The following is a 57,671-nucleotide window of genomic DNA, read 5'->3' as shown; positions in this document are numbered from 1 at the left end:
AAGGAGTTACCAATACTTTAGGATCCAGTTCAAAGCCTGCCATGTCGTTTTTGTAAGTTGAAAAGCTCACAATTCCGGTAAACTGGATCAGACCAAGCAAATATCTTGAACTCATCAGCTCAATCTTCTTGATTTTCAGAGGATCCACTTCCATAAATTTATCAATATTGAAAATCGGAATACCGTCTAATATCACCAGCGGGTCAGTACGGTAAAAAGTATTCGGAATCAACTTATCGATCATCCTGAAATGAAAACTTTTGTTTCTTCTTCTCACCATCACACCACGCACGTATTCTCGTAGGACCTCCTCCATCGTCGGAAAACGCGTATAATCGTCAAGGAAATACTTTTCATCCGGCAAGCCAAAAAAAGTAAGTGAATCTGTCAGAGCTGCTTTCTTTGCCGCAAATACTCTCGGAGCATATGAATTACCGATCTGCATGTTCATGCTGCGGGTCAACAAGTCATGGTCTTTGGTTTTATCAAACTGAAAAGATGGTAAAGTCTGTTCTGAGAAATCTTTGGCAAAAGGACTCAGGATTTCAAACTTATACGTGGAGTCCTTCATCAGGTTTGTTTGCACCGTTATCTCCTTGGTTCCCCTGAAATTCTTCAGTTCAAAAGTTGCTTCTCCTTCCTTATTAGTGATGCTTCCGTAAATCGCAGCGGGAAAATCCAGAGGTCCCAAAAATGTTTCTATGCCGGCAGCCGGTGTATTATCTGCTGCATTCAGAACTTTCGCATGAACAAAATGACCGTCATATTCAGGTATAAATTGATATTTTGGGACGCCAGATCCAAATACATCAGTCCATTTAAAACGTCTCCAACCATGTGAAATCATCACATTATCCAGTTCGATATTCTTCTGTGCTGTTACTTCTCCAAAATAGTATGCGGGATTTTCTACCTGCCCCTTTAAGTCTGAAGTGAGATACATGTAGCTATTGATATCTGCATGCTCAGATGTAGAAATACTATCCGTAAGGAAAACAGAAACTGATAAATTACTTTTTTCGAGTCCGGCTACATTCAATGTTACTTTTTCTCTCGTTACAAACTCCGGTTTACCAACCCTGGCCTCCAGGTTAAGCTGTTTGGCCGGACGTTTGAAATACAGCCGTTCGCAGATTGGTTTCTGCCTGTCATTCAAAATGGTCAGATGAGATACACCTTCACCCAACTTCGATTTGTTCAGCACTACTTCGGCTTTATTTCCTGTGAACTCCAATCTTTCTGCAATCGGATTGAGCTGACGGGTGTGTGCCAGCAGATAAATACTTCCACCTTCCAAACCACCCCTGATTACTGTAATTTTTACCTTATCCTGATCTGTATCTGTTACCTGCATCACATAACCCTGCTCCATCACCTGCGGAAGTGGATATTTGAATTGCCTGCCCTTATCGTCGGTCACAATCGCCTGGTAGGTGTCTGTATTTTCAGGTTTCCAGTTGAAGCTACCTATTCCGAATCTGGATGGACGGAAACTTGCAACTGTATCCTGCTGCTGGTTCACCACAACACCACGAAAAGCTATTCCTTTACCATCTGCACCCACCGCCCGAAAAGCTACTTTACTTTCCACATTCTTCACCAGATAACCCCCTTCAGGAAAAAACTGAACATCGTAACTTAGTTCTCTTTCCGCATCAGGATCCGGATCAAATTTGATGAATGGATTGATGACCGAAATATTCGTTTCAAAGAAGTAATCAGGACTAAAATTTTTCATCCAGTTGGTATAGCAACGCACTTTATAATTGCCGCTTACAACAGCTGTAGGAATAGAAACTGATCCATTCCCCTTTCCTGCTGCCAATGAAAATTTCGTTTGAATGACTGCATTGTTATCCTTATCCAATACTTCCAGATAAGCCACTTTGCTCAAATCCAGAAACCGATGACGGGCGCCATCCATGTTATACGCCTTAAACCAGATCGTCTCTCCAACCAGATAAAAAGGGCGATCAAGATGCACATACATTTTTTCCTGTAAAGCCGTACCAGCATACAAATTGAAACGATCCCTGATAGATTTGCTCATCGGATCATCCTGTGCATGCGTTACAAGAGATACCAGTACCGCGCAAAAACAAATAAAGCTTTTTATAAAATATCTCATAATTCAACCTGTATAAAAATGCTTAATCTTCCCAAAATGAGGGTTTAACCGTAGTTCCTCCTTGTATCCGGCAATCGACGCACCCCAGGGAAGATATCAAAAGCGAATCCGACCTTTCACCATGATAATTCAACATATAACCGATAGGAGAATTAAGATATTCCGCAACAGATACTGTATCAGGGGGATCACATCTGGGATACTGGCCTCTTCCCGGTGCCATAAAAATCCTTTTCGTCTCCTCTTTTGCCACATTGAAATAGCCAAACACCAACTCTTTGTTGTTAGCTACATTTTTAATATTTCCCGTTACCTGGGAAGGCTGGGGATCAAAAAGACTTCCTGTTCCTTGAGTCGATTTGGCCAGACTCGTCCAGTACTCAAACTCTTCCTGCGTCAATCCGTATTGCTTGACAAGAATACTGTACTTCATCAGGAATTTGTTGGTACTAATTGCCGCAATATTGACCGGTAAATCCTTAATGATATCGGCACTCAGCTTAACAGTGGAACCCAGAATAATTCCGGTAGAATTCTTTGTAGCCCAACACAAATTGATGTTCTCATTTCTGTATTCAATTTTTTTAGTATTTTGATTATACACCAGTGATGAATAGTAAGCAGAACGGTACTGATAGGTTTCTTCAAATTTCCAGCGATAAAACCTTGTTTTACCGGAAGGGTCATGTGTATTGGTACTAATTACCATAGCATCACGGCCCGCGTCATAACGATAGGTAAGACTATCGATAGGTGGAGTCTGGCTTACTGTTACATATTCCGACAAATACTCCTCACCAGATATTCTGGTAATTTTGAGGCGATACTTGCCGGCAGGATTGACCGTCACCGGTGGAAGTGTATAGACTCCTCGCAGAACCTCAGTGAAGCTATAACTGTTTCCCGACTCTTCCTCTACCACTATTCTGGCTCCGGTTTCTACGATCGGTATTGAATTGTCGTTGGTATTCTGAGACAATCTCAGCTCAATACGACTTTCCTCGTTACCTGCATTCAGGAAGCCATCTACAACCAGATACCGCTCATCCGAATTAATTTCGGGCGGAGAAAACTCTTCAATACAGGCATAAAGAGAAATAACCAGCAGAATAAGGCTCAGTTTAAAAATCTTGTATCTCATATCTCGAAACTTAGAATCTGAAGTTATACGTAATTGTTGGGATCGGCTGGCCGAAAATTGAAAGCTGGTATCCATTTACCTGTCCGTCTCTGGTTTGGAAATAGACTGAAGTCGGGTTCTTTCTGCCAAGCAAATTATACACCGACAATGTCCAGGAGCTATGCGCCAGTTTTCGAACTTTATGATTGCCTTCAATATTGACCCCCACATCGGCACGGTAGTAATCCGGAATTCTGAACTGGTTACGATCTGCATAAAAAACGCGCTGTGCCCCATCAATATAATACTTACCCATAGGAGGCGTGTAAGGACGTCCGGTGCTGTAGGTAAAGTTCAGGGAAACACTAAACCGGTGCGATAAACGATAGTTGGTAATCATCGTGAAATCATGCGGTTTATCGTAATTGCTTGGATAATAATTACCTTCATTCGGTGCATCAGGCGAGTCTCTGTCCACTGCTCTGAGTAATGTTCTGGCGTAGGTATAGGCAAGCCAGCCGTTGAGCTTACCGGTTGTCTTCTTGATCATAAATTCGACTCCGTACGCTTTGGCATTGGTATTCAGCACAGCCGCTTCAATGTCATGATTCATAATCAAAGAATCACCGCCTTTATAGTCGAGGAAATTTTTGATGTTTTTATAATATCCTTCCAGCGAAACTTCAATCTTATTCCCTCTGTAATTCCGGTACAAGCCAAGTGAAATCTGATCGCCCACCTGCGGTTTGATATATCTGTCGCTAAGCTTCCAGATATCAGTAGGAGAAACGGACATCGTGTTAGTAAGTAAATGAATATACTGACGGAGCGTGTTATAGCTCAGCTTCAAAGAAAGGTTATCCGCCACACTGTAGCGCATCGACGCTCTGAACTCCGGCCCACCGTAGGTTTGTATATTTTTACCCCTTCCAAAACTTTCGGTACCATTCTGATACGGACGGTCTATTGGAAAGCCTGGCGTATAAGTATTGATCGTTTTAGGGCCCAGATATTGGAACAATGAAAATCTGATACCGCCTGTAATAGACAGTTTTGGACTCACCTCAAATTTATCTTCCAGATAGATTGCATTTTCAATCGCCTGTTCCGTCTGCAGTGTGTCCGGCATGATCAGGGATTCCGGTCCACGTGGCGTGAAGGTTCCCGGACTCAGCTTATAATAAACAGAACCTAAACCAAATTCCAGCGTATGCTTAGGATTGATGACGTAGCTAAAATCTGCTTTGAAGTTGGACTGCTGAATATTGAACTTCAGATTAAATGAGTTCAGCGGAAGACCTGACGCATCCATAGCATAATTGTACTTGCTATAGGAGCCTGTAAATTCTCCGTAAAGCTTCTGGTTAAAAGTATGTTTCCATTTTAAAGAAGCCAGTTGATTCTGATAACTGTAAGTGGTGTCGCCATACAAACGGAACCGGTCGTCACTGGTATAACCTGTTAAAAACAAACTGTTCTTTTCATTGATCTCGTGGCTCACATGCAGGTTCACGTCATAGAACGATGCCGAACTTTTGTTATATTCAGGATTGTCCAGCGCCTTGATCAACCAGCTCGAATACGTAGATCTTGCTCCTAAAAGAAATGAAGTCTTATCCTTAATCAAAGGTCCTTCTACAGCCAAACGTCCCGTCACCAGTCCCAAACCTCCCGAAACCACGTACTTTTTCTTGTTTCCGTCCCGGCTGTTGATATCAAGCACAGAAGCCAGGCGCCCGCCGTACTTGGACGGAATCGTACTTTTATAGAGTTCAACTTCCTTTAATACATCAGGATTGAAGGCGGAGAAAAATCCGAAAAGGTGGGATGGGTTGTAAATTGTCGCATCATTGTAAAGAATCAGGTTCTGATCCACGGATCCTCCACGTACATTCAGTCCCGTAGTGTTTTCACCTACGGATTTCACACCCGGCAATGTCATGATCGTTCTCAGCAAATCTGTTTCTCCGAATACGGTGGGTACTTGCTTCAGATTTTTGATGTTCAGCTTCACCTGTCCCATTTGGGTACTCACCACGTTTTTGTCCATCCCCGCTTTTACTGAAACTTCTTTGAGCGCAATTACACTTTCACGCATTTCAATATCCAGCTTACCATTGGAATAGAGTACGATCTGTCGCTGCGTTTCCCGCATTCCAAAGCTTTTGATTCTCAGCACACGTTTTCCCCGGGGAATGGTAAGAGAGTATAATCCTAAAGCATCAGTTGTAACGCCTATTGATGGCGACTCAATAAAAACAGCGGCACCTATCACCGGCTCCCCTGTGATAGCATTTCTGATATAACCCGTTACTGTAGAGTTTCCTGATGTGATTTTATGCTTTTTAATACCAATATCATGTACTTTACTTTCTGCCGACGAAAGCAGCTTTTCTTTCAGTGCATCATCAGGGCCTGTATAGGCAATTGCGCCATCTGCATCACTTTCAGGATTGAACAACCCGGGTTGGAGTTGCGTAATGATACGAGGCCCATAGGTGATAAAAATTCTACGCTGATCATCTATAGAATATTCAAAATCAGAACCGCGAAAAACCTGATCGAGCACCTCTCTTACAGTAAAATCAGTGACGTTAAGATCGAGTGTTAATGAATCAAACCGGCTCGCATCATAATAAAAATAATAGCCTGATGCCGATTCTACCTGCTTTACGAAGTCGTTGAACCGGGCTGAATCCAACCGCATCGTAATCTTTTTTTCCGGAGCAGTTTGCTGAGCAACCGCCTCATCCGGACTAAACAAAAAGGAGATACAAAAAACTAGGAGTATAAGTCTCTTCATGGTTTGGCCAATTCATCGTAGGTGGTTAGCATTCTTTTGATCGCATAAGCTCTATCTTGCCGGTACATAATGTCCTCCTTTCGAAGTACTCTTCGCAACGCTCTTTTGTGGTCTGGAAAAAGGCTCAGAAATGACTTTTTTGAACGAACAGCATAGTATTGCCCACCCTTTCGGACATAATAAAAATCCTTCTGAGGAAATACGGTAATCACTTTGCGGTCGACTATTTTTTCCTGACGCGTTTTGGTACGTCTGATCAGAAGATGTGTAGGGCCATCGTAGAAGAGATTATAAAATCCTGTAACCATTGTCGGCTCAATTCCCTTCCCCTTCTCGTACCAGATAAACAGCTCGCCATAATTGGTAAAACACTTTACCTTTTCCGAAGCAACCACCATCGGATCTCCGTTAAGATGGCGAACAACAAGCTGATCTTTCACGATGTCGTACATCATGGGAATACTATCATATCGCTGTCCTTCCGACAATACCGACCCACGATACCATTTCCGGTCTGTAAAAAACTGATGCTCCTCCATACGGGGATCATAGATATAATACACCCGACCGTTGTAGAGATTCTGAGATTCAAGAATAGCTTCTTTATACAGCGACAAAGGATATTGCAGTTCCTCAGGAATAGGTGGAAATGGATTGCGCGGGATCGCTTCGGCTGTTTCAGTTTGTCCAAATGAAACACCGTTTTGCAACAACAACAGAAATAAAACAACGTAGTAAAATCTCATAGAGTCGTGGAGGTATTTTTTATCTTTTTGCTTTGGTGTAAACCCGGATATCCTAGGTAAGCTTCAAGAGCCGGTAAGTTACTACTTATTGACAGATTAAAATATATGGCAAATGGTTGGAAATAGTTTTCATATAAACCAAATAATAACCACAGAACAGATTTATGTTTGCCATATTTCTCCAGATACGTATTAAATACCCTGTTTTGTTGCCGATTAAAGACGTTAATCAACATTTTCCATTTAGCCTGGCTTTGTACAAGATGAAACTAACCTCAAACTAAAAAAATCCGTGATGGTTGTCCATTATTCTGGAATGATCCTAACTTTGAAACCCCATAGAGCACACAAACTACTTTTATCTAAATTTCTGATTCTCTTTTATGAAAATTCTTATTACGGGTGGCGCGGGATTCGTTGGTTCGGCACTGGCTATTTCTCTCAAATTAAACTACCCTGATTATCAAATATATGCACTGGACAATCTGAAAAGACGTGGTTCGGAGCTGAATTTATCCAGACTTAAACAGCACGGTGTTGAGTTTGTTCATGGAGACATTCGGAATAAAGAAGATTTCGACAATATTCCTGCCGTCGACGCAGTGATCGAAGCTTCTGCTGAACCATCGGTGCTTGCCGGTCTGGACGGAACACCGGATTACCTGATCAATACCAATCTGGTAGGAACAGTAAATTGCCTTAACTATGCGCTGAAGCATAAGGCAAACTTCATATTCTTGTCTACCAGCCGCGTATATCCAATCAAAACCATTGAGAATCTTAACTTCGTTGAAGAGGAAACGCGTTTTGCATTATCGGATGAGCAGCCGGTACCAGGAGCCTCTTCAAAAGGTATTGCAGAAGATTTCCCGCTTACCGGCGCACGTTCTCTTTATGGTACCACAAAGCTCGCTTCTGAGTTAATTATTCAGGAGTATAACGAGTTTTACAACCTGAAAACGGTTATCAACAGATGCGGGGTTATCACAGGACCATGGCAAATGGGCAAGGTAGATCAGGGCGTGATGGTATTATGGATCGCAAAACACTACTTCGAACAGCAGCTTGGATATTTCGGCTACGGTGGTACCGGTAAACAAATCAGAGATATGCTGCACGTAGCAGACCTGTACCGTTTGATCGACTGGCAGCTGCACAATATTGATAAAGTTAACGGTGAGGTACTCAATGCGGGAGGCGGACTGGAAAGCAGCGCTTCGTTGCAGGAACTTACCAAAGTATGCCAGGAAGTAACCGGAAAGACGATTCCGATCAAAGTCGTCCCTGAAAACCGTACCGCAGATATCCGTTTGTATGTGACAGATAATTCAAAAGTAACTGCACTTACCGGCTGGAAACCGGAAATTGGCATTAAGCAAATCGTTCAGGAAATAACAGCATGGCTTGCTGAAAATGAGAAGGATCTTGCTCCGATTTTGAAGTAATACTCTTATAGCCTGATTGATGTTAATATCAATCAGGCTGTTTGCTTTCAATCCGTAACAGTGTATTAAATTGCCGGATCATGAAAATCATTGAATGCCCCCGGGATGCCTGGCAAGGCCATCATCCTTTTATACCTACAGAAAAAAAAGCAGAATACATCAATCAGCTATTGCGTGTAGGTTTCGACACGCTTGACTTCGGAAGTTTTGTTTCTCCCAAAGCAATGCCACAGGTGAGTGACACTGCTTCCCTTTTAGACCAACTCGATCGCTCAGATTCTGACACCAAATTGCTTGCTATTGTAGCGAACGAACGAGGTGCTGAACAAGCCTGTTCATTTGAAGCCATTGATTACCTTGGCTATCCTTTTTCTATCTCAGAAACATTTCAGCTACGTAATACAAACACCAGCATCGAAGGATCCCTGGAACGCACCAAATGGATTGCGGAACGATGCAGCAAAACCGGCAAGCAATTGGTAATTTATATTTCCATGGGTTTTGGTAATCCCTATGGTGACCTTTGGAATCCTGACATTGTGCTCTATTGGATCGATAAACTCAGTAGCCTGGGTATACGTACTTTCTCCCTTTCTGATACAGTAGGAGTTGCTAAAAGTACAGATATAGAATCTCTGTTCTCCGCACTTATTCCGCAATATCCTGATTTAGAATTTGGTGCACACTTTCATACCACTCCCGATAGCTGGCGCGATAAAACAGCTGCTGCTTACCAGAGCGGTTGCCGGCGTTTTGATGGTGCGATTCTGGGTTATGGCGGATGCCCGATGGCTCAGGATGATCTGGTAGGGAATATGCCTACTGAAAGACTGATTGAATTTTCCTCGGAACAAAATGAATATGCATCTCTGAATATATCCGCGTTCCATACTGCCCGAAATATATTTCAGGAACTGATGGGGCTGCTTTAAGTCATTATTCGATCTTTTCCACACCCTTTTTCCTTTCTGCAAACACATAGCCTAGTGACAGATGGTGCGATAAGCCCAGTTGCATATGGGTATGTACGGCATAATCAATCAGAAAGGAGCGCGCCCTGAATCCTGCACCGAAATGACTCGTCAGAGGACGGGACGCTACACCAGTCCGCAAGAAAAGCTGTTTCCATACTTTATACTCTAATCCTGTTTTGAAAACTAACGGCTGATCCGTATTCTTTTCCATTTCAACACTTAAAGCAAGATTATTCTCTGGCTGGTAGGTGAAACCAGTTCTCAGGATGGTGGGCACACGCCTGCCATAATCTCCGGAATAGGAGGATTGCGTTACATTGTAAGCATGTGCTCCGAAAAACAGCTTTGACGACAAGGTGACAATACCACCAAATTCAAAGACAATCGCATGGCGAGAAAAGGAAAGAGAGGGCGCCGACACTGCATTCTGAATGTAATTGACTTTTAAGCCTAAGCTGAAACACCCTATCTGGTGTCCGGCCGCTAGTCCCAACGCTGACTGGTTATAGAGTTTGTCTCCGAATCGCTGAATCGTGAATCCTACACCCAAGTCTTCATTTACAGGCATAATAGCTCCCGCAGCAAATGTACCAACGCCTTCAAAACCAAAATGAGAGCTATACGAAGAAAATGCACTGGTTTCCTGCGCACCACCCAACGCGGCCATATTCACAAATCCATAACTGTAATCCCGCCTTGCTACAGAAGCATTGGCAAGTCCCCACGATCTGGCACCGATAGGAAACGGAAAGTCGGCATAGCCGTCGACAGACAGTATGCTGAGGAAGAATACTAAAAAGATGAAGTTTTTCTGTTGAGATAAATAGTCAGGTAGTTCCTTCATATTTACAGCAACAGTAAGAAAATAAGGCCGTCAACCGACGGCCCTTTGTATCAGCTATGCAATATCAGTTAAATTTCCTTTTGACAATATTCAGCAAAGCATTTACCGCTTCCCCGTTTACATCCCAGGCATATTTGGACGCATACCTGTGCCAGATCAGGTTCTGGGCATCTTCAAAGGTCTTGACAGCGTCCAGCTCATACACTGCCTTTTCAAAATGCTCGCTATTCTTATTGAAAAGCTGATTCACAAACATGAAACGCTGTCCCAAAGGAATCGACGCTGCAATGCTTTCAACGCGAACAGGGATTGTTCCGTAAGCTTTATCATCTGAAGCCTTTGGTACCTCCACCTTGAAACTGCTATTCAATGATTCACTTTCAGCAGATTTTTTCTGAGCTACAATTTCTGAAATGATCGTAGCACCTGGCTCAGGACGTGAGACTGGTCGGGCCTGTGGAGCTTCCTGCTCGCCAAAAGCTGCATCAAAAAAGGAAGGTGCTTCCGCCTTTTTATTTAGAGGAGCAATGCTAACAGGCTCATCTTTAATGATCAGTTCAGAAAGGTTTATTGGAAATACTTCGGCAAACTGAGCCAGGTAAGGTTCTTTATCATCCAGTAATGACTCATCTTTTTTTAGCTCATATACCCAGCTGGCTGCCTGAGTCTGATACGCCGATTCTGCACCACTTTCAACCAGTTTTTCCAATAAAGCCTCTCCCAGTTTTCTGTGTATCTGCGTATATTTTACAAGATGCTCCGCTTTGGCCTGCGTAAATTCTTCGTCAGGAGTCGTTCTTATTTTATCTTCCAGATATAACTCCGGTGTAAAAAGTAATTTTAATGCCTCCTTTACGGATTCCAGCAGTAAAGGTTCCAGGGCTGGCCGCCTTACGGCAATGTAGCGCGAAGCAGTATTCATAAACGCTTCCAAAGCTTGCTTTACCTCCTCATTGTCAAAGTCAAAATACGGACTACGAAAAGACTCCGCATTACTTTTCCACTGTTCAAACAAACGGTTTAATATTCCCAGATTCACCTGTCTTACCGGAGTAAGCTTAAGTAATTCGGATCCTGTAACTATATCTTGCGACCGGAAAACCTCATTCAGAATGGTGGTTGAAAACCGGGTAGCATATTGGTTGAGTGCAATTGAATTCAGGTTATTCGGCATACGAATAAGATCGTTTTTAACGAAAGTGTTTAATAAAAATATGTTTGCTTTGTAAAGATAAAATAAAATTAGCTGTTACGGGCTGGCAGGCCCATTTCAATTATATCATTACATGTTCATTGAACCATTAAACAGAAGGGCGCACCAAACTCCACGTACGGGCTGGATTGAAGTAATCTGCGGCTCCATGTTCTCAGGCAAAACAGAAGAACTGATCCGCCGGCTGAACAGGGCAAAAATTGCAAAGCAGAAAACACAGATTTTCAAACCTACCATGGATCAACGTTATCATCATGAGAACATTGTTTCACATAACGATAATTATATCCACTCAACACCGGTAGATCAGGCCTCTAAAATTACAGAATTGGCTGGCGACTGTGAAGTAGTTGGTGTGGATGAGGCGCAATTTTTCGATGAAAATATTGTGGACGTGGTGAATGAACTGGCCAATTCGGGCAAGCGGGTCATTATTGCAGGACTGGATATGGACTACCTGGGAAAGCCATTCGGATCCATGCCGCAGTTGATGGCCATGGCTGAATTTGTGACAAAAGTACATGCGATCTGCATGGTGTGCGGAGAAGTGGCATCTCACTCCTATCGCCTTGCTGCATCCAAAGAACAGGTATTGGTAGGCGAAACAGATTCCTACGAAGCCCGTTGCCGCAGATGTTTCAATTTGGGAGATACGGTTTCGGGGAAAGGGTAACGGTTTTATAATCGAATTCCCATTACTGTCATTTACTAAACTCAAGAACTGAATCCTGTCAGGGAAAACACATAAATACATCACTGAACAAGATGCAGAGCACCTTACTATTTGTAGGGTTATCATTGAGCCTGATGCTCCAGGGTGCAGCGCACCGAAATAAAAACCCAAACAGATTGTGCAAATATAATCGGTTACAAAAAGTCCACTATAACCCATTCTGAATGGCCTGTAGTGGACTTTTGAATTAATCTCTAAAACAGAACTACCCTTTCAGCTCCTCCTTCAAAAAGTAACCGGTGAAACTGCCTTTCACTTTCGAAACCTTTTCAGGCGTTCCTTCAGCGATGATCCGGCCACCAAGCGCTCCGCCTTCGGGTCCTACATCAATCACATGATCAGCCACTTTAATCACATCCAGGTTGTGTTCAATAATTAAAACCGTATTTCCCTTTTCTACCAGCTTGTTCAATACATTGAGCAAATGACGTATGTCCTGAAAATGTAAACCCGTTGTAGGTTCATCCAGAATATAAAGGGTCTTGCCTGTGTCTCTTTTTGAAAGCTCTTCCGAAAGTTTTACACGTTGCGCCTCACCTCCTGATAATGTAGTAGCATGTTGCCCAAGGGTAATATAGCCTAAACCTACATCATTTAAAGTCTGAACTTTTCTAAGTATTCTAGGTTGATTTTCAAAAAATTCGAGCGCAGTTTCAACCGTCATATCCAGAATATCGGCAACCGATTTCCCTTTAAAACGTACTTCCAAAGTTTCACGATTGAACCGCTTTCCCTTACAGGTTTCGCAGTTGACGTGCACATCGGGCAGAAAATCCATTTCAATCTTTTTCATACCCGCACCTTCACAATCCTCGCATCTTCCACCCTTTACATTGAATGAAAAACGGCCTGGTTTGTAACCCCGGATTTTCGCTTCCGGCAACTCGGCAAAAAGCGTGCGGATATCTGAAAACAGATTGGTATAAGTCGCAGGGTTCGAACGGGGCGTACGACCAATCGGTGACTGATCAACCTCAATTACCTTATCAATATGTTCAAGTCCTTCAATACTTTTATAGGGTAGCGGTTCTCTTCTGGATCTATAAAAATGCTGATTCAAAAGAGGGAACAACGTTTCATGTATCAGAGAAGATTTCCCGCTTCCACTCACGCCAGTCACGCAGATCATCGTCCCCAGCGGAAAAGTCATATTCACATTTTTGAGATTGTGCCCTGTACAACCTTTCAGAGAAATCGATTGTCCATTTCCCTTTCTGCGTTTCTTCGGAACTATAATTCCATCTCTTCCACTCAGGTAATTAGCTGTCAAAGAGCCATTTTTTAAAAACTCTTCCGGCGTACCCGAGCCCACTACATTACCACCATGCCTTCCTGCACCCGGACCAATATCCAGAATATAATCCGAAGCCAGCATCATGTCTTTATCGTGCTCCACAACCAGAACAGTATTACCCAGATCACGTAGATTCTTCAATGAATTGATCAGGCGAACATTGTCACGCTGGTGCAGCCCTATACTTGGCTCATCCATGATGTACAATACACCTGTAAGCTGCGTTCCAATCTGCGTAGCCAAACGGATCCGTTGTGCTTCTCCGCCTGAAAGAGTCCGGAGCGCGCGGTTCAGTGTGAGATAGTCAAGTCCTACATCCAGCAAAAATCCTACCCTTTTCCTGATCTCTTTGAGAATTTCATGACCAATCACCTGCTGACGGTCTTCCAATCTGTCTTCAAGACCTTCGAGCCAGTTAGCCAGTTCTCTGACATCTATATCGGACAATTCTGAAATGTCCTTTTTATCAATTTTGAAATGGAGAGATTCTTTTTTTAATCGTTTTCCATTACACTCAGGACAAGTCCGGATCACCATAAAATCCTTAAGCCAATCCAGAATTTTCTCATTGCCAGATTCCTGTTGCCTTTTCAGGAAGTTGACGATCCCGTCAAACTTTGTTTCCCATTCCGTCCCCGGATATTTTTTGGAAGGAACCGGTACAGCATCTTCACTGCCATACAGCACAACCTTTAATGCTTCTTCCGGAAACTTGGCAAGAGGAGTAGCGAGTGTTACTTTGAAAGGTTTGAGAAGTACTTCGAGTTGTTTAAAAATCCACGCATCGCGGTATTCACCCATCGGAGCAATACCTCCCTTACTGATACTTAAAGACTTATCGGGCATAATCGCCTCTTCTGTAATTTCTTCCACCACACCCAATCCCTGGCAGGTAGGACACCAGCCGTAGGGAGAGTTGAAAGAAAATGCATTAGGTGCAGGATCATCATAACTAATGCCAGACTCAGGGTCCATTAGATTTTGTGAGAAATAATAAGTTTCTCCCTTATCATCCAATACCATCAGAGCTCCTTTTCCCTGCTTAATAGAAGTGGTTACAGACTGGCTCAATCTATAGCGCGACTGTGGATCCTGCTCTTCGGTTTTAGGAATAATCCTATCTATAACAATCTCAATATCATGTACCTTGTAGCGATCCAATTGCATTTTAGGAGCAATATCCTGAACCTCACCATCCACACGAACCTTTGTGTAACCCATTCGTGCAATCTGCACAAACAGCTCCCTGTAATGCCCCTTTCTTCCTTTCACAGCAGGCGCAAGAAGCATGATCTTCTTTCCCAGAAACTGCGTCATCAACTGGTTGACGATCTGATCCTGAGATTGCTTCACCATCCGCCTGCCCGTTACATATGAGTAAGCATCGCCGGCACGTGCATAGAGCAGCCGGAGAAAATCGTAGATCTCTGTAACAGTTCCTACTGTAGAGCGCGGATTGCGCGATGTGGTTTTCTGTTCAATACTAATTACAGGCGATAATCCGCTGATTTTATCTACATCAGGCCGCTCCATTTCACCGATAAAACCCCGGGCGTAGGAAGAGAAACTTTCCATGTAACGCCGTTGTCCTTCAGCGTAAATCGTATCAAAAGCCAGGGATGATTTCCCGCTGCCACTTATCCCTGTAACTACTACCAGTTTGTTGCGTGGTATGTTGACATCAATGTTTTTAAGATTATGCTCACGTGCTCCCTGAACCTCTATTAGATCTTGATTGCCCGCTCCGGTATCATTCGTTTTTTCCACGCTCATTCCTTTGGTTTTTGAACCCCGGTTGTATCCGGCGCTGATAGAATAACCACAAATTTAGTCGTTCAGTTGCAAAAATTTCAGCCTATTTCCAGGGACTGAACCCAATTTGTTTCTGGTACGAAAGCAAGAATCGTGCTAAGCATGCAAACGTTTGCCGATTTGCACATTAACAGGATAGGATCACTTTGTAACCATCTATATAATTATATTTTTTCTTTAATTAATTACTTTTTAATATTGTTTTGTCACCGATATATTTATTTTTGACACAATTCTTGCAAAAAATGGTACAATTTTATCACCAGAAACCCCTATCTATATGCAAAAAAATTTACGAGTCCTTGTATGGTTTATAATCGTATTAATGGCCACCTTGCCGGGCAGTGATGTCTTCGCGCAAGACAAAAAAGTGACGGGAAAAGTCTCATCAGCCGTGGACGGCGCAGGACTTCCCGGTATCAATGTCCAACTGAAAGGTACCAATACCGGAACAGTTACCGATGCAGATGGAACCTATTCTATTCAAGCGAGCAGTGCAAGTGCTGTCCTTGTATATTCTTCCATCGGTTTTATTAAGCAGGAAATAACAGTGGGCAACCGATCTGTCATTGATGTTACCCTCGCCGACGATGTAAAAAGCCTCACGGAAGTTGTTGTAACCGGTTACGCTACACAGCGCAAACAGGATATTACCGGTGCGGTAACAGTTATCAGTCCCAAAGAACTTACAGCTGTGCCTGCTGCAAGTGTTACTCAGATGCTCCAGGGACGTGCTGCCGGTGTAACTGTCGGCAACGACAACTCTCCGGGTGGAGGCACCATGGTACGTGTCAGAGGTTTTGGTTCCATCAACAACAACAGTCCATTGTATGTAATTGATGGTGTTCCTACGCAAGGTACCCTGAACCAGCTGAACCCCAATGACATCGAATCCATGCAGGTTCTTAAGGATGCATCTGCCGCGTCCATTTATGGTGCACGTGCAGCGAATGGCGTTGTGATTATCACGACTAAAAAAGGGAAGCCCGGTGCTCCCAATATCACTTTTGATTTTTATACAGGCACACAGCGCCCCGGCAAAATGCTGAACCTGCTGAACACAAGAGAATTGGGAGAATATCTTTACCAATCGGAGCTTGGTGCAGGGAAAAACCCTTCGGTTACTTCACCATCCGTTCAGTATAAGTTCGATGACAGAGGCAACCAGACCATCGCCGACTACATTTATCCAAACGTATTTGGTGAACTTCCTTCCAATTACACTTATACAAATGATATTGCTGACCCTAACCTTGGAAAGACAGCATTCAACATTACCAAAGCGAATAAGGAAGGTACCGACTGGCAGGATGTTATTTTTGACCCCGCTCCTATTTCCAACTATCAGATCGGCGCGAGTGGCGGTTCGAATACAGCCAAGTATGCAATCTCAGCTAATTATTTCAAGCAAGACGGGATTTTGCGTTATACCAATTACAAGAGATACTCAATCCGCGCCAACACTGAGTTCACCAAAGGCAAGGTAACTGTAGGGGAGAACCTTACTTTCTCCTATGATGAGCGCCAGGGAATTACAAACAATGACGAAAGTAACCCGATCATGTTTGCCATTCGCGTGCACCCGATCATTCCGGTATTCGACATCACGGGAGGCCCCACTGCACTGGGAGGAACAAATACATCAGCCTACAACGGATTTGCAGGTAGCCGAGGCAGCAACCTTGGAAATGCGCCGAACCCATTGGCAAGACTTTACCGCGAGAAAGATAATATCACAAAAGGCACGCACGTATTCGGCAACGCATATGCTCAGATCGATATTCTTCCGGGTTTGACAGGTCGTACCAGTTTTGGTTTGGAATACAATCAATCTAACCGGTCCGAATATTTCCACAGAGATATTGAAGCAGCTGAAGCCAGAAATGCAAACAGTCTTAATGTGATCAACAACCTGGATCGCTCTTTCACCTGGTTCAATACACTGAACTATGCCAAAATTATCGGAAAGCATAATTTCAATTTATTGGTAGGAACAGAAGCTGTGAAAACTTATTCCGCAGCTTTCCAGGCAAGTCGTAGCGGTTTTGCATTTGATGATGTTGACTACCGTTACCTTGATGCAGGTTCGGCAGCTGGTTTGGCCAATGCAGGAGCCGGAGCTATCCGGAGTGCTTTGTTCTCTCAGTTTGGTAAAATCAACTATGGTTACAAAGATCTTTTCCTGGCAGACTTCACCCTGCGCCGCGACGGTTCTTCCCGTTTTTCAGAGGCTTATCGATATGGTGTCTTCCCTGCATTCTCCCTGGGTTTGCGTATGACAGAACTTGACTTCATGAAACCAACCCGCAAGGTATTGGATGATTTGAAAGTACGTTTCGGATGGGGCAAAACGGGTAATCAGCTGATTCCTAATGTTTACAACGCCTACACATTGTATGCCGCCGATCCGCAAAACAATGGTTACGATATCAATGGTACGGGTTCATCCATTGTTGGCGGATTTGACCTTGTTCAATTCGGTAATGCAAACGGAAGATGGGAAACGAACACCTCTACCAACATTGGTATTGATGCGGTATTACTGAACAACAAATTGGAGGCGGTAATCGATTTGTATAGCCGCAAAACAACGGATATGCTGACGCAGATTGCCATGCCAAGAACAGCTGGTACAGGTACAATTCCATATACAAACATCGGGGAGGTGACCAACAAAGGTTTCGACATTGGTCTGAACTTCAGAGATAAAAAAGGTGACTTTTACTATGCACTGGGCGTAAATTTTGGGCACTACAAAAACAATGTTGTAAAGCTTAACAATGACCCTAATGCAACTATCTTCGGTTTCTCTACCCGTCTTCCGGCCATGTCGGCAACAAAGGCAGGCTATCCGATTGCCAGCTACTACGGATACTTCGTGGATGGTGTAATTAAAGATCAGGCTGAAGCAGATGCTGCTCCTAAGTTTGGATCGTATACCCGTGAAGGTGTTTTCAAATTCAGAGATGTGAACGGAGATGGAATCATCACCGCAGCCGACCGTACCATTATCGGAAATCCTCACCCTGACTTTAACTATGGGGTTAACCTGAATATTGGTTACAAAGCGTTTGATCTGGCCGTGTTCGGACAGGGAGTTTATGGAAACGAAATCTTCAACTACACAAGATACTGGACAGATTTCAACGTTTTCCAGGGTAACAGGTCGAAAGATATGTTGTACAATTCATGGAAACAATCAGGTGATAATGCCAAACTTCCAAGACTTAATTCCGGAGATGCGACAAGCCAGCAGGTATCGTCTTACTTCCTCGAAGATGGTTCTTACTTCCGTATCAAAAATATTCAGCTGACTTATACATTACCATCAGCATTGTTGAAAAAAGTGAAGATTGGTTCTGCTCAAATTTATGTTCAGGGACAAAACCTGTTCACATTCACGAAGTATACCGGACTTGATCCTGATATCAACCTGAGAAGATCGGGCAATGATAACGAAGATAAGCACCTGGGTGTAGACGAAGGAGCTTATCCGGTTTCGAAGTCATATCTGGTAGGTCTGCGTTTCGGTTTCTAAGGTCCCAACACTAACATTTCATAGCATTACAATGAAAAAGATAGCATTAATCTGTATACTGACGGGACTGAGCTTTTCATGCTCCGACAGCTTTTTTGACCTGAAACCGCAAGGACGGGCTTCGGTTGAGCAATTGAGTAATAAGAATGGTGTCAACGCACTTTTGATCGGTGCCTATTCCCTTGTAGATGGCGTAGGTTCAGGAAACACGGGCCGCCAGTCGACCGTATCCAATTATGTATTCGGTGGTATTTCCAGTGATGACGCCGTAAAAGGAACAGATGCGGGAGACCAACCGGAACAGTCGTTTATCGAACAATACAACTGGCTTTCGGATAACACCTATTTTCTCGGAAAATGGTGGCACCAATATGATGGTGTTTCCAGATGTAACGAAGTAATCCAGATTGTTAGCAGCCCGCTCATTATGGATATGACAGATGCTGAGAAAACACAGGTGATTGCCGAAGCACGTTTTCTGAGAGGTTTCTACCATTTTGAAGCAAAGAAAATGTGGAACAATATTCCTTTTATAGACGAGGTTATATACAAATCCGCTGATCCGAATTCAACCAAAATCCCAAATACGACAGATGTGTGGGGTAAAATTGAGGCTGATTTCGATTTCGCAGCGAAGAACCTTCCTGGGGTACAGTCTCAAAAAGGAAGAGCAACGCAATGGGCTGCGAAATCCTTTCTTGCCAAAACTTATCTGTTTCAGAAAAAATGGGCTGCGGCAAAAACCTTATTGGATGATGTGCTAACCAACTCAGGGAAAAAACTGGTAGCCAACTATCATGATAACTACAGAACTGCCGGTAACAACAATACTGAATCCATTTTTGAAGTTCAGTTTTCAGTAAATGACGGTACAAACGGGAACAACGGTAATGCGGGAGACAACCTTAACTGGCCTTATTCTGCCGGTGCTCCAGGACGCGGCTGCTGCGGTTTCTACCAACCTTCGCACAATCTGGTGAATGCGTTTAAAACTGAAAACGGTTTGCCGATGATCGGGAACGCTGCGGATGGCTCAGCAGACACGTATAATAAAGTGGATCTTCCTAATGACCAGGGCATTGCTGCAGCTGCAGCATATACAGTCGACAAAACTGTGCCCGTAGATCCACGCCTTGACTGGACCGTAGGCCGTCGTGGTGTAGCCTTCCTTGACTGGGGCCCTATGCCTGGTGCTTCCTGGATTCGTGATCAGGCTTATGCCGGACCTTTTACCGGTAAAAAATGGATGTACTATGTAGGTGAAGAAAACAGCACAACGCACTCTACCAGCAGGAGAAACGTCAACAACAACTTCCGTATGATCAAGCTTTCACACGTGTTACTTTGGTTGGCTGAGGTTGAGGTAGAACTTGGTAATCTGGCGGCGGCTGAGGGTTATGTAAACCAAATCCGTAACCGTGCAAAAACAGGCTCTGTTCAGGATGCGAGTATTAACTACAAAGTTGAACCGTATACTGCAGGTACCTTCGCCGGCAAAGGAGCGGATTTCGCCAGAAATGCAGTACGTATGGAACAGCGTCTGGAATTTGCAATGGAAGGACACCGTTTCTTTGACCTGGTTCGCTGGGGCATAGCAGAAAAAGTGCTTAACAAATATGCAGCTGAAGAAGCCGTAGCAGGAAAAGAACCTTCAGGACGTACATTTGGAAAACGTGGATACATGGCAGGAAAAACATTTACGTCCAAAAACAACTACTATCCACTTCCACAGGATGAAATCCTGAACAGCCAGCTGGATGGAAAACCAACACTTGTACAAAACCCCGGATACTGATTAAAGACCAGTATTTATAACAAAAGACCAGCCGTTCGTGCTGGTCTTTTATTTTGATACCAGTCATAACGATCAATTCGGATCTTTTCTGGAAATTGAAATACTCTCAATCGTGTATTTGCTATCCTGCCCACTTCGATCACTATGTTGGAAACTGATTGAAGGATTAGCAGGATTGTGAAAATTCAGCGCACTTGTTGTCATCATCGGCTCATTTGTCACCTTAATTGGCTCTCTTCCCGGTGAAGTAATCAATAAGTTATATTTCAACTGCGAAGCTAATACTGTGAAAATCACGGAATGAACAGCACCGGGAGGAATATTTCCAATAACACGTGATGTGGTCCAGTCACCACTGATAAGGCTCACAGCACCCGACGAAGTAATCCGCATTCTGGCGATAGGAACTCCACTTCCGTCCGTCAGATCGGTGAGAATATCTCCCGAAGAAGAATTGTGCCTGGCACTGTATATGTACCAAATTGTTTCAGCGAAATTAGTAGAAATTCCTCTGAATGATAACCAGGTATAATGCCCGGAAAGATCTCCTGTATTTACCTGAGAATATTCCAACCCTTTTGTTCCGGAAGTATTCCACTGACGAATTTTCAGACCAGGGATCAATGCATCATTAAAGTCAACTCTGTCGCCGGACGGAGCACCCGGAAGATCGTGTGCAGGGGTAACTCCAATTTCTGACGCGTTGAAGTTTGTTCTTAAAATGGAGGTGGTTTTACAAGAGAATACAGATAAACTCACCAAAATAATGATTGAGAAATGATAGATGGATTTCATAGGACAGCTGTTTTTGTGAAAAACAAAAGTATCCTATCTACATGTTATCTTTTAGAGTACAACTACGGCATGCATATCAGTAAATATACCTGAATAACAGTAACTTATAGACACAAATCAAGTAAAAAAACTACTAAAACATGGCGACCGTATTGTTTTTTTACCTGATTTGTGTTCACACTTATTTTCTGTAATCCAATGCCGGTTTACGGTTGCCTACTAAAGCCTCATATTTAAAGTCTTCTCCTCTCGCTTTGAGCCAGTCGGCCTGTGCAGTTTTAATCAGCGCAGGATCTTTGAACAGATCGATCGCGGTAAGTGCAAGAGTCTTGGCAGCTACCATCATTCCTTTGGGACCTATGCTCATACCTCCCGCGGCAACTGCCTGCCAGCTATGCGCCGGAGTGCCTGGTACCCAGGTAGCAGCACCCAAGCCTACTGTGGGTACAGCCCAGCTTACATCGCCCACATCTGTAGAACCTCCCATGCTTTCCAGCTTCGTAGAAAAGGGCATCACTTTCTCAGCTTCTGTGTAAGCAAGCGCTGCTTTACCGGGAGTGGTGAGCGACGGCGCGAGTTTTTCCGCAAATGCAGCTTCGTCCGGCGTATACTTCACTCCTCCTACAACTTCCAGATTTTTGTACATCGCTTTAGCCAACGACTCCACAGGAAGCAAATCGAAAGCACCACCTGTAATTTCCAGTTCCACCTTGGTGCCGGTTCCCATAGCTGCACCTTCGGCTGCCTTCTCCATTCGGCTCCATACATCCCGCACCACCTCTCTGTTCGGATGCCGCGCGTAATAATATACTTCCGCAAATGCAGGCACTACATTGGGCGCTTCACCTCCACGTGTGATTACGTAATGTATCCGTGTTTCCTGTGGTACGTGCTCACGCATCATATTCACCATATTGTTCATTGCTTCTACTCCATCCAGCGCAGAACGCCCACGCTCGGGTGCTCCTGCAGCATGTGCGGCAATGCCTGTGAAGCGGAATTTCCCGGAAATATTGGCAAGTGAACTGGAAGGATTAGCACCATTCCGATCCGATGGATGCCAGTGTAACACAATATCAGAATCCTTAAAAATGCCTTCCCTAACCATATACACCTTGCCCGAACCACCTTCTTCAGCAGGACATCCCATGAGTTTGATCGTACCGGCTTTTCCGCCATTTTTCAGCCAGTCTTTTACAGCAATAGCCGCCGCGGCTGAACCAGCACCAAATAAATGATGTCCACATGCATGCCCTGCTTTTTGTCCTTCTATGATTTTCTTTTCTGAAACAGCCTCCTGTGCCATACCCGGTAGCGCATCAAACTCAGCAAGAATACTGATCACTGGTTTTCCACTGCCATAGGTCGCAACAAAGGCAGTTGGAATGCCGGCAACACCTTTTTCAACAGCAAAACCTTCTTTTTTTAATTCCTCCTGAAGAATTTCAGAACTCTTGTATTCCTGATAGCCCACTTCCGCCAGATCCCATATTTGTTTGGAAATTCCAGCGTAATGGTCTTTCTTTTTGTCCAATCCGTCAACAATCTGCTTTTGTTCAGCTGCCGCTTTTTTGTCTTGTCCAAAGCTCTCAAAAGCAGCGAACCCTAATAAACCAAGGAGAATAATATTTTTACTTTTCATAAATCTTCAATCATGTTAATCGTAATATAACCAGATAATGCTTTTCGAATGTACCTGTCTTCATGTTCTGAAACCGGCAATCCAGGTATACAAAATAACATGTATACCTGGATTATCTTGATAGAGGATAAGTTTACTTCGGATTTTTCACAGCTGCACTACCCTCTGTAGGAGCATTGTAAGTGATTTCATTATCAGGCACATCCCAATAATCCAGATAGTTATATTTGATCGTTGCATTCGTACTCACAATACCAGCTCTGCTTAGCGCAACCACACCCGTACGGCCGTTTTCAATCACTCCCCAACGTCTGGCATCGTAAAAAGACAAAGCACGGAATAGCAATCCGATACGTCTCTCACGACGCAGTTCTTCTTTGGCTTCAGCCAGTGTCAAACCTTTACCTACAGTAGCAGCCAAACTGGCACCCTGTGCAATTCTCACGGCATCAATCAAGGCCAGCCCTCCTTCAATATTTCCGGTATAGATCAGCGCTTCTGCCTGCATCAGTGCATTTTCTTCGTAAGAACCAGCCAGGAACAATTCGTAACCGCCCGCAGTCTGATTGGCAAACTGAATTACCTTGGAATCCCCAGGAACTGATCCGCGATCAATCAACTCCCAACGGGTGAAAAATGCATTTCCACGGGCCACTTCACCAATATAGGTAGAAGCTCTCTGTTTGAAATTATTGGTAAAACGCTGATCTCCTGCTTTGAAATCCTGGATCAGCCTTTCCGTGATTTTGTAGGTAGATGTCCCTGCAGTTTTTGCAGATACACTCCCTGTTGTAGGCGCCAGGAAATCTCCGTTGGTGTTAGTACGTCCTGTAAATACAAAATCAGTAGCTCTGATACCATTGTCAGTCAAAGTTTTAATCTCCGCCCATTTTGCAGCCGACATTTCACTCACTTTTGTATTCACAAGAATGTTTCTCGCTTTCATCGTTGCGATGTTGCGTTGCCACATCGCAGGCGTGAGCACTCCTCCCTTTCCTACGCGGTTGAAAGAAGGAATGAGTCCTTGCATAGTCGTAGTGTAATCGTCTCCTTCTGTCAATGTTCCCAATATACGTGAAGCCTCATCCAGGTTACGGTTTGCTTCGGTAATCATGGCTTCTTTGGTTACATATTTACCATTGGTTCCATTCAGGTTTTCGCCATTTGAAGCATCCACAATAAGTCCGGCATAATACATAGAACCAATTCTTGAATATGCGTATCCCTTCCACCAGTGCGCCCAGGCTTTCAGCAAACCTTTTTTCACATCCGCATTACCTGTGTACGTAATGGCATCCACATTAGCCAGAATCGTATTACATGCATTGTTCAGATTATACATATAACCCCATTCGTAATAGGTTGAATTCTGATAACCCGTAGAATTCACGTTAGCGGTAATCCTGATGAACTCGATCTGCTTATTCGGCGAATTGGGATTGAGCAGAACACTTCCGTCGTCCAGCGTAACCTGGTCAGGGCAACCGATCTGATTGATAAAAATATTGGCTATATCAGTCCCGATCACGTCTCCCATCAACTCATGATTTCCAATCGCGCCCGACCAGAAATATCCCGGCACGCCATCATAGAATTTGATATTCTTAAAGCCGGACACATACACGCCCAGACCGAAAGAAATGAGCCCCGATTCCGTTTTCATTGCTTCCGAAGAAGGCTGATTCGGATTTTTTACATCCAGCGATTCTTTACAGGACGATACCATCCCGGTCAAAATCAACATTGAAAGAAATATTTTTAACTTATTCATAATGATCATCTTAAAGGTAATTTCAATTAAAACCCGAAATTTAAAGTAGCCTGATACGATTTAAAGTTTGGCATCGTACTGTGGTCAGTTCCTCTATCCCATGCAGAGTTGGCAGTACCCGAACTGATTTCCGGATCAAAGCCTGTATACTTGGTAAAGGTGATCAGGTTACGTCCCGAAAGCACAAGTTGAAGTCGTTTGAAAGCAGGCAGTTTCACCACTTTTGCCAGATCAATACCCAAAGCAATGTTTCTCAAACGGAAGAAAGTAGCATCTTCATAGAAATAATCCTTTGTTCCGTTGGCAGTACGCTGCGCATACACACCGCGGTAAAAGGCAGTCCATGCGCCAGTCTGGCCTTCAATTGTAAATGGTTCTGCATAATCACTGTGAATACCGTCACGATACATCCATTCTTTAGTCTGATTGTAGAGGTGATTTTTGTAAACCCAATCCCACTGCATCGACAAAGTCAGGAAGTTTTTATAAGTAAAATCATTGATGAGTGACATGTTGAATTTCGGGTTAGGATCACCGAAACTATATTTACCAGCTGTAAAATAAGGCTGCTTGGTAGCTTTGTTTACCACATATCCATTGCTTGCAACGGTATATAACGCCTGCTCACTTTCTGTTAAATACATGTTTCCGTTAGGGTCTCTATCAGTCAGGCTGTGTAGTGACTTGAAGCCATATAGCTGACCAATCTTGTCTCCTGCTTTCAGTACATAATTGGTACTACCGGCACTCGACAAAATCACTACTTCCTGGTTACCACGAATAGACAGGATTTCGGAAGTCTGTTTACCAAAATTGATCGTTGAATTCCATTTCAGATCTCTACCATTGTAGGCTGTCGTCCCCAACGATATCTGCACGCCACGTGATCCAAGAGAAAATGCGTTGTCGATTAACGTTCCCAAACCAATAGATGGAGCCACATCTACAGGATAAATGGCATCTTTTGTTTTTCTGTTCCAGTAAGTAGCCGCAACGGACAGGTCGTTCAGCCAGGGGGTACTTTTGAAAAGTGTAAACAAAAGGTCGGTTCCCACTTCAAATTCTTCTGATACTTCCACACCCAAGTCCGGGTTGCTCTGGCGGTAATCATAATAGAAAGCAGTATTAGAACCCAGCGTTGTAGGCGTAATCGTTACGTATCTGTCAAATGGCTTAGGCTGAATACCCGCCTGTCCGTAAGCAGCTCTGATTTTCATTTCAGGAATAATACCGTTAATGACTCCGTCATTCCAGAAATTCAGCGCAGAAATTCTCAGGAAAGCATCTCCTCTCGGGAATGTAAAAGGCTTCGAACCTCTTCCGAAAGCAGATGAATAATCACTTCTGAAACCTCCGGAAATACCGGCAAACTCACCATACTCAAAGCGCTGATTAACCAGATATCCATAAGTAATAAACGGTTCTTCGTAGTCGCGGTACACTCTCCAGGAGCTGGTGTTAGCGGCTGTGTAAGGTTCGTACGCAGAGGGGAGCCCCAGAGCCGCACTTGTATATTCTTTCAGAACATTTTTACGCCAGTCGAAAGCACCTTGTGTTGTTGACTTGATAGGCAGATTCCATCCGAAATCTTCCTTGAAATCAAATGAAATCGTTGCATTCGCCAGGAAATTCTGGAAGGTTTTGCTGTTCGCATATTTGGTCAGATCCCCCGTATTGTTGGTATTGTAGTTGGAAATATACCTTGGCGTACTTTGTGTCAGCCAGTATTTAATATTGGCATTATTAGCCTGGTTCATATATTCCAGCTCACGGTCCTGCGTCTGGTAATTCAAGCCGTATTTCGCATCCAGTTCCACAAATTTCGGGAACTTATACTTAAGGTTGAAGCTCTGAATAATGTCAATCTTATTGTCATTATTGTTGGTATACTCCTGCCAGTACAGCGGATTGGATGCATTGATCCCGATGGTCTGGTTCAGGTTATAAGGCACAGTACCGTCATTAGTCTTCAATGAAAAATCAGCAAACGGATAGGCATTCAAGAGTCCGTAAACGATCGTCCTGTCGCTGGTTTTAAGCGTACTTTTGGTATAGGCCAATTGAGAAATAGAACGGAAGGTAAGTCCTTTTGCCAGCTCAGCGCCGAAATTGGCTGTCAGGTTGCTTCTGTCCCAGTAACCATTGTTAATCACATTACTTTCCTGATGGCTGTTTGAAGCCGATATACTGAAATCCGATTTCGCTGATCCACCAGAGATCGAAACGCTGTTATTGATCGTATTGGCAGGTCGGAAAAAGAAATCAAAGTGATCGATATACTTGAAATTCTGATCGTAGGCTTTACTGTTTGTAATCGTCGGATCTGTAGAATTATACTGAACGTTCTCAGTATATACGCCATTTACAAGATCGAAAGTGATAGGTTTGCCTGATGAACCGATTACATTATTGCTAGCATCGGTCGCGAAGGCGTGGTATTTCGCCTTACTCAGCCCACCCACATTGAGATACGTATTTTGTGCAATGCTGGATGAAAAGTCAATGGCAAGTTTTCCTGCTTTACCTTTTTTGGTAAAAAGCTGAATGACACCATTCGCTCCCTGCGCACCATAGATAGTCCCCGCAGCAGCACCCTGAATCACCTCTACCCTGTCAATAGAATTCAGGTCAATGGTATTGAGCCCGGAAGCACCTACCTGAATACCGTCTACAAGGATCATGGGCGAGGTACCACGGTTCAGGGTATTGATACCACGAAGTACAATGTTGACTTCTGCACCGGGGGTTCCGCTCGTACTGGAAATTTGCGCACCGGCGATCTTTCCTACCAAAGCCTGGTCTATAGAAGCCGAAGGTGTTTGAGGCAGATCTTTGGAACCGATAGATTCTACGGCAATGGCCAGCTTTCGCTTGTCTGTAGCCACACCCACACCCGTTACCACAAGCTCTGTGAGCTGGCGGGAATCTGTTTTAAGCTGAACATCCAGCACAGAGGCGGCAGAAACAGGAAATTCCCTGGTTTCCATACCAATAAATGAAAATACGATAATGCCTCCGCTGCCCGGTACGCTCAATTTGTATTGCCCCTCAGAGTCTGTTACAGTACCATTTTGGCTTCCCTTTAAAACTACGTTAACGCCCGGCAGCGCAGATCCGTCATCAGTGGCAATGACCTTTCCGGTCAGTTGCCTGTCTTGTGCTCTTGTAAGCGACATGGCTGTGCAAAGCAGAGCAATGCACAATGGTAAAATTCTCCTCATCTGATTAAATAGTTAGGTTAGTTACAGTTCAACTGCTTAAATCGAAAGTAGAGAATTAAAAATTCAATACAAAATTCTGTATTTTAAAATAAATGAAGAATTATAATTTACGATAACAAACAAACAAGTAATTTAATTTTTAATAAATATAATTTTACCAATTTTAATTCGTGAAAAATTATACACCAACCCGATTATGTACAAACATCTGATTGTCAGCACATTTGTGGTTAATAGATCAGCGCACAATAAACCTATATTTTTAATTTAAATAGTTATAAAATATTTCTTAGAGCTAAAATGAAACCTCAGGTAACATATAGTACATCAGAAACTTACCATCCCTATATCCATATACGCGCCCATCAGCACATTTTACGTTTACATAGGCTTCAGCTGGAAGTTGTCACCAGGTTTTAGTAGGTTTGTATCATCCAATGCAAACGATTATGACAATCAAAAACGAAACAGATTACGAAAAGGCCTCGGAACGGGCAGACGAGATATACGGAGCTAAAAAAGGGACAGCTGAGCACGCAGAATTGCAACAACTTCTTAAAGCCCTGAAAGATTATGAAGATGATTTTATTAGAATGCTTAAAGACAACGACTGACCCTGCTACACCAGCCTGATTTCCAGTCCATCTATTTTCTCACATCTGCTGACAAAACGCTCTGTCAATGTGGTACGGACTTCCAACACCATGGTGCACTGCATTTCGAAGTTCTGGGACCTTACAGGTAATTCCATCTCCTTTACAATACGCATGACGTCGTTCATTCGGATGTATTCGAAGCTGAGCTCGTAACATTCGAAAAAATGGTTTACCACCACCTGTGCTTCATCCAGCGCATATTCCGTCGCTGTTTTGTAGGCATTGATCAATCCGGGAACTCCCAGAAGTGTGCCACCAAAATACCGCACGACCACCACGAGTAGGTTGGTAACGTCTCTTGAATAGAGCGTATTTAAAATCGGTCGTCCTGCCGTGCCCGACGGTTCTCCGTCATCACTCATCCTGTAGCTCATTCTATCAAGTCCGAAACGATAGGCATAGCAATGATGCACCGCTTTGGGATGCAGTTCCCGAAGATTAAGAAGGAGAGCTTTTACTTCGGTTTCATTTCGAACCGGATATGCATAGGAGAGGAATTTACTTCCTTTGTCCTTGAAAAAGCCTTCTGAAGGCACTTCAATGGTTTTATAGGTATCGTCAAACAGCACGTGTCGGTCTCTTTTTATTTTTCAGGTATATAGAATAGATCAATGCAGCGGCTGCAAAGCCAGCCATGCAGAGAAACACCAGAGGCATATTGGGATGCTGATTGGCATAAATAGCAGCGGAAAGAAATGCGCCCAGACCAATCCCGGCTTCCAATGAAATATACATCGTAGCCAGCGCTCTGCCCCGATTGTGATCACTACTTAAATCTACAGTCCAGGCAGAAAGCACAGGAGATAAAATTCCCATGGCTACTCCGAAAAAAGCAGCACCTGTCAGAAACATCACTACAGATTCCGCATAACCGGTAATCACCATAGACACGATCAATGTACTGCACCCTACAATCGTAACAGGAATACGGCCATGTCTGTCAGATATTTTCCCGGCAGCCAATCTGATCAAAAGCGAGAACAATGTAAATACCATAAAGTACACACCGCGGTTCTGTAGCCCGAGGTATTCGCTAAAATCAGGAGCCAGCGTAGCCACAGCACCAAAGCCAAAATAGGCCAGGAAAGTGATCAGTGCCGGGTTGAGTACATTTGGTTCAAATATATCGTGCCAGCCAATTTTGAAAGCACTGAGCGACAAAGGTTCTTTTTCTTTCAAAGTCTCTTTCATATTAAACAGAATGAGAATAGAGAGCAGTGCAAAAAGTGAGGAAGTATAGAAGAGCACATTGAGTGAAAATGCCTGACTGATCATACTTCCTACCGCCGGTCCGAAGGCTGATCCCATTCCCATACACATCCCGTGAATACCCATGGCTTCTCCTCTACGATCCGCCGGAATAATATCTGCCACATAAGCCGCGGTACCTGTAGGCTTGAACCCCGTAGAAAAACCGTGGACCAGCCGCAAGAGTAAAAAGGGCATCACTGTAATAAACACAGGATATAAAAAGCCACATACAAAACATACAATAGAACCGACAGCCATCACAGGTACACGCCCTATTCTATCCGTAAGCCGCCCGCTGAAGGGACGCGACAAACCCGCTGTAAGCGTAAACAGACCAATGATATAGCCTTTGTATTCTGCGCCACCCATGGATGACAGGTACCCCGGTAACTCAGGGATCAGCATGTTGAAGCTTGAAGAAAAAAGAAATGAACTGAGACCCAGTAACCAGAACTGTGTGGTGAAAATACCCTTGGAATTGCTGCTTTGCATCAGACAAAATTAAGAGAAAGTGAAAAATTCTTCGCAAAGCATGGAACATTTAAAAATGGTGGCAATAATTTAATAGGATAGTGTACCTAAATGTTTGCGCGTTTTTTCTTCTTTGCTTTGCATGAAACACTTTCTTTATCCTAATTTTAAATCATGGTTCGTATTTTCTATAAAGAAGGGCGTTTAATCAAACGTGAAAATGATATTCGTGAGCTGGGCAAGGTTAAAAACCTGGTCTGGGTGGATCTGCAATCACCAACCGCAGAAGAGGAAGAATGGGTAGAAAATAAATGCGATATCAGCTTTCAGACACCTCAGGAAATCGTTGAGATTGAAAGCAGTTCTCGTTTTTTTGAGCAGAACAATACGATCAATGCCAACTCTAACTTTTTGAAAGTTGACCAGAACGGGTACGAAGTGTATCCGGTTTCTTTCATTTTACATAATGACACGCTTTTTACATATCGCCGCGGCGATTCCAAAACCTTTGCCGATGCTGTAAAAAAAATGAAGGTAAGTCCTGATACTTTTCAGACCGGCGTGGACTTTATGCTTCTGCTGTTGGAAACACGGATTGAAGCTGATGCAGATTCGCTCGAAGCCATTTCCAGAGATATATCAACAATCAGTAAAGGCCTGAGCCGCGAACAGAAAGCGCGTCAGGAAGTACTGATCAGGATAAGTGAATTACAGGAAATCACCATGACTCTGCGCGAAACCAGCATTGATAAGCAACGTGTTCTTTCGGGCATATTGCGGAGCCAGTATTTCCCTGCCGACAGAAAAGAGCATTTACGGATAATCCTGAAGGATATCAGCTCCCTTCTTGAATATACAACCTTCAATTTTGAGAGATTGGAGTACCTGCAGAACACATTTATGGGTCTGATTAACCTTGAACAAAGTCAGGTAATCAAAATCTTTACAGTAGTAACAATCATCTTTATGCCGCCTACGTTAATTGCAGGTATTTTTGGCATGAACTACGATCACATTCCTTCCACTGGCCACCCCTGGGGTTTCTGGTTATCGCTGTTACTCATGGTGCTTTCCTCTGCGGTAGTGCTTTGGTTCTTCAGGCGGAAACGGTGGATTTAATAATGTAAGATTAGTGTGCCATTACGCTTCTGTATACCTTCATGTATTCCTGCGCTGCCTGCTCCCAGGAAAATGAGGCAGCATGTTTTTTGATCAGTTCTGAAGGAGAAGTCTGCTTGTAATGCACCAATCCTTTTGACAACGTTTGTCTCATACTTTCAGGATCAAAATCTTCAAAGTAGTAAGCATCTTTTCCACCAATTTCCGGCAAAGCCGTACTGGTAGACAAAAACGTAGGTTTCCCAAAATACATCGCCTCAATCACCGGAAGTCCGAAACCCTCTGCAATAGATGGGAAAGTGAAGGCGAGACAGTTTTCAAGATACCATTTCTTATCGTTCTCAGAGATACCTCCTGTAAAAATCACCCTATCCAAAACTCCATGTTTTTGTGCCTCATCAATAATCCGTTGCTTATACGTTTCCTCTACCACAATACCCGCAATAACCAGGCTCCAGTCATTACCGACCAGAAGTGAAGGCAAAACGTGAAAATTCTTCTTTGCTGCAATGGTACCGATCGTGAAAAGAAAAGGTTTATTTACAGCAAGCTGAGGCTTAACTACATGATCCAAATGCTCGATATAACAACCATTGTAAATCACCGACATAGGTTTCTCCTCTACAGAAAGATGTTTTTTCAGATCATTTAGTACAAATTGCGAGATGCCTACGATATGGTCTGCCCGGTTAATTTTCAATTGCAATCTTTCCAGGTTTCTTTTCCTTTCCCCTTCTCCGATATGCTCCTCGTAGAGAAAGTTAAGATCATGGATAGTTGCTACAATCTTCACTTTTCGCGAAGCTGGATAATACATCGTTCCCTGAAAAGTAGAATGCCAGACGGCCGTGTCACGAAGCAGCGGAAAAAAGAATTTATGAAGAGAATGTTGTAACAAGACATTTTTCTCCGTACCAAAAACATCCTTCGCCTTTTCAGGTAGATAAAAGGACATTTGTTCGGGATGACATTGTGCGTACAGGGCTTTTCCCAACTGCAGACAAAATTGGTATAATCCCGTATTGGGATACTTCATTCGCTCGCAGTCAAATACAATTTTGTCAGGCATAAGATGATAAACCGATTCCTTCAATGATATAATTAAGGATCAGTATACAGTTTTTTATGAAATAAAATGTCTTTATCAGGTCCACGCACTAATGGCCTTCACCACTTCAACAGGGGCAATACTTTGCATACAATTACAACCAGAAATTTTCATTTTGCAATTACTGCACGTATCATTGGCAACAATGTATGATGCTTTGGGACCGAGCGGAGCCCAGCGTTGAGGAAATATCGGACGCATAGGCGGGTACAATCCCAGTGCATTATTCCCGATAGACGCCGCTATATGCAACGGTCCGGTACTGGCCGCCACCAGTCCATTGGAGTAATATATAAAAGAAATAAACTCTTTCAGAGTCATTTGACCCGTCAGATTCACAACATGCTTGGGAAGCTTCTCCAGCCAGTCACCCATCGAATTGCCGTCTGCCATGGTACCGGATATAAAAATCTTGTATTTCTCAGGTGGCAGCAGATTTATCAGTTCACCAAAGTTGTCCAACCCCCATTCACGTGCACTTTTATTGGACTGCGGATGGATAATGACATTGAGTTTTGTTTTATCCAGAAATCCTTTTAACCGGCCGGGTAACGGATTGATGTTTTCCATCCTGAAATGTGCGGATAGTTCTTCCAGAGAAAATTCATCCGTAATGTTGAGAGCACTCAGTAGTTTGATATTCAATTGGGCTTCGTGCAGATCAGAGCTGCGTCGACTAAGCCTGACAAGCTTATTACACGTTACCCAGTGGAACCATCTGTTGGTGGTGCCTATCCTGAGCGGAATGTCAGCATCTTTGGCAAGTTGGGCAATTTTCTTATTGGGAAAAACATGCAAAATCACGTCATACTTTTCCTTCTTCAAAAGTGCGATCTGATCCTCGTAATCCAGTTTACTTATTTTGTCAATATCCAGAAACTGATCAATTGCTGAATTGCAATGTATCACATCTTCGGTGTACGACCGGCCCAGAAAATGCAGCTCCGATACACTCGCATGCTTTTTCAGGATATCACAAATGGGCATCGTCAGCACTACATCGCCTATCGCATCTGTTCTGCTTATAAGGATCTTCAATTTTGACATTTGTACTGACAACAATAGGTTCTGGTATTCCCTGATGCAATTGGAACGCAAAAATACATTTTTTGCTATTCTGCATTTCCTAATCCCTGATTAAGTTTCCGTTAGAATATATAATTTAGTCAGCGCTTCAGCCTTTCGATAAATAAGAATCACTTTTATGCATGGCAGCTATTGATCGGCCTGCACCTTTACTTGAGTTTGTTAGTCAAACCATGTAGATTTGTTTTTCCCTCAAATGACTCTGCAAAATACGGGTCAATCTTTCCTAAAGTACCTTATCGTAAATAAAATATTCAACTAATTATGTCACAAGACCTTATTAATCAGCATGGCTCTGCACCCGAACCCTTGCTGATCGAAGATCCGTTACGTTTTGTGTTGTTTCCTATCAAGCATTCCGATATATGGGAAATGTACAAGCGTCACGAGGCTTCTTTCTGGACAGCGGAGGAAATCGACCTTTCACAAGATCACAAGGACTGGGAAAATCTGAATGACGGCGAACGCCACTTTATTTCTCATGTACTTGCTTTTTTTGCTGCCTCAGATGGGATTGTGAATGAAAATCTGGCCGTTAATTTTTTAAGCGAAGTACAATATGCAGAAGCGAAATGCTTCTATGGTTTTCAGATTGCGATGGAAAACATCCACTCTGAAACCTATTCTTTGCTGATTGACACCTATATCAAAGATTCTACTGAAAAAGACCGGCTCCTCCGCGCCATTGATACCATACCATGTGTTCAGAAAAAAGCCGAATGGGCTTTAAAATGGATAGATAGCCCGGTTTTTGCGGAAAGAATTATTGCCTTCGCAGCTGTGGAAGGGATTTTCTTCTCAGGTTCATTCTGTTCTATTTTCTGGTTGAAAAAACGTGGGTTGATGCCGGGACTGTCCTTTTCAAACGAGCTTATTTCAAGAGATGAAGGCCTTCACTGTGAATTTGCATGTTTGCTTTATACCCGTCATATCGTCAACCAGCTTCCGCAGGAACGTGTAATTGAGATTATGCTGGATGCGGTTCGTATTGAAAAAGAATTCGTAACTGAGGCATTGCCGGTGTCGCTGATTGGAATGAATGCTGAGCTGATGAACCAGTACATCGAATACATTGCCGATTTCTGGCTGGAACGTCTGGGATGTCCCAAACAGTTCGGATCTGCCAATCCTTTTGATTTTATGGAACTGATTTCACTGCCAGGCAAGACCAACTTCTTCGAAAAACGGGTTGGAGAATACCAGAAAGCAGGTGTAATGAGTGGTGTTAAAGACAAGGATTCAGGACATAAGATTTCTTTTGATTCGGATTTTTGATCCACTGAAATTTTAAAATGGTTAACAGGAAGTAAGATTATTATGTCCCGTTAACCATTCTTTTTTATTTCCTGCACTATTGCTTTCCTACGGAATTTGCATCGCTATGGATTCCTTTCCTACCAATATTACATTGCTACGCGATTTCTCAGCCAGTATTTTGTAAATACTACAATGCCGTAGGCATGAAATATCGGTAGAAAAGACCAAAATGGGAGTTTTCAAAAATGCCATAGGCATGCAATAGCCATCCTGATGCTCATTCCTCCCCAACCAACCTCCACACCAGTTCACTTTCATACCCCTTACCCAAAGCATAGCGTACCAGTTTTTGTTTCAGCTTGAATTTGTCGGTCTCTGTCTTTTCCAGCAAACGCTTTTTCTTGGTAAGCAGCTCTTTCAATGTTGATATATAGGCCTCATCCTTAATCTCACTCATTCCCTTCTCAATGCTGTAATTACTGAGACCGCGCCGGTTTAGTTCTTGCCTGATCTTCATCCGCCCCCAGTTTTTGACCCTGAATTTACCCCCGGCATACGTTTGAGCAAACCGCTCTTCACTCAGGTAATTCATAGAAATCAACTCTGCTATAATCTCATCGGCCTCGTCACCCCACACATTCCATTTCTTCAGGCGAAGTTTCACCTCATCCTGTGTACGTTCCTGATAGGCACAGTAAGATGCAGCTTTCTGAAGAATAAGACGGTCCATAATGATCTTGTTAAAAAATAATAATTAGCTGCAATATTAAGGGAAATATCAGTGATGAATAACTATTTTTGACAATAGATAATACGCCGCGACTCCGATTCAATCTGAAATATAATGACCTTACAAAGACGTTCATTTCTTAAACTTTTGCCTGTTATACCTGCTATAACATCTGTTCCTGTATCGGAAACAAGTAATAATGCCGCGAAAATTGCCATGCGCTTTATCGTCGCTTCTGATGGCCACTACGGACAACCCGGAACCGAATTCAAGGCTATGCATACCGACATGGTGAGATGGATTAACAGAGAAAAAATGCAAAAAGGGGTTGACTTCCTGATGCTGAACGGCGATCTGATTCACGATGATCCTACATTGTTATACGATCTCAAAACTACACTTTCCAGCTTGCGCGTGCCTTATTTTGTAGGTAGAGGTAACCACGACAGAGTTGGTATTGACGTTTGGGAAAGTACTTGGGGATACAAACCCAATCATAGTTTTGGCAAAAACGATTACGCATTCGTTGTCGGCGATACCTCCAACGAAAAGGGCGAATACATTTGTCCGGATCTTCAATGGCTCAAAGAGGAATTAGCCAAACACAGCAGCAAAAAAGGCATATTCGTTTTCCTGCACATTACTCCCGAAAAATGGACTGACAACGGAATTAATTGCAAGGAGATTACCGATTTGCTGGACAATGCACCTAACGTGAAAGCCATCTTTAACGGTCACGACCATGATCAGGACGGTAAAAAACAAAAAGGTAAAAAACCTTATTTCTTTGACGGGCACTTTGGCGGAAACTGGGGAACTGCCTACAAGGGATATAGAGTGGTGGAAATATACGAAGACGATACCTGGCAGACTTACCAGTATAACCCAACCGCTGCTCCGGTGATTAATAGTTTCAATGGCAAATAATCTATATCGTTGATGAGGTACATCTTTCTGTTTATAACTATTTTTTGTCTGGGCTGTGCCACATCTAAAGTAGGCTATCTTCCCAAATCATCCTCCGAAATCAATTTCGATCAAATATCAGCTGTTAATGATAAGAAGTCTAAGCTCTGGACTAACGAAACGCTCAGTGAATTTTACATCGAAATACCTGTAACCGATGAGTCGTCACTTTTTGAAGGTATTAATCAGTCTTTTCAAAAGAATGGCTATAAAAAAGGTATTCTGGATGTGGCGAATCAGACCTTCTCTGCCGAAAGAGGTATGAGAGCCAATGAATGGGCCACTTTTACCAGAGTGTTTTACAAAATTAACTCAACCAATACGCAATTATACGTTCAGAGTGAAATAGCTCAGGATGGGACTGGTGGCTGGAGGGATAATCGTGCAAAAAAGGTAGCCATTAGCATTGCAGAGTATTTTACAAACAATAAAAGTGAGTAAATAACAAGAAATGCGAAACCTTATGATTTCGCATTTCTTGTTATTTACTTCAAATTTTTGTTTCTACGAAACCCTAATCAAGTGGTTCTTCTTGCCTTTTGAAATCAGCAGGAATCGATCCTGTAACAAACTAAATTCCGAACAAGGCTGCTCTGCAGAGGTCACTTTCATCTTGTTTACACTTACCGCATTCTGCTGAATTGCTCTTCTGGCTTCACCCTTGGATGGATATATCTCCGATTTGGTAATCGTCGATACAAGATCCAGGACATTTTGTGCCTCACTCCAATCCTCACGACTGATTTCTGTTTGAGGAACACCTTCAAAAATGGTATCAAATTCGTCGATAGCGATACTCTGAAGCGTCTCCAGCGTTGCTTTCCCAAACAATACCTCTGAGGCTTTCAGTACCAGATCGTACGCTTTCTGAGAATGTACGCGAACCGTCAGTTCTTCAGCAAGTGCCTTTTGCAAAATACGTAAATGTGGCGCTTCTGCATGCTGTGCTTCCAGCGCTTCGATTTCGTCTTTGGTTTTGAAAGAATAAACGCGAATATAACGCGGGCAATCTTCATCGCTTTGTCCCAGCCAGAACTGGTAGAAAGTATATGGAGAAGTTTTTTCAGGATCCAGCCAGATATTGCCGCCTTCGCTTTTACCAAATTTGCTACCATCAGATTTCGTCAGAAGAGGGGTTGTCAGTGCATACGCTTTGAAATACCCTTCTTCATCTCCTTCTTTTCTACGGATGATTTCTGTTCCGGTAGTGATATTTCCCCACTGATCCGATCCACCCATTTGCAGGCGGATATTTTTGGTCTTATATAAATGATAAAAATCGTATCCCTGAAGCAGTTGGTAAGAAAACTCGGTGAAAGAAATACCTGTTTCAAGACGCTTTTTGACTGAGTCTTTGGACATCATATAATTGACGCTTAAAAACTTACCAGCTTCACGCAGAAACTGTAAAAAACCCATTTCCTTGAACCAGTCATAGTTATTGACCATTTCGGCAGAGTTTTCGCCGCAATCAAAGTCCAGGAATTGCTCCAGTTGCTTACGAATTCCTTCCTGATTGAATTTCAGTGTTTCTTCATCCAGAAATGATCTTTCAGACGCCTTAAAGGAAGGATCGCCAATCATACCTGTAGCACCACCCACCAAGGCAAAAGGCTTATGTCCTGCACGCTGAAAATGTACCAAAAGCATAATCGTAGCCAGGTTTCCGATATGCAGTGAAGATGCTGTCGGGTCGAAACCGATATAACCTGCTGTCATTTCTTTGTTCAGCTGCTCATCTGTTCCCGGCATCATGTCGTGCAACATGCCCCGCCAGCGCAATTCTTCTATAAAATCAGTCTTCATCGATATACTTAATTGTCGTTATTTCTTTTGTGTCGCATCACATGCCACAAATCGACCGCAAAGGTACGGCTTATCATTTCAAGTTAAATAGGGTAGGTTAAATTTGACAAGGAAAACTAACCTTTGTATAGAGTGAAAAACAGTATCTTTAAAGAAACGAACACACTGATACAATTATGAAAGTGCCCCGTAAAAAACACTTTTCGCTCGTATTCCTTTTCTGCCTGTTGTTCACAGAAATCTGCTCCCATGCGCAAACCACCTATTGTAATCCGATGGATATTGATTACAAATACAACTTTGAGCAGTTGAACGAGCATATCTCCTATCGTTCCGGAGCAGACCCGGTCATCATCAATCACAAAGGTGAGTATTTCATGTTTGTCACGATTCAGGGTGGGTACTGGCATTCCAAAGACATGCTCAGCTGGAAATACCTGACTGCCAATCGCTGGCCTTTTGAGGATATGTGCGCACCAGCTGCCGTTTCCGTTCGTGATACGTTGTTTCTGTTTCAGTCCACATTTGAATCTCGTCCGATACTGTATTCAGTCGCTCCTGAAAAAGGTATATGGGAATTTTATAACAGATGGACGCCTCGTTTACCGAAGGACATTGGCCCATGGGATCCGGCAATTTTTCACGACGCCGATACCGACAAATGGTATATGTATTGGGGCTCGTCCAATGTCTACCCTATTTTCGGCTCAGAACTTGATCATTCCAAACGGCTTGCTTTCAAGGGCCAATACCAGGCTATGTTTTGGCTGAATCCGTATGAGCACGGTTGGGAACGGTTTGGCCCCAACCACTCCGATCCTTTCAAACCTTTTACAGAAGGTGCATGGATGACCAAACATAACGGAAAATATTACCTGCAGTACGGCGCGCCGGGAACAGAATATAATGTATATGCCAATGGTACTTATGTCGGAGATAATCCACTCGGCCCCTTCACCTATGCACCTTACAATCCTGTATCTTACAAACCCGGAGGTTTCGCAACCGGCGCAGGACATGGCAATACTTTTCAGGATAATTATGGTAATTACTGGAATACGGGTACTTCGTGGATCGGACTGAACTGGGCCATGGAGCGCAGAATGGTACGTTATGCAGCGGGTTTTGACAAAGACGGGCACATGTTTGCCAATACACGCTTCGGCGATTTTCCTCATAAAATGACTACGAAAAAATGGGAAGGAAAAGGCGACGAACTCTTTACCGGCTGGATGTTGCTATCCTACAAGAAACCGGTGACCGCCTCGTCTACACTAGACACGATGTCTGCAGCAAAAATTACCGACGAAAACCCAAGAACGTTTTGGGCAGCGAAGCAAAACAAACCGGGAGAAACACTTACTGTGGATATTGGAAAAGAGTCGGACATCAAAGCAATACAAATCAATTACACCGATTACAAATCCGACATTTTTGCGAACGATCCTGAGAAAGTCTACACCCAATTTAAAATCCTGACATCCAAAGATGGTAAAAAATGGGAGGTGGTGAGTGATCTGACCCAAGAGCCTAAAAGAGACCGACCATGCGCTTACATCGAACTAAGCCAACCTGTGAAAGCACGTTATGTACGCTACGAGCATGTCTATGTCGCTTCTCCTATTTTAGCAATCAGTGAATTCCGAATTTTTGGAAACGGCTATGGCAAGGTTCCCGAAACGCCTGACTCATTCAAAGCGGTTCGCCAGAAAGACGCCCGCAATGCAGACCTATCCTGGAAAAAGGTGGCTGGTGCAACAGGTTACAACATCCTTTGGGGAATTGCACCTGATAAGCTTTATCAAACCTATCAATTCTGGAACGACGAACCGGAAACTTTCGAATTACGTGCATTGAATGTAGGCGTGCCTTACTACTTTGCTATAGAGGCCTTTAATGAAAACGGAGTTTCTAAAATAAGCGAGACTGTGGCTGTAAAATAGCTATTCGGTAACCACCAAAGGCTGTGGAAATTCGATGTTGTTAAATGAAACCTTGTAGGTATTACCAGGTTTTAATACAGTTTGAATGGGGTTTGTTAAAGTAAATATAACTCTGTCATGTTCAGTTCCTGAGCAACGGTTCAGGCAAGCGGCATCTGCACTGACGTGTTCCTCCTGTCCGGTTGCCACATTCCTGAAAGATAACATGGTTACTTTAGGATTCGTGTAGAGGTTTTCTACCGGCAAGCTCAGTTCCACCCATTCCCCTTTTCTTGTAAAAGCAATGGGCTCATCCGTATCCTGAGCTTTAAGCGGCCCCTCCGGAATTACTATTATCTCGTAAATCGCTAATGCCTTTTTGTTGTCGAGACGTAATGTTATTTTAGCAGGATTGTAGGTACAGCCGCACAAAGAAGTCAGATCAATGGTATTTTCTTCAGTCAGGCCATCTACAATTTCAGCTCCTTCGCTCAGTTCAAAAACAGGCCTTAATCCATCTTTCAAAACAGGGGGAATCTTGACAATTATCTGTGCTTTCGCTGCATTAAAGCTCACGTTCTGTTCGGAAATACCTGCAAATGAAACCTTACTGATAAATGGTTTATCAGACGATTCATTAGGATTGGCACATGAAAGAATCAATGAAACAAATAAAACAAGAAGAGAAGTACATGTCAATTTCATAGCCAGGGAACTGATAAGATGAATAGATGTCACCGTAAGATTCAACCAAAAGCAATAAATATAATTCAAATACTTATACTCAGATACTATATTTCTACCCGCTACAAAACATCTCAGTATCACTATTTCATCCTGCTTACACAGAACGTATTTGGGCAAATTTAAAGGATCAAGCCCATCGAATTCGGAGTTAGCTGATTAAGCACCTTCTTGCCCAAAATCGCGTAGCGATGTAATTTTGGTAGATATTTGAAACCCTTATTACATCTAAATCCCGCTAGGGATGTAACGTTACATACCAGATCACACCATGTATTTTCTTCCCATGTTGCATACCTGACGGCATTTCAGGGTAATTTGCATTCTACAGAATAATCGCGCTTTTATTATTATTTGGAATAAAGTTATTGGTGGATTTCTTCCGGCCTGTAAAAATCAGGACTGCAATTTGGGTACATTTATATCTGCCTAAAGATTTCATCATCAATATAAAATTACAAAACCTGTGAGCGACATTAAATTGTTTGAAGAGAAGAAAGTAAGAACGCATTGGGACTAGGGGGAACAGCAATGGTACTTTTCTGTAATAGACGTAGTTGAAGTTCTGACTGACAGTTTAAATCCCAGGGATTATTGGTTTAAAATGAAACTGCGTGTTAAAACAGAGGATGGTTTCGAACTGTCGACAATTTGTCGACAGTTGAAATTGAAGGCAAGTGACGGAAAAATGCGCGAGACAGATGTTGCTGACACAAATACTTTGCTTCGCATAATACAGTCCATACCCTCCCCCAAAGCAGAATCATTTAAACAATGGCTTGCCAAAGTGGGTTATGAGCGTATACAGGAAATTGCTGACCCAGGGCAAAGTCTGGATCGTGCAAGAGAAAACTGGCAAAATTTGGGTCGTAGTGAGAAGTGGATACAGCAGCGAATGACTGGCCAGGAGACACGCAATAAACTAACCGACTATTGGAAAGAAAATGGAGTTGAGAAAAAAGACGAATTTGCTTTACTCACCAACATCATCCATCAGGAATGGACGGGTATGAGCGTCAAAAAGCATAAAGATCTTAAAGGTTTGAAAAGCCAGAATCTAAGAGATCACATGTCGGAGGCAGAACTTATCTTTTACCGGCCGGCGCTCCGGGGCCTTGGCCGAATTGTCTACCCGCCAAATTGCAGAAACCGACGAAGCAAAGGGACTTTCAGAGAATGTAAAAGCTAGTAAAAAAGGAGGTACTGTTGCCAAAAATGCAAGAAAAGAACTTGAATCTCAAACGGGTAAAAATGTTGTGACCGGAGAGAATTTTCTGAATAGTGATACAGAAAACAAGAAAATTGAATAATTACTGACCCAAACCCTCTTCCTCCACAAACACAATCCCTTCATACACCTTTGAAACAGGCATTGTGAAATCCATCAAATCGAAGCTAATGACAGATTCGGGGCTATCAAACGCCTGATAGGTCCAGACGCCTTCCTGATCTGTCCGGGTGTAAAGTTCGATGTAGCAATCGTATTGAGAAACCAGCATGTAGTAATTGAGAGAAGGAATTTCCTTATATCTTCTCAATTTAAAGTCACGATCGTAGGTGGCTGTCGATTTGGATAAAACTTCAACCAGTATGCTTGGATGTTTTGCAATGTAGGTACCAGCAATATCTTCCGGTGCACAGGTCACAATTACATCAGGATAAGGGTAGTAGAAGTTTTTAATTACTTCCACTTTCACATTCTCCGCAAATACCCGGCAACCTTTCGGCTTGAAAAAATCTTTTAACTGACTGCGGACGTTATCAACAATATCATTATGATTCATGGTTGTCCCAGCCATGGCAAAGATCTCTCCATCATAATATTCATGACGAATTTCACTTTGCTCCTCCATTTTAAGATACTCAGCAAGGCTATATTTCCGCTCGGCTACTTCTGCATGTCCCATATCTGATCCTTAGGATTTTAAGACAAATTACATGAAAATCAGTGTAATTACAACTTAGTAAGATTTTAATAAATCGTAAAACCTGATCTATGCCCCTATCCCCTCCCCCATAAAAGTGACGAATCCCCATAGCTCAGAAAGCGGTAGTCATTGTCAAGCGCTTCATTGTAAATTCTTGTCCAATCCTCACCTACCAATGCCGCTACGAGCAATATCAGCGTAGAGCCAGGCTGATGGAAATTTGTAACAATACCCTTACAGATACGAAATTTGTAACCCGGAAAAATGAAAATTTCTGTTTCACCAATTAGTTGGGAGATTTCCAGTTCGTCCATGAAGTTGGCAATTGCCGTAAGAGCAACTTGCGCGGTTGGCAACTCGTGTTCTTCAAATGGATAAGGGTATAATTTCTCAATTTGAAATGCAGTAGTTTCCTTTCTGAACAACTTCACCCCATACCAGTACAAACTTTCCAGGGAACGCATAGATGTGGTACCAATAGGAATAACAGATCCGATGCCAGCCAGGAGTTCGTCAATCAATTCTCTTGAAAAAACTACCTGTTCGGAATGCATCCGGTGCTCTGTAACCGTACTGGCCTTAATAGGCTGAAATGTACCGGCACCAACGTGCAGCGTAAGAAAAGAGCGTTTTACACCCTTGGCATTAAGCTTATCGAAAACCTGCTCCGTAAAATGAAGTCCGGCCGTAGGTGCCGCCACCGCTCCATCCCGATCTGCATACACGGTCTGGTAAGTTTGTTTGTCAAGTTCCTCCGTTTCCCGATTCAGATAGGGCGGCAAAGGTATCTCACCAAGTGCTTTCACGATCTCCAGAAATGTAAACTCACGGTTCCAGGATAGGCGAACGTGGTTTCTTTCATAATCCACATACTCCACTTCCAGCTTCAGCGATTCGCCATTTACAGAAATGGTTGTACTCAACACATCTGCTTTTTTCCAACGCTTTTTATTACCGATCATACATTCCCACACACAGGTTTGCGTCACCAGCATGGCATCGTTGATGACCTGGGTGGGTAACTCTGGATGCAGCAGCAATATTTCAATCGTAGCACCTGTTTCCTTCTGAAAATGTGCCCTGGCCGGGATCACTTTGGTATTATTGAAAACAAGTAGTGAGTCAGCAGGCAGCTGACTCACCAAATCCGGAAATTGCTGATGCGCTATTTTCCCGTCTTTATACACTAATAATTTCGAACTATCTCGGGGATTGAGCGGATATCTGGCAATACGTTCATCTGGCAAATCATAATGAAAAGCCTCCAATCGTATAGACTCCGCTTGTTCAAGCCAGTTGGTCTTCATTCAATGGAAATTTATTGAAACGCAGCTTATATCCTGTCTTTGGGAACAGGAGTCCAAAATAACCTGATCGGCAACAAAAACACAACGATCAAAAGTGCCATGCCTACGTAGTAAATCCACGAGAAATCGAAGACATCCATTTTGAAATTATCACTGTTGATAGTAGCCAGCGCAAAAAGGCTGAACCCCATAATGGTATTGATAACAGCCATCAGGCAAAACAACCAGTTGGTCAGGTGCTCATTCAATTCTTCGCGGTGTTTTGCCCACACATCTCTTTTGAGGATAGGCAAATGAGCAGCATCCATATTGGGTATCTGCTTTACTAAACCTGCTATAAGCACGTTGTTTACCAAAAACAGCCCCATTACAATGTAGAATATATGTTCTTTGTTGACATATCGTTCGGCTAATCCGGTGTCGGAAAAGTCGACAGCAACCATTTCAGGGAATAATGAGTAAGTCCATACCAATGCCCCTATTACCAGCAAAACTGAAGCCCAGCGCCAGACCTTAAAAAAAAATGTTCCGATTTTCATGAATAAACTGCCCTTTTAGGCTTCTCTTTTCGTCATAGTAAATTTGGGTGCAAAATTAGGTCGGGAAGTTTCTAAAACCTAACTGACAGAAATGTATAAACCAAAAAGTTGATAGAAAGGTACTGGCAAGCGTGTTTGAGTTAATGTAAACTTTGACAAACTGAAACTTTGGTACATTTGTTTGCATTCGATCAAACTATTAAGGAAACATCACAACAGTTCAATGCTCAACAAATAATAATCCAAATGAAAATATACACCAAAACCGGTGACAAAGGTACCACTTCCCTTATCGGCGGAACCCGGCTTAGTAAGGCTCATATACGTATTGATGCTTATGGCACTGTTGATGAGCTCAACAGCTATATTGGTTTGCTTGGCGATCAGCCCGTTAACTCAGCCCGAAAAGAAGTATTAAAAGAAATCCAGGATCGGCTTTTTACCGTAGGCTCTCATCTTGCTTCAGAACCTGAGCAGTCAAAGAAAATACTGCCTGATCTTGTCGAAAACGACATCAAATTACTGGAAAATGAAATGGATCACATTGATCGCATTGTGCCGCCGTTGAGGGCATTTGTACTGCCAGGAGGGCATGCTTCCGTGTCATTCGGGCATGTAGCGCGAACGGTCTGCCGGAGGGCTGAACGAGCCGTGATAGAATTGCGACAGGGAGAGGAAGTGGAAGAAATTGTGATCAGGTATCTCAACCGCCTGTCGGACTACCTCTTTATGTTATGCAGAATGATGAGCCACGAGCTTCAAATCGAAGAAGTTGTCTGGAAACCAAGAATTAACAAATAATTAATTGTTATACTAAATATCTTTACTTTCCTGACATAATTTCTTTAAATTGCAAGACTCTTTCGGGAGCAACATCAATCCAATTTATAAGTAAACACACAGGCATCATGACAGCCGACACCTTGCAAATCGAGATCCAGCAGACAAGTAATTCACGCTTGCATGAGGTTGATTTCAACAACCTTGTTTTTGGCCGGAACATTTCCGACCACATGTTCATTTCTGAATACCGTGATGGCCAGTGGCACGATTCACGCGTCGTCCCTTACGGAGATCTTTCTCTAAGCCCTGCTACAGCAGCTCTGCACTACGGACAGGCTATTTTTGAAGGAATGAAGGCATATAAGAACGAAGCGGGTGACGTACTTACTTTCCGTGCTATCGATAACTGGAAAAGGCTGAACAAATCAGCTGAAAGACTTTGCATGCCCACAATCCCTGAAGATATCTTCATGGGCGGCTTGAACGAATTGCTTAAACTGGATGCAGGCTGGGTACCTTCTCAAGACGGATGCTCGCTGTATATCCGTCCTTATATGTTTGCCACGGATCCTTACATTGGTGTAAAACCATCTGATTCTTACTACTTTATTATTTTCACAAGTCCGGTTGGCTCGTATTATGCGAAACCTCCGCGTGTGAAAGTAGAGACAAAATATATCCGTGCTGCCGAAGGTGGCGTGGGCGGAACCAAGTGCGCCGGTAACTATGCCGGATCTTTGTATCCGGCCAAACTGGCTCAGCAGGAGGGCTACGATCAGCTGATCTGGACAGATGCACGCGAGCATGCTTACATTGAAGAATCAGGAACGATGAACATTATGTTCATGATCGACGGAAAACTGGTGACGCCTTACGTATCTGAAACTACACTTGACGGAATTACCCGTAAAAGTATTGTTGCAATTGCCCAGCACTGGGGAGTTCCTGTTGAAGAGAGAAGAATCAGCGTTAAAGAAATCATTGATGCACTGAAAGACGGAAGTCTGGAAGCTGCGTTTGGAGCAGGTACAGCGGTAGTAATTTCTCCGTTTGCTACAATTTCATACGAAGACGTTGACTATACAGTACCTGAGGTAAAAGAAGACTCCTTTGTAGCCAAAGTGAAGAAATACCTTACTGAGGTACGCACCGGAGCAGCGGAAGATACTTTCGGCTGGACATTGAAAGTTCAATAGACATTTCGGTTACCGAAAAATCATAATACAAAAGATGCTCTGCAATTCGGGGCATCTTTTTGTATTTTATCCTAATTTTGAATCTCAACCCGATTTAAAACACTCAGCATGATTCAATCATTCTCAGCAGCGGCGGATAAAGACGTTGTTTTCGAAAAAGTAGCACAGTTTATTGCAGAACAAGGCTTCACAGTTGTGAGCCAGGATCATTCCCGTCCATGGGGTGGCTTCTTCGTTCTGGAAGAAAAAGAAGCACCCAAGTTTATCTCAACTTTCTTTCCTCATCTTTCCCTGGAAGACTTTGCAGGATATGAAAAATTGAGCCCGAAAATCCTTGTTGTAGCTCCCAATAAGCGTTTGTCGTGGCAATACCATCACCGCCGTGCCGAAATATGGAAAGTAATCGGAGGCAATGCAGGCATCGTGATCAGCGATACGGATGAAGAAACAGAACTTCGTCAATTACCGATCGGTACAGTTGTTGATCTGAAAAAAGGCGAACGTCATCGTCTGGTAGGTGTGGATGAATGGGGTTTCGTTGCTGAAATATGGCAACATACGGATCCTTCTCACCCATCTGATGAAGATGATATCGTGCGCGTTCAGGACGATTTTGGAAGATAGTTTTTCAACACAGAGCTAACAAAGTGTAACACAGAGTACACTGAGTTTAATCTTTAACTCTGTGTCAAACTCCTGTAACTCTGTGTTAAATATTTAAACTTATCAAACGCCACTACCATGAAATTCGGAAAGGTTGACAATCCAGAAGATATAGATTTTACACTTCCGGCAGACCATGCCGACACGTCGAAGGTTTTGGGTACAAAAGGCAAGCCGAATATCTATATCGGATGTGCCAAATGGAACAAGGCTGATCTTAAAAGTTTTTATCCAAAAGGTACCAAAGATGAATTGGCATATTATTCTACCCAGTTCAATAGCATTGAACTGAATGCCACATTCTACAACAATTTTCCTATAGAAACGATAGAGGGCTGGTTCAATAAAACACCAGAGCATTTCAGGTTTTTCCCAAAACTGCATCAGGGAATCAGTCACTGGAAAAGGTTAAAAGATGCCAAAGAGCCTACGGATGTATATCTGGATGGAATCGCACATCTTCAGGAGAAGTTGGGCATGCTTTTTCTTCAGATGCCTGACAATTTCGGGCCCAAAAATTGGGAAATACTACGTGATTATCTGGAAGCATGGCCATCCGGATTCCCGCTTGCCCTGGAATTGCGCCACACAGAATGGTACAATGGCAAATGGAATTCCGATGACTTGTACGAACTTCTTGAAAAGAAAAATATAGCGCATATTATCACTGATTCTGCGGGAAGACGTGATTTGTTGCACATGCGGTTGACAACCCCCACTGCTTTTGTACGCTATAATGGCGCCAATGCGGATTCAGATTATACCCGCCTGGATGACTGGTTCGACAGACTCAAATTATGGATTGAAGAAGGAATTGAAAACATTTACTTCTTTGTTCATCAGAATCATGAGGAAGCATCTCCATTGCTTTCTGCTCACCTGATCAAAAGAATGAATGATGAACTTGGTACAGATCTGAAAATTCCATTAACACCAGATAAACCCGGTAGTGGTCAAACCAATTTATTCTAGAAATCTCATATGATAAGCGCGGATTCACTTTCGCGCTTTTTTTATTGTTGATCTTTACCGAAATTGATCGGAGAGTAGAATTAGCCCTGCAACCAGTTATTCCTCTAAAGATCCGGAAAGAACAATGAATGCACCTTTACCCGTAAAACCATTTTACCATAAGCTTTCCCATTGCCTTATTGCCATTGCACTCATTACGCTGGGCATCTATTTGGGCCAGGATATCATTGTCCCGCTTGCCATGGCGGTGTTGCTGGCAGTACTGCTACGTCCGATTGAAAATTGGCTGCTAAGGCTCGGGATTCCCAAAGTGCTTGCAATCAGTATAGCTGTAACGTTAGCTGTACTGGTATTGGCCGGTATCACCATCTTGATTTCCATGCAGATATCCGATTTCTCGGACGAATGGCCTAAATTGAAACGAAACATCAACGACGCTTACCGTGACATCAGGAGATGGATACGCCGCGAATACAGCGTCAGTTACAGACAACAAGATCAATATCTCAAAAAAGCGCAAACACAAACACTGGAAAACTTTCAGAGCGCAGAAACACTGGGAATTGTCACGGGGCCGCTGGGTTCACTCATTCTTATTCCGATTTACGTATTCCTGTTTCTGTATTACAGAGCCATGTTACTGCATTTCATGGTGGTTCTTTTTGCCGATAAATATAAAGAACAAGTGATGGATATTGTCGGAGAAATTAAGTCCATTATCCAGAGCTACATGGTAGGGCTCATGCTGGAAACCGGCGCGGTGGCTGTAATGAATTGTATCGGTTTATTAATCCTGAATGTGCAATACGCGATTCTACTGGGTGTCATGGCAGCTATTCTTAATCTGGTTCCCTACATAGGCGGGCTGGTTGCTACTGTGTTGGCTGTGATGGTTACGTTTATCAACCATCCTGACGGATACACATTGGCCGGCGTTGTGGGTGTGTTTCTGGCTGTTCAGTTTATTGATAACAATGTTCTGGTGCCGCTTGTTGTAGGTTCCAAAGTGAGAATTAACGCACTTGTCTCCATTGTGGGTGTGCTTATCGGCGGAGCACTGGCAGGCATCTCAGGTATGTTTCTTTCTATTCCTGCCATAGCAATTCTCAAAGTTGTTTTCGACCGTATTGATGGACTGAAACCATGGGGTATACTTCTGGGTGACCAAACGCCTGAGCAAGCGAAACGTAATTTGTTTAAAACAATAAAAGAAGATGATGTACGAGACCCCGGCTGACGGATCCTGCAATCACTTATCAAATTTCCCCAATGCAACACCTAAATGAAATCCCACCGCAAGACTTGGGATAACTTCAGGGTTGTTAAAGGCACTGTTTCCAAGCCACCAGGCTCTATCCAAATTGATATTTTGCACGCCAGGCGTAATCATTCTCATCTCTATCCGGCGTAAACCAAAACCTGTAAATACGTCCAGGCTGATACGATTAGAGAAATAGAAATGCCAGCCTGCTTTTGCATGCAGTGCATTTACAAACCTTCCTTGTCTGACGTACATATTCTCAAAAAAAGAGCAACCTCCGGATACCGCACAGTCGCGTCCTATCCAGTCCTGTTTTCGGTTCACGACTCTCTTGTAAAGATATTCCCCAGCCACATAGGCCCTGAATCTCGGCCGCTCCAGAAAGTAAAAACGAAACTGCGTTCTGGCTTTAATGGTACTCTTATCGGGACGGTTACTATTTCTTCCCATATACCAAACGTTGAAGTTACCTTGCCCGTAGCCAATATCCTGCTGTATTGTAAATCTGGAATCAGGTAACGGCACCTCCACGCCCAGCTGAAATGTATTATCAAAATCATACAAACTAAGAGGTGACCATTTGAGAATCACGTGTTTTCTCGATTGCTCAGGATCGATCTGCGCAACAGAGGACTGATGAACCAGCAAACCCAACAAAACAACAATTATACTCAATCTCATAAAACAGGTATTTTACTCAACAGTTCAACCTGATCCTGATCGTCATATTGGTATTGATACAGACCTTTATTTCCTGTTACAATGAGTCGGTTGTTTCTCACAATAACATCATAAGAAGTCAGATCTTTCAAATGAAATTTCTCTATTGCAAGTGTCGGATCTGAGATATCAAGAATTTTAAATCCGTTATCGCCCTCACAAACGAACAGACGATTACCGGAAACACCAAGTCCGTAAGGTGATAACATTGGCTGAGATCTGACAATAACAGGATTAGAAGGATTACTGACATCTATGATATCCAAACTACTCTGAGAAAACCAGTTACGGCAAGCAACGCCGCCACGTAGGGTTACATAAGCATATTTTTCCTGCACCACTACAGGGTCACACGACTGAATATGCGTGTATTTTGAGAGTAATGCCGGATTTTGAGGAGACTGATTATTGTATATATACATGCCGTCATTAGCACCAATGAACAAATGGTTCTGATATGGAAATATCGTTTCTATACCCATTCCCATATTTTTTGAAGTTGCCTTCACCGGATTAGCACCATCGGTAATGTCGTACACTTCCAGCGTTTCTTTGGATACGAGATAAAGTGTATTGCCTGTTATAGCAAAGCGAGCCATAGATCCGCCTAAGCCACTTTGAGGACTCATTTCTGACTTGGAAGAATTTTCAGCACAACCCCAAAAGAAGAACAGAGTAGCAAGCAAGGCCGCTCCGGCTGGTTTAGTAAATTTATTTTTCATGTCTGTCAGGATATCGGTAAATGATGTTGAGACTATCTGAAACAATTAGGCTTAGCGGCCATGGTTACTTTCTCCCAGCCTACAATGGTCCCTTTCTTATTATCAACACATTCGAAATAGACATTCTGAAAAGGAGGGTAATTGTGCATAGGAATAGCATTGGCTATACGCTTGCTGAGTTTCGGCTCTACGGGATTACTAATATCAAAAACGAGCAGATCTGTTGCATTATCCGCATAAAGCCAAGTTCCTTTGGCAGCGATATCGTAGTTACCCAAAATCGATATAAATGACAGATTCTTCGGGTTTTTGGGATCAGAATTATCAATAATATGGACACCTTTTCCCATTTCATTCACAAATAGATAACGGTCAAGAATGTAAATTTTGCCGGGAGACCGAAGCGCCTCCGAAGTAGTTATATTGACGTTTTTAAGTTCAGCGCCGGTGGCATAAATGGGCTTGTAACCCAGTCCCTGAAACAGCTCTCCGTTAACCGGGGTTTCGTCGGGAGATGTCATACAAGATGACAAAATAAGTAGCGTAAGTAATAAGTGCGGTAGTGTTTTCATCATGTTGAGTATGAGTTTCATATAAGACACCATGTTGCAAAAAAGGTTGTAACCATTCGGAAAAATTTATTACAAAAAAACGCCGGACCACTTTACAGCTGTCCGGCGTTTTCACCTCAATATCAACTTCCCGATTTAATAACCGGTATTAATCTTAGCTTTCAGGTCGTGTAAAAGGCTATACAATCCAAAAAACGTTCTGTTTATATAGATAAAATGTTTCGAACCACGGTTCACATTCATCTTTTTGAGCTCCTTATCATTCGCATATCGCTCCCCCAATTCAGCCAGTCTGGCAAAAAAACTTTCATCGGCGAAATCGAAAGTCGGAGATTGAAACGGCAAAGTCAACAACGATATCACGTCGTAAAACAGACCCGAAAAATAGATAGTCTCCTCAGGTGTGTCTTTGTCGGACAACATTTCGAGTTCAAAAAGCTTCTGTTTATAAATTTCAGGATTATCCAGCTTTGCTCTTTCCGCCAGTTCAAAATAAGGATTGTAAAATGAATCCGGAATGACCTTCATACAACCGAAATCTATAGCGATCAGGTTTTCATTGCTGTCCACCAGAAAATTGCCAGGGTGCGGGTCAGCATGTACCTTTTTCAACTGATGCACCTGATACATATAAAAATCCCAAAGTGCCTGTCCGACTTTGTTCGCCGACTCCTGAGAAAAACCCGCTTTACACCATTCAGATAAATGTTTACCTGTCATCCAGTCCATCGTCAGCACACGTTCACAGGAGTATTCAGCATAATATTTCGGGAAAAGCAAATTAGGGATATGCGCACAGGCAGCAGCAATTTCATTACTTTGAGCCAGCTCCAGCCGGTAATCTGTTTCTTCAAAAAGTTTGGTTTCAACCTCCTTGAAATATTTATCCGAATCCTTTGCCTGAATATTAAACATCGACATAGCAATAGGTTTCACCAATGCCAGATCAGATGATATACTTTCAGCCACACCGGGATATTGTATTTTCACGGCAAGTTGTTTGCCGCCAGCCGTGGCTTTATGCACCTGTCCGATACTCGCTGCATTGATCGCCTGCGCATCGAAAGTATCAAACATTTCCTGAGGTGATTTCCCAAAATATCTCCTGAAAGTTTTGATCACCAGAGGAGCGGAAAGCGGCGGCACAGAAAACTGCGACAATGAGAATTTTTCCACATATGCCTGAGGCAAAAAATTCTTTTCCATACTCAGCATTTGCGCAAATTTGAGCGCGCTGCCTTTCAGGTTTTTCAGACTGTCATATATATCCTCAGCATTATTGGCGTTCAGATTGTCTCTTGCAGCCTCAGGATTCGTGATTTTTTCACCGTAATATTTTAAATAATTCCCCCCGATCTTAACACCTGTCGTAATCAGTTTGCTGGCACGTTGTATCTTAGAAGTAGGGATTCTGTCAATAGTCTCCATCCTACTTCAGTTTTTCTTTAATCAAAAATTTACCGAAATCTATCACACTTTCCAACGGTGTGGTGTCTATGAGATCAAAAGTAGCTCTGATCGACTTCTCTATAAACAGATCCGTTTTCTCAAAACCCAGCGATTCATCATCAATCCAGAATTTCAGCGTAACCAGAAACTGTATCCAGGCACCCTCTTCAAGCGCATCCTGTTGTACTTTCCGAATCCTGTCGCTTTTTGCTTTTAGATAACCCTGACTTTCTTCCGAAATGTAGGTTTTAAACACCGTCCTGAGTTGCTTCAATTTAAGAATACCATTCAGGCGGTTTTTATCTTCTTTCAAAGCAAACACCACGTAACTTCTGTTTGCAGTCAGGAGTTCAAAATAAGTATAGTAATACGCCAGCAAATTATCCTTAAAACCTGCCACCGCCATTTCATCGCTCTGACTGATCAGCAGAACAGCATGATTGTGAAAATTCACGAACACACCCTTTTCAATGGCGTCTATAGATGCGAAATGATTATAAAATTCCTTTTCTGTAATACCAATGTGCTGAGCAAACAAAAACACCGACTCCGGTTTTCTGTTATTTTCCAGACAAAATCTCATGAAAAGCTCAGTAATTTTCTCCGCCGTGATCTCTACGGGTTGTGTCTTAACCTCTTTTGTTTTTGTAGCCATCATTACTATATGTTAGTATTTCTATCGGAAACCTCACTATCTCAACGACCTGACATCAGCAATCTTGTTTTTCAACATTCGATAATCAGAACCATCTCAAAATATTACATCAGAATTCAGATTAAGAATTCCCTTATGAAGCAACAATAAATATCGTAATAATTATCCCTGTATTGCATATATTTTACTTTGTACTTTTGTGGCAACCACATGATTAATATGGCACACTGATCAGATAAAGCAGGTGCCGACAATACCACCAACCAATTTTATGCTAAAAATAGTACGCACCAACAGTGACAACCCCAATTTTATCAAACTGATACAACTCCTCGATGTTACGCTCTGTGAAATATATGGTACCAAACAGGAAGACTATGCCGAATATAACCGCATCGTAGATTTGCCGACGGTGGTTCTGGCTTACGATAATGACGAACCAATAGGCTGCGGATGTTTCAAAAAATTCAATGATGATACCATTGAGATCAAGCGAATGTTTGTAGTACCCGAACAACGTGGTAAGGGAGTTGCCTCACGTATATTATATGAGCTCGAAACCTGGGCTATAGAACTGAAGTACACTTACTCTGCACTGGAAACAGGTAAGGGCCAGCCTGAGGCCATTGAACTGTATCAGAAATGCGGCTATACAATTACGACCAACTACGGCCAGTATGCGCAGGAAGAACGCAGTGTGTGTATGCTGAAGGCGCTTTGGACGGATTAGAAATTCTCATGTTCGTTCAACCCTTACAGGGTTGGGATTCATTAAACCGTCATTTTAACCAGGGGTTTCACCCCTGGCTATTCATATTCAAACCCTACAGGTTTGGCGCGAGCCTAGTCACCCGCCAAATATATTCCTATTCAAAAACTCATTTCTGAATTTACCCTTCGGATCGTAATCCGCTGCCACTTTTCTAAACTCCTCCAGTTTTGGGAAGAGCGTTTTTAGACGCGACGGCGCTATTGTAAATAACTTCCCCCAATGCGGTTTCGCATGGAACGGAGCCAGTTCTCTTTCGATTACAGGTAACAACTTGCTTACGGCAGGCCAGTCCTGTTTCCAGGTAAAATGGATCGTCACGGAATCCTGTTTGTAACATGGACTCATCCACAGATCGTCCGCGGCAATAGTTCTTACCTCTGAAGTGAATAAATGAGGGCCTATTTGACTGCCCAATTTAGAAATGGCCATAATAGCATCCACGGCATTTTTTCTCGGCACATAGTATTCCGATTGCAGCTCAACCCCACTACTTGGCGTGAAACCCATTTTAAAATGCGGCATCCGTTCATACCACGGACCAGCCACGCCCATTTGCTCCGTACAGTTCTCAGCCGAAAGTTCCGGGATCGGGTGCAGATTTTTGGTTGCAAGTTTAGCTCCAAACCATTCCTTTTCTGCTACCCTTGTATCATCTGCCCGCCTCTTAATCCAGACCTCCGTTATATCCTGGCTTTGCCAGTTGGTAAACAAACTCACGCTATAACCACTTGCTTCTATCTCATCGAAATGCTCCTTCAATTGCGAAAGTGGCAGGTTTTCATATACATATTGCTTCATCAAAAACGTTGGCTGAATATCCAGCGTCATTTTAGTAACTACCCCCAACGCACCAAGGTTCACCACCGCTGCCCTGAATTTTTCACCATCCTTACGTGAAAGTTTGACAATATCCCCCGCTGCCGTCACCATTTCGAATCCTGCGACAGCCGTAGACAGATTCCCGCTTTTCTCACCCGAACCATGCGTAGCTGTTGCACATGCCCCCGCAATGGATATATGCGGCAGGGATGCGAGGTTATGCAGTGCAAATCCCTTTTGGTGCAAATAAGGGCTGATCTGACCATACTTAATTCCCGAATTTACTGTCACCGTTTTTGCTGCTTCATCAATCACGACATCATCTCTCATCCCCACCAGCGTAATGAACTGATCCGGCGTGTCGGCTATGGTATTAAAGCAGTGCCGCGTACCAAGCACCTTCATTTTAGAATACTTTTTTACTAGTTGCTGAACCTCAGAGATAGATTTTGCCTCATCCAGTTTATCAGAACTATAAGTAAGATTTCCGGCCCAGTTTTTCAGTTTATCGCCGGATGCCCAACCAGTAAGCGGGGTGAATAAAGGTGCAGTCATTAATGCAGAAGATAATTTGAGGAAATGTCGTTTTTTCATTGGACAACTTAGCGGTTAGGTTATCATTTCCCTTCCAAATTAATAACAAAGCGCCGCAAAACTTCATTTACACTTATTTTATCTTTAAATATTTATGATTGAAAGTTATCAGGAGATGATGGCTATTCTCTTATAATGTTTAGCAATGAAAATATAAATTCTGCTCTTTGTTCATTATCAATACTCGAATTAAATAGAATAACCAAAGCCGAATTGTTCTCTTCATTTAAATAAAGCCAGCTGTTAAAACCTCCTGTCCCCCCATTGTGCCACAAAATCCTTTTATCCGAATTCTTGCGCGACGCTGACATAACCCAAGCCAATGCTTGTTCACCATAAATATCTTCGAAAGCTTTGCGATGTGTTAGTTTGATAGCTTTACCCAAAATATTATCAGGAGGCGACAAATTGACTTTGGCATACAAAAGCAAATCTTTTGCAGTAGACTTAATGACACCCGCCCCATTCATCGCATTCATATTTTTCCAATAGTCAGTTTTTCTTCCTTTACTATAACCTGTAGCCCATCTATTCAAATCTGTTTTTTCAAACTCGACTTTTGTGTCTTTCAGATTTAACGGACCAAATAATTGATTACTCATCAAATCACTATAGCTGGAATTATAGTGCCTTTCCAGAATATCACCTAGAATACCAAATCCGGTATTAGAATAATTATACTTCGTAAATGGCACTGATTCAAGTTGAATATTGTACAAATATTGATACAGCTTTGCTTTACTATACGCTTCATATGCTGTAATTGGTGAAAAATTATTGGGCATTCTTGGCAAACCAGAAGTGTGAGTCAAAAGATGCTTAAATGTTATCTCCACTCCTCCACGTTGAAGTGTGGGAAGTTCACTCGGCAAATAACTTCTTACAGGAGTTTCAATCTCTTTTTGTTCCTTCAAAAGCATTTCAGCAATGGCAATGGCCGAGAATGTTTTGGTAATTGAGCCTATTTCGAAATAGGTATTTTCATTGGGCACAACCCCACTTCCTAATGCGGTTTCACCATATCCATAGTAACTGGTCTTTCCATCCTTGAGAACTCCTATCGAAATTCCGGGAGAATCCAGCATTTCCAGATTGTCTGCAAACGCCTTTTGCACTGCCGAATCCATTTCAGATTGAAGAGGATTATTGGTGAGTGTCGTTGGGGTAATAACTTTCGCCGTCTCCTGACACGAGATCAGGCCAAAAAAAAGAATAAATGCTACAGCTCTCATCAGATTAAAAATTGAATGTAAGGCCAACAGCGCTAGATCTCTTAAAACCTAAAATACTTCCATCATAGCTTCTGTCTAACTTAATGAATGACAAACTAACGTAAGGGCTTATTGAAAAATGATCTCTTTTGATCAGCTTCCAACCAACTCTCCCTCCATACGAGGGCGATAGCTGTCCCCGAAATTTACCTTCATTGACAAAATCTCCATTGTCGTTGTAGTCGTATCGGTCAAAAGCCAATCTGGTTATAACATGACTTAACCCGACAAATGCACCTAATTCGAACCTTTTGGACAGATTAAGGTTATAATCAACAGATACTGTATGCAATACACGTGTCTGTATTCCCGGATCTGCTATGTAGCCAATTTGCGGAGAGATATATAGCTGATGTTTATTATTCCCGAGCATTTTCCAGGAATAGAAAATGTTAAAACCTTCTCGCCCACGCCCTTGTTTGGTACCGCCAACACCCAATCCATAAGATTTGAATTCT

At 42.9% G+C, this 57,671-nt stretch carries 46 protein-coding genes and 1 pseudogene (2 of these 47 cut by a window edge); 18 read left to right on the top strand and 29 right to left on the bottom strand.

The features are described 5' to 3' along the window. The 4 genes in view from DSL64_RS08900 to DSL64_RS08885 are tightly spaced (at most 22 nt apart) and all read right to left on the bottom strand, a layout consistent with a single transcriptional unit that may run on beyond the window. A protein-coding gene (locus tag DSL64_RS08900) for a hypothetical protein (protein WP_229217009.1) crosses the window boundary here: on the bottom strand, positions 1-2,128 show its 5' portion. 260 nt of this gene lie to the left of the window's left edge; the window shows 2,128 of its 2,388 coding nt (coding positions 1-2,128); it begins with the start codon at positions 2,126-2,128; its stop codon lies beyond the left edge, outside the window. Positions 2,129-2,150: 22 nt separating this feature from the next. Next, complete coding sequence (locus DSL64_RS08895) at positions 2,151-3,269, bottom strand: DUF4249 domain-containing protein (RefSeq protein ID WP_115830388.1); 1,119 nt, start codon at positions 3,267-3,269, stop codon at positions 2,151-2,153. A 10-nt stretch (positions 3,270-3,279) separates the two neighbouring features. Then, complete coding sequence (locus DSL64_RS08890; protein ID WP_115830387.1) at positions 3,280-6,051, bottom strand: TonB-dependent receptor; 2,772 nt, start codon at positions 6,049-6,051, stop codon at positions 3,280-3,282. Continuing rightward, complete coding sequence (locus DSL64_RS08885) at positions 6,048-6,797, bottom strand: hypothetical protein (protein ID WP_115830386.1); 750 nt, start codon at positions 6,795-6,797, stop codon at positions 6,048-6,050. The genes DSL64_RS08890 and DSL64_RS08885 overlap by 4 nt, the downstream gene beginning before the upstream one ends. Before the next feature lie 383 nt (positions 6,798-7,180). Here DSL64_RS08885 and DSL64_RS08875 point away from each other — a divergent pair, with 383 nt between their 5' ends. Then, positions 7,181-8,242 carry an NAD-dependent epimerase/dehydratase family protein gene (locus tag DSL64_RS08875; protein ID WP_115830383.1) on the top strand — a complete coding sequence of 354 codons (1,062 nt, stop codon included), beginning with the start codon at positions 7,181-7,183 and terminating at the stop codon, positions 8,240-8,242. An 80-nt stretch (positions 8,243-8,322) separates the two neighbouring features. Beyond that, on the top strand, positions 8,323-9,174 hold the full coding sequence (locus DSL64_RS08870; protein ID WP_115830381.1) for a hydroxymethylglutaryl-CoA lyase: 852 nt from the start codon (positions 8,323-8,325) through the stop codon (positions 9,172-9,174). Positions 9,175-9,178: 4 nt separating this feature from the next. On the opposite strand, the gene DSL64_RS08865 is transcribed toward DSL64_RS08870, so the two are convergent. Both DSL64_RS08865 and DSL64_RS08860 read right to left on the bottom strand, forming a co-directional pair. After that, positions 9,179-10,060 carry a PorV/PorQ family protein gene (locus DSL64_RS08865; RefSeq protein ID WP_115830380.1) on the bottom strand — a complete coding sequence of 294 codons (882 nt, stop codon included), beginning with the start codon at positions 10,058-10,060 and terminating at the stop codon, positions 9,179-9,181. 64 nt (positions 10,061-10,124) lie between these two features. Beyond that, positions 10,125-11,234 (bottom strand): DUF8457 domain-containing protein, encoded by a 1,110-nt coding sequence (locus DSL64_RS08860; RefSeq protein ID WP_115830379.1) that lies wholly within the window; start codon positions 11,232-11,234, stop codon positions 10,125-10,127. Positions 11,235-11,346: 112 nt separating this feature from the next. Between DSL64_RS08860 and DSL64_RS08855 the strand changes: the two genes are divergently transcribed. Next, complete coding sequence (locus DSL64_RS08855) at positions 11,347-11,946, top strand: thymidine kinase (RefSeq protein ID WP_115830377.1); 600 nt, start codon at positions 11,347-11,349, stop codon at positions 11,944-11,946. Positions 11,947-12,211: 265 nt separating this feature from the next. Here the strand turns inward: DSL64_RS08855 and uvrA are convergent, their stop codons facing one another. Further along, positions 12,212-15,073: an excinuclease ABC subunit UvrA gene (gene uvrA / locus DSL64_RS08850; protein WP_115830376.1), complete on the bottom strand. Its 2,862-nt coding sequence runs from the start codon at positions 15,071-15,073 to the stop codon at positions 12,212-12,214. A 319-nt stretch (positions 15,074-15,392) separates the two neighbouring features. Here uvrA and DSL64_RS08845 point away from each other — a divergent pair, with 319 nt between their 5' ends. Together DSL64_RS08845 and DSL64_RS08840 are read left to right on the top strand one after the other, a co-directional pair. Next, entirely contained in the window at positions 15,393-18,650 is a 3,258-nt protein-coding gene (locus DSL64_RS08845) for a SusC/RagA family TonB-linked outer membrane protein (RefSeq protein ID WP_115830375.1), read from the top strand. 31 nt (positions 18,651-18,681) lie between these two features. Then, a complete protein-coding gene (locus DSL64_RS08840) occupies positions 18,682-20,445 on the top strand; it encodes a RagB/SusD family nutrient uptake outer membrane protein (protein ID WP_115830374.1) in 1,764 nt (587 codons plus the stop codon). Between the two features lie 72 nt (positions 20,446-20,517). Here the strand turns inward: DSL64_RS08840 and DSL64_RS08835 are convergent, their stop codons facing one another. From DSL64_RS08835 to DSL64_RS08820, 4 genes are all read right to left on the bottom strand, one after another. Then, on the bottom strand, positions 20,518-21,240 hold the full coding sequence (locus DSL64_RS08835; protein WP_115830372.1) for a hypothetical protein: 723 nt from the start codon (positions 21,238-21,240) through the stop codon (positions 20,518-20,520). 181 nt (positions 21,241-21,421) lie between these two features. After that, the gene (locus DSL64_RS08830; protein WP_115830371.1) at positions 21,422-22,882 is read right to left on the bottom strand and encodes an amidohydrolase; all 1,461 of its coding nucleotides are present in this window, start codon (positions 22,880-22,882) and stop codon (positions 21,422-21,424) included. A gap of 133 nt (positions 22,883-23,015) precedes the next feature. Beyond that, positions 23,016-24,626, bottom strand: coding sequence for a RagB/SusD family nutrient uptake outer membrane protein (locus DSL64_RS08825; protein WP_229217008.1), 1,611 nt, complete (start codon positions 24,624-24,626; stop codon positions 23,016-23,018). A gap of 53 nt (positions 24,627-24,679) precedes the next feature. After that, a complete protein-coding gene (locus DSL64_RS08820; RefSeq protein WP_115830369.1) occupies positions 24,680-27,874 on the bottom strand; it encodes a SusC/RagA family TonB-linked outer membrane protein in 3,195 nt (1,064 codons plus the stop codon). 449 nt (positions 27,875-28,323) lie between these two features. On the opposite strand from DSL64_RS08820, the gene DSL64_RS29160 reads away from it, so the two are divergent. After that, positions 28,324-28,488, top strand: a complete 165-nt coding sequence (locus tag DSL64_RS29160; RefSeq protein WP_199539361.1) for a hypothetical protein — start codon at positions 28,324-28,326, stop codon at positions 28,486-28,488. A gap of 5 nt (positions 28,489-28,493) precedes the next feature. On the opposite strand, the gene DSL64_RS08815 is transcribed toward DSL64_RS29160, so the two are convergent. Both DSL64_RS08815 and DSL64_RS08810 read right to left on the bottom strand, forming a co-directional pair. Next, complete coding sequence (locus DSL64_RS08815) at positions 28,494-29,099, bottom strand: IMPACT family protein (protein ID WP_115830368.1); 606 nt, start codon at positions 29,097-29,099, stop codon at positions 28,494-28,496. Continuing rightward, positions 29,089-30,273 (bottom strand): MFS transporter, encoded by a 1,185-nt coding sequence (locus tag DSL64_RS08810; protein ID WP_115830366.1) that lies wholly within the window; start codon positions 30,271-30,273, stop codon positions 29,089-29,091. The genes DSL64_RS08815 and DSL64_RS08810 overlap by 11 nt, the downstream gene beginning before the upstream one ends. A gap of 153 nt (positions 30,274-30,426) precedes the next feature. Here DSL64_RS08810 and corA point away from each other — a divergent pair, with 153 nt between their 5' ends. Then, a complete protein-coding gene (gene corA / locus DSL64_RS08805) occupies positions 30,427-31,371 on the top strand; it encodes a magnesium/cobalt transporter CorA (RefSeq protein ID WP_115830365.1) in 945 nt (314 codons plus the stop codon). Positions 31,372-31,381: 10 nt separating this feature from the next. Here the strand turns inward: corA and DSL64_RS08800 are convergent, their stop codons facing one another. Together DSL64_RS08800 and DSL64_RS08795 are read right to left on the bottom strand one after the other, a co-directional pair. Further along, entirely contained in the window at positions 31,382-32,407 is a 1,026-nt protein-coding gene (locus DSL64_RS08800; protein ID WP_115830579.1) for a glycosyltransferase family 4 protein, read from the bottom strand. A gap of 108 nt (positions 32,408-32,515) precedes the next feature. Continuing rightward, positions 32,516-33,517, bottom strand: a complete 1,002-nt coding sequence (locus DSL64_RS08795; protein WP_158547902.1) for a glycosyltransferase family 9 protein — start codon at positions 33,515-33,517, stop codon at positions 32,516-32,518. 312 nt (positions 33,518-33,829) lie between these two features. On the opposite strand from DSL64_RS08795, the gene DSL64_RS08790 reads away from it, so the two are divergent. Then, on the top strand, positions 33,830-34,840 hold the full coding sequence (locus tag DSL64_RS08790) for a ribonucleoside-diphosphate reductase small subunit (RefSeq protein ID WP_115830361.1): 1,011 nt from the start codon (positions 33,830-33,832) through the stop codon (positions 34,838-34,840). 259 nt (positions 34,841-35,099) lie between these two features. Here the strand turns inward: DSL64_RS08790 and DSL64_RS08785 are convergent, their stop codons facing one another. Then, positions 35,100-35,552 (bottom strand): regulatory protein RecX, encoded by a 453-nt coding sequence (locus DSL64_RS08785; RefSeq protein ID WP_115830360.1) that lies wholly within the window; start codon positions 35,550-35,552, stop codon positions 35,100-35,102. A 114-nt stretch (positions 35,553-35,666) separates the two neighbouring features. On the opposite strand from DSL64_RS08785, the gene DSL64_RS08780 reads away from it, so the two are divergent. Both DSL64_RS08780 and DSL64_RS08775 read left to right on the top strand, forming a co-directional pair. Further along, complete coding sequence (locus DSL64_RS08780; protein WP_115830358.1) at positions 35,667-36,479, top strand: metallophosphoesterase family protein; 813 nt, start codon at positions 35,667-35,669, stop codon at positions 36,477-36,479. A gap of 12 nt (positions 36,480-36,491) precedes the next feature. Next, positions 36,492-36,959 carry a hypothetical protein gene (locus tag DSL64_RS08775; RefSeq protein ID WP_115830357.1) on the top strand — a complete coding sequence of 156 codons (468 nt, stop codon included), beginning with the start codon at positions 36,492-36,494 and terminating at the stop codon, positions 36,957-36,959. Positions 36,960-37,022: 63 nt separating this feature from the next. Here the strand turns inward: DSL64_RS08775 and tyrS are convergent, their stop codons facing one another. Continuing rightward, positions 37,023-38,324 carry a tyrosine--tRNA ligase gene (gene tyrS / locus DSL64_RS08770; RefSeq protein WP_115830355.1) on the bottom strand — a complete coding sequence of 434 codons (1,302 nt, stop codon included), beginning with the start codon at positions 38,322-38,324 and terminating at the stop codon, positions 37,023-37,025. Between the two features lie 176 nt (positions 38,325-38,500). On the opposite strand from tyrS, the gene DSL64_RS08765 reads away from it, so the two are divergent. After that, complete coding sequence (locus tag DSL64_RS08765) at positions 38,501-40,267, top strand: discoidin domain-containing protein (protein WP_115830354.1); 1,767 nt, start codon at positions 38,501-38,503, stop codon at positions 40,265-40,267. On the opposite strand, the gene DSL64_RS08760 is transcribed toward DSL64_RS08765, so the two are convergent. Then, entirely contained in the window at positions 40,268-40,951 is a 684-nt protein-coding gene (locus tag DSL64_RS08760) for a hypothetical protein (RefSeq protein ID WP_147300349.1), read from the bottom strand. 577 nt (positions 40,952-41,528) lie between these two features. Here DSL64_RS08760 and DSL64_RS08755 point away from each other — a divergent pair. Then, a pseudogene (locus DSL64_RS08755) lies at positions 41,529-42,179 on the top strand (BRO-N domain-containing protein); the annotation flags it as partial. Positions 42,180-42,300: 121 nt separating this feature from the next. Here the strand turns inward: DSL64_RS08755 and DSL64_RS08750 are convergent. The 3 genes from DSL64_RS08750 to DSL64_RS08740 form a co-directional block, all read right to left on the bottom strand. Beyond that, positions 42,301-42,897 carry a Uma2 family endonuclease gene (locus tag DSL64_RS08750; RefSeq protein WP_115830351.1) on the bottom strand — a complete coding sequence of 199 codons (597 nt, stop codon included), beginning with the start codon at positions 42,895-42,897 and terminating at the stop codon, positions 42,301-42,303. Between the two features lie 95 nt (positions 42,898-42,992). Continuing rightward, positions 42,993-44,225: an S-adenosylmethionine:tRNA ribosyltransferase-isomerase gene (locus DSL64_RS08745; RefSeq protein ID WP_115830350.1), complete on the bottom strand. Its 1,233-nt coding sequence runs from the start codon at positions 44,223-44,225 to the stop codon at positions 42,993-42,995. A gap of 26 nt (positions 44,226-44,251) precedes the next feature. Next, complete coding sequence (locus tag DSL64_RS08740; RefSeq protein ID WP_115830348.1) at positions 44,252-44,764, bottom strand: hypothetical protein; 513 nt, start codon at positions 44,762-44,764, stop codon at positions 44,252-44,254. Between the two features lie 246 nt (positions 44,765-45,010). On the opposite strand from DSL64_RS08740, the gene DSL64_RS08735 reads away from it, so the two are divergent. From DSL64_RS08735 to DSL64_RS08715, 5 genes are all read left to right on the top strand, one after another. Beyond that, a complete protein-coding gene (locus DSL64_RS08735) occupies positions 45,011-45,565 on the top strand; it encodes a cob(I)yrinic acid a,c-diamide adenosyltransferase (protein ID WP_115830578.1) in 555 nt (184 codons plus the stop codon). Positions 45,566-45,672: 107 nt separating this feature from the next. Then, on the top strand, positions 45,673-46,743 hold the full coding sequence (locus tag DSL64_RS08730) for a branched-chain amino acid aminotransferase (RefSeq protein WP_115830346.1): 1,071 nt from the start codon (positions 45,673-45,675) through the stop codon (positions 46,741-46,743). Between the two features lie 108 nt (positions 46,744-46,851). After that, entirely contained in the window at positions 46,852-47,367 is a 516-nt protein-coding gene (locus DSL64_RS08725) for a cupin domain-containing protein (RefSeq protein ID WP_115830345.1), read from the top strand. A gap of 117 nt (positions 47,368-47,484) precedes the next feature. Beyond that, on the top strand, positions 47,485-48,378 hold the full coding sequence (locus DSL64_RS08720) for a DUF72 domain-containing protein (RefSeq protein WP_115830343.1): 894 nt from the start codon (positions 47,485-47,487) through the stop codon (positions 48,376-48,378). A 124-nt stretch (positions 48,379-48,502) separates the two neighbouring features. After that, a complete protein-coding gene (locus DSL64_RS08715) occupies positions 48,503-49,615 on the top strand; it encodes an AI-2E family transporter (protein ID WP_115830342.1) in 1,113 nt (370 codons plus the stop codon). 12 nt (positions 49,616-49,627) lie between these two features. Here the strand turns inward: DSL64_RS08715 and DSL64_RS08710 are convergent, their stop codons facing one another. The 5 genes from DSL64_RS08710 to DSL64_RS08690 all read right to left on the bottom strand — a co-directional run bounded on the left by DSL64_RS08710 (position 49,628) and on the right by DSL64_RS08690 (position 53,760). Beyond that, on the bottom strand, positions 49,628-50,320 hold the full coding sequence (locus DSL64_RS08710; protein ID WP_115830340.1) for a DUF3575 domain-containing protein: 693 nt from the start codon (positions 50,318-50,320) through the stop codon (positions 49,628-49,630). After that, positions 50,317-51,081 carry an LVIVD repeat-containing protein gene (locus DSL64_RS08705; protein WP_115830339.1) on the bottom strand — a complete coding sequence of 255 codons (765 nt, stop codon included), beginning with the start codon at positions 51,079-51,081 and terminating at the stop codon, positions 50,317-50,319. The genes DSL64_RS08710 and DSL64_RS08705 overlap by 4 nt, the downstream gene beginning before the upstream one ends. Positions 51,082-51,113: 32 nt before the next feature. Beyond that, on the bottom strand, positions 51,114-51,674 hold the full coding sequence (locus DSL64_RS08700) for an LVIVD repeat-containing protein (protein ID WP_229217007.1): 561 nt from the start codon (positions 51,672-51,674) through the stop codon (positions 51,114-51,116). Between the two features lie 114 nt (positions 51,675-51,788). Continuing rightward, a complete protein-coding gene (locus tag DSL64_RS08695; protein WP_115830337.1) occupies positions 51,789-53,081 on the bottom strand; it encodes an ABC1 kinase family protein in 1,293 nt (430 codons plus the stop codon). Between the two features lies 1 nt (position 53,082). Next, the gene (locus DSL64_RS08690; protein WP_229217006.1) at positions 53,083-53,760 is read right to left on the bottom strand and encodes a TetR family transcriptional regulator C-terminal domain-containing protein; all 678 of its coding nucleotides are present in this window, start codon (positions 53,758-53,760) and stop codon (positions 53,083-53,085) included. 268 nt (positions 53,761-54,028) lie between these two features. Here DSL64_RS08690 and DSL64_RS08685 point away from each other — a divergent pair, with 268 nt between their 5' ends. Next, entirely contained in the window at positions 54,029-54,487 is a 459-nt protein-coding gene (locus DSL64_RS08685) for a GNAT family N-acetyltransferase (protein ID WP_115830334.1), read from the top strand. Between the two features lie 117 nt (positions 54,488-54,604). On the opposite strand, the gene DSL64_RS08680 is transcribed toward DSL64_RS08685, so the two are convergent. From DSL64_RS08680 to DSL64_RS08670, 3 genes are all read right to left on the bottom strand, one after another. Continuing rightward, a complete protein-coding gene (locus tag DSL64_RS08680) occupies positions 54,605-55,942 on the bottom strand; it encodes a D-arabinono-1,4-lactone oxidase (RefSeq protein WP_115830332.1) in 1,338 nt (445 codons plus the stop codon). A gap of 122 nt (positions 55,943-56,064) precedes the next feature. Further along, positions 56,065-57,174, bottom strand: coding sequence for a serine hydrolase domain-containing protein (locus DSL64_RS08675; protein WP_115830331.1), 1,110 nt, complete (start codon positions 57,172-57,174; stop codon positions 56,065-56,067). A 4-nt stretch (positions 57,175-57,178) separates the two neighbouring features. Further along, positions 57,179-57,671: the 3' portion of a hypothetical protein gene (locus tag DSL64_RS08670; RefSeq protein ID WP_115830329.1), read on the bottom strand. It continues 122 nt past the right edge of the window; 493 of the gene's 615 nt are visible here — the last part of the coding sequence; its start codon lies off the right edge, out of view; the stop codon is at positions 57,179-57,181.

This window comes from Dyadobacter luteus (genome assembly GCF_003383615.1).
GTDB classification, from domain to species: Bacteria; Bacteroidota; Bacteroidia; order Cytophagales; family Spirosomataceae; genus Dyadobacter; species Dyadobacter luteus.
The sequence above is the reverse complement of the archived record's forward strand: the minus strand, read 5'-3'. Positions and strand labels throughout refer to the sequence as shown.

Excerpts from the sequence above, each read along its gene's own strand:
- DSL64_RS08895 (WP_115830388.1), bottom strand. The coding sequence starts at position 3,269 with ATGAGATACAAGATTTTTAAACTGAGCCTTATTCTGCTGGTTATTTCT.
- DSL64_RS08890 (WP_115830387.1), bottom strand. The coding sequence starts at position 6,051 with ATGAAGAGACTTATACTCCTAGTTTTTTGTATCTCCTTTTTGTTTAGT.
- DSL64_RS08885 (WP_115830386.1), bottom strand. The coding sequence starts at position 6,797 with ATGAGATTTTACTACGTTGTTTTATTTCTGTTGTTGTTGCAAAACGGT.
- DSL64_RS08875 (WP_115830383.1), top strand. The coding sequence starts at position 7,181 with ATGAAAATTCTTATTACGGGTGGCGCGGGATTCGTTGGTTCGGCACTG.
- DSL64_RS08870 (WP_115830381.1), top strand. The coding sequence starts at position 8,323 with ATGAAAATCATTGAATGCCCCCGGGATGCCTGGCAAGGCCATCATCCT.
- DSL64_RS08865 (WP_115830380.1), bottom strand. The coding sequence starts at position 10,060 with ATGAAGGAACTACCTGACTATTTATCTCAACAGAAAAACTTCATCTTT.
- DSL64_RS08860 (WP_115830379.1), bottom strand. The coding sequence starts at position 11,234 with ATGCCGAATAACCTGAATTCAATTGCACTCAACCAATATGCTACCCGG.
- DSL64_RS08855 (WP_115830377.1), top strand. The coding sequence starts at position 11,347 with ATGTTCATTGAACCATTAAACAGAAGGGCGCACCAAACTCCACGTACG.
- uvrA (WP_115830376.1), bottom strand. The coding sequence starts at position 15,073 with ATGAGCGTGGAAAAAACGAATGATACCGGAGCGGGCAATCAAGATCTA.
- DSL64_RS08845 (WP_115830375.1), top strand. The coding sequence starts at position 15,393 with ATGCAAAAAAATTTACGAGTCCTTGTATGGTTTATAATCGTATTAATG.
- DSL64_RS08840 (WP_115830374.1), top strand. The coding sequence starts at position 18,682 with ATGAAAAAGATAGCATTAATCTGTATACTGACGGGACTGAGCTTTTCA.
- DSL64_RS08835 (WP_115830372.1), bottom strand. The coding sequence starts at position 21,240 with ATGAAATCCATCTATCATTTCTCAATCATTATTTTGGTGAGTTTATCT.
- DSL64_RS08830 (WP_115830371.1), bottom strand. The coding sequence starts at position 22,882 with ATGAAAAGTAAAAATATTATTCTCCTTGGTTTATTAGGGTTCGCTGCT.
- DSL64_RS08825 (WP_229217008.1), bottom strand. The coding sequence starts at position 24,626 with ATGTTGATTTTGACCGGGATGGTATCGTCCTGTAAAGAATCGCTGGAT.
- DSL64_RS08820 (WP_115830369.1), bottom strand. The coding sequence starts at position 27,874 with ATGAGGAGAATTTTACCATTGTGCATTGCTCTGCTTTGCACAGCCATG.
- DSL64_RS29160 (WP_199539361.1), top strand. The coding sequence starts at position 28,324 with ATGACAATCAAAAACGAAACAGATTACGAAAAGGCCTCGGAACGGGCA.
- DSL64_RS08810 (WP_115830366.1), bottom strand. The coding sequence starts at position 30,273 with ATGCAAAGCAGCAATTCCAAGGGTATTTTCACCACACAGTTCTGGTTA.
- corA (WP_115830365.1), top strand. The coding sequence starts at position 30,427 with ATGGTTCGTATTTTCTATAAAGAAGGGCGTTTAATCAAACGTGAAAAT.
- DSL64_RS08800 (WP_115830579.1), bottom strand. The coding sequence starts at position 32,407 with ATGAAGTATCCCAATACGGGATTATACCAATTTTGTCTGCAGTTGGGA.
- DSL64_RS08790 (WP_115830361.1), top strand. The coding sequence starts at position 33,830 with ATGTCACAAGACCTTATTAATCAGCATGGCTCTGCACCCGAACCCTTG.
- DSL64_RS08785 (WP_115830360.1), bottom strand. The coding sequence starts at position 35,552 with ATGGACCGTCTTATTCTTCAGAAAGCTGCATCTTACTGTGCCTATCAG.
- DSL64_RS08780 (WP_115830358.1), top strand. The coding sequence starts at position 35,667 with ATGACCTTACAAAGACGTTCATTTCTTAAACTTTTGCCTGTTATACCT.
- DSL64_RS08775 (WP_115830357.1), top strand. The coding sequence starts at position 36,492 with ATGAGGTACATCTTTCTGTTTATAACTATTTTTTGTCTGGGCTGTGCC.
- tyrS (WP_115830355.1), bottom strand. The coding sequence starts at position 38,324 with ATGAAGACTGATTTTATAGAAGAATTGCGCTGGCGGGGCATGTTGCAC.
- DSL64_RS08765 (WP_115830354.1), top strand. The coding sequence starts at position 38,501 with ATGAAAGTGCCCCGTAAAAAACACTTTTCGCTCGTATTCCTTTTCTGC.
- DSL64_RS08760 (WP_147300349.1), bottom strand. The coding sequence starts at position 40,951 with ATGAAATTGACATGTACTTCTCTTCTTGTTTTATTTGTTTCATTGATT.
- DSL64_RS08750 (WP_115830351.1), bottom strand. The coding sequence starts at position 42,897 with ATGGGACATGCAGAAGTAGCCGAGCGGAAATATAGCCTTGCTGAGTAT.
- DSL64_RS08745 (WP_115830350.1), bottom strand. The coding sequence starts at position 44,225 with ATGAAGACCAACTGGCTTGAACAAGCGGAGTCTATACGATTGGAGGCT.
- DSL64_RS08740 (WP_115830348.1), bottom strand. The coding sequence starts at position 44,764 with ATGAAAATCGGAACATTTTTTTTTAAGGTCTGGCGCTGGGCTTCAGTT.
- DSL64_RS08735 (WP_115830578.1), top strand. The coding sequence starts at position 45,011 with ATGAAAATATACACCAAAACCGGTGACAAAGGTACCACTTCCCTTATC.
- DSL64_RS08730 (WP_115830346.1), top strand. The coding sequence starts at position 45,673 with ATGACAGCCGACACCTTGCAAATCGAGATCCAGCAGACAAGTAATTCA.
- DSL64_RS08725 (WP_115830345.1), top strand. The coding sequence starts at position 46,852 with ATGATTCAATCATTCTCAGCAGCGGCGGATAAAGACGTTGTTTTCGAA.
- DSL64_RS08720 (WP_115830343.1), top strand. The coding sequence starts at position 47,485 with ATGAAATTCGGAAAGGTTGACAATCCAGAAGATATAGATTTTACACTT.
- DSL64_RS08715 (WP_115830342.1), top strand. The coding sequence starts at position 48,503 with ATGAATGCACCTTTACCCGTAAAACCATTTTACCATAAGCTTTCCCAT.
- DSL64_RS08710 (WP_115830340.1), bottom strand. The coding sequence starts at position 50,320 with ATGAGATTGAGTATAATTGTTGTTTTGTTGGGTTTGCTGGTTCATCAG.
- DSL64_RS08705 (WP_115830339.1), bottom strand. The coding sequence starts at position 51,081 with ATGAAAAATAAATTTACTAAACCAGCCGGAGCGGCCTTGCTTGCTACT.
- DSL64_RS08700 (WP_229217007.1), bottom strand. The coding sequence starts at position 51,674 with ATGAAACTCATACTCAACATGATGAAAACACTACCGCACTTATTACTT.
- DSL64_RS08695 (WP_115830337.1), bottom strand. The coding sequence starts at position 53,081 with ATGGAGACTATTGACAGAATCCCTACTTCTAAGATACAACGTGCCAGC.
- DSL64_RS08690 (WP_229217006.1), bottom strand. The coding sequence starts at position 53,760 with ATGATGGCTACAAAAACAAAAGAGGTTAAGACACAACCCGTAGAGATC.
- DSL64_RS08685 (WP_115830334.1), top strand. The coding sequence starts at position 54,029 with ATGCTAAAAATAGTACGCACCAACAGTGACAACCCCAATTTTATCAAA.
- DSL64_RS08680 (WP_115830332.1), bottom strand. The coding sequence starts at position 55,942 with ATGAAAAAACGACATTTCCTCAAATTATCTTCTGCATTAATGACTGCA.
- DSL64_RS08675 (WP_115830331.1), bottom strand. The coding sequence starts at position 57,174 with ATGAGAGCTGTAGCATTTATTCTTTTTTTTGGCCTGATCTCGTGTCAG.